The 57671-nt window shown below is 37.2% G+C and carries 50 protein-coding genes, 2 pseudogenes and 1 CRISPR repeat array (2 of these 53 cut by a window edge); of the genes and pseudogenes, 24 read left to right on the top strand and 28 right to left on the bottom strand.

What is annotated here, in order from left to right; translation table 11 throughout:
• The 4 genes from MHH87_RS18510 to MHH87_RS18495 form a co-directional block, all read left to right on the top strand.
• A protein-coding gene (locus MHH87_RS18510) for an efflux RND transporter permease subunit (RefSeq protein ID WP_340751304.1) crosses the window boundary here: on the top strand, positions 1-2608 show its 3' portion. 404 nt of this gene lie to the left of the window's left edge; only the last 2608 of its 3012 coding nucleotides appear in the window; its start codon lies beyond the left edge, outside the window; its stop codon occupies positions 2606-2608.
• 683 nt (positions 2609-3291) lie between these two features.
• On the top strand, positions 3292-3582 hold the full coding sequence (hepT, locus tag MHH87_RS18505) for a type VII toxin-antitoxin system HepT family RNase toxin (protein ID WP_340751424.1): 291 nt from the start codon (positions 3292-3294) through the stop codon (positions 3580-3582).
• Between the two features lie 743 nt (positions 3583-4325).
• A CRISPR array of direct repeats spans positions 4326-7464; the repeat unit is 36 nt; unit sequence GTTTTAGACCAATGTAATTTTAGAGAGTAGTAAAAC.
• 251 nt (positions 7465-7715) lie between these two features.
• Positions 7716-8543, top strand: coding sequence for a ParA family protein (locus MHH87_RS18500; RefSeq protein ID WP_340751302.1), 828 nt, complete (start codon positions 7716-7718; stop codon positions 8541-8543).
• 3 nt (positions 8544-8546) lie between these two features.
• Positions 8547-8930: a DUF5388 domain-containing protein gene (locus tag MHH87_RS18495; RefSeq protein WP_340751300.1), complete on the top strand. Its 384-nt coding sequence runs from the start codon at positions 8547-8549 to the stop codon at positions 8928-8930.
• Positions 8931-9202: 272 nt separating this feature from the next.
• Here the strand turns inward: MHH87_RS18495 and MHH87_RS18490 are convergent, their stop codons facing one another.
• Together MHH87_RS18490 and MHH87_RS18485 are read right to left on the bottom strand one after the other, a co-directional pair.
• Positions 9203-9676: a hypothetical protein gene (locus tag MHH87_RS18490; RefSeq protein WP_340751299.1), complete on the bottom strand. Its 474-nt coding sequence runs from the start codon at positions 9674-9676 to the stop codon at positions 9203-9205.
• A 1-nt stretch (position 9677) separates the two neighbouring features.
• Complete coding sequence (locus MHH87_RS18485; RefSeq protein ID WP_340751296.1) at positions 9678-9872, bottom strand: helix-turn-helix transcriptional regulator; 195 nt, start codon at positions 9870-9872, stop codon at positions 9678-9680.
• A 352-nt stretch (positions 9873-10224) separates the two neighbouring features.
• Here MHH87_RS18485 and MHH87_RS18480 point away from each other — a divergent pair.
• From MHH87_RS18480 to MHH87_RS18455, 6 genes and pseudogenes are all read left to right on the top strand, one after another.
• A pseudogene (locus MHH87_RS18480) lies at positions 10225-11361 on the top strand (IS3 family transposase).
• A 302-nt stretch (positions 11362-11663) separates the two neighbouring features.
• Positions 11664-12140, top strand: coding sequence for a hypothetical protein (locus tag MHH87_RS18475; protein ID WP_340751294.1), 477 nt, complete (start codon positions 11664-11666; stop codon positions 12138-12140).
• 177 nt (positions 12141-12317) lie between these two features.
• Entirely contained in the window at positions 12318-12485 is a 168-nt protein-coding gene (locus MHH87_RS18470) for a Fe3+ hydroxamate ABC transporter substrate-binding protein (protein ID WP_340751292.1), read from the top strand.
• Between the two features lie 415 nt (positions 12486-12900).
• Positions 12901-13110 (top strand): hypothetical protein, encoded by a 210-nt coding sequence (locus MHH87_RS18465; protein WP_340751290.1) that lies wholly within the window; start codon positions 12901-12903, stop codon positions 13108-13110.
• Positions 13111-13183: 73 nt separating this feature from the next.
• Positions 13184-14017 (top strand): CPBP family intramembrane glutamic endopeptidase, encoded by an 834-nt coding sequence (locus MHH87_RS18460; RefSeq protein WP_340751288.1) that lies wholly within the window; start codon positions 13184-13186, stop codon positions 14015-14017.
• Positions 14018-14594: 577 nt separating this feature from the next.
• Entirely contained in the window at positions 14595-14936 is a 342-nt protein-coding gene (locus MHH87_RS18455; protein ID WP_445683137.1) for a DUF3889 domain-containing protein, read from the top strand.
• 25 nt (positions 14937-14961) lie between these two features.
• Here MHH87_RS18455 and MHH87_RS18450 read toward each other — a convergent pair whose 3' ends face one another.
• The gene (locus tag MHH87_RS18450; protein ID WP_340751286.1) at positions 14962-15702 is read right to left on the bottom strand and encodes a glucose 1-dehydrogenase; all 741 of its coding nucleotides are present in this window, start codon (positions 15700-15702) and stop codon (positions 14962-14964) included.
• A gap of 1309 nt (positions 15703-17011) precedes the next feature.
• Between MHH87_RS18450 and MHH87_RS18445 the strand changes: the two genes are divergently transcribed.
• The 5 genes from MHH87_RS18445 to MHH87_RS18425 all read left to right on the top strand — a co-directional run bounded on the left by MHH87_RS18445 (position 17012) and on the right by MHH87_RS18425 (position 23809).
• Entirely contained in the window at positions 17012-18562 is a 1551-nt protein-coding gene (locus tag MHH87_RS18445; RefSeq protein ID WP_340751284.1) for a primase C-terminal domain-containing protein, read from the top strand.
• Between the two features lie 367 nt (positions 18563-18929).
• Positions 18930-19781: a DegV family protein gene (locus MHH87_RS18440; protein WP_340751282.1), complete on the top strand. Its 852-nt coding sequence runs from the start codon at positions 18930-18932 to the stop codon at positions 19779-19781.
• Between the two features lie 1338 nt (positions 19782-21119).
• Positions 21120-21659, top strand: a complete 540-nt coding sequence (locus MHH87_RS18435) for an RNA polymerase sigma factor (RefSeq protein WP_340751281.1) — start codon at positions 21120-21122, stop codon at positions 21657-21659.
• On the top strand, positions 21649-22548 hold the full coding sequence (gene spoIIP, locus MHH87_RS18430; protein WP_340751278.1) for a stage II sporulation protein P: 900 nt from the start codon (positions 21649-21651) through the stop codon (positions 22546-22548). The genes MHH87_RS18435 and spoIIP overlap by 11 nt, the downstream gene beginning before the upstream one ends.
• A 520-nt stretch (positions 22549-23068) precedes the next feature.
• A complete protein-coding gene (locus MHH87_RS18425; RefSeq protein WP_340751276.1) occupies positions 23069-23809 on the top strand; it encodes an alpha/beta hydrolase in 741 nt (246 codons plus the stop codon).
• 210 nt (positions 23810-24019) lie between these two features.
• On the opposite strand, the gene MHH87_RS18420 is transcribed toward MHH87_RS18425, so the two are convergent.
• From MHH87_RS18420 to MHH87_RS18390, 7 genes are all read right to left on the bottom strand, one after another.
• Positions 24020-24589 (bottom strand): N-acetylmuramoyl-L-alanine amidase family protein, encoded by a 570-nt coding sequence (locus MHH87_RS18420; RefSeq protein ID WP_340751275.1) that lies wholly within the window; start codon positions 24587-24589, stop codon positions 24020-24022.
• A 191-nt stretch (positions 24590-24780) separates the two neighbouring features.
• Positions 24781-25620: a tyrosine-type recombinase/integrase gene (locus MHH87_RS18415; RefSeq protein WP_340751273.1), complete on the bottom strand. Its 840-nt coding sequence runs from the start codon at positions 25618-25620 to the stop codon at positions 24781-24783.
• Positions 25621-25713: 93 nt separating this feature from the next.
• Positions 25714-25839: a YvrJ family protein gene (locus MHH87_RS18410; protein WP_340751271.1), complete on the bottom strand. Its 126-nt coding sequence runs from the start codon at positions 25837-25839 to the stop codon at positions 25714-25716.
• Positions 25839-26078, bottom strand: a complete 240-nt coding sequence (locus MHH87_RS18405; RefSeq protein ID WP_340751269.1) for a hypothetical protein — start codon at positions 26076-26078, stop codon at positions 25839-25841. The genes MHH87_RS18410 and MHH87_RS18405 overlap by 1 nt, the downstream gene beginning before the upstream one ends.
• A 78-nt stretch (positions 26079-26156) precedes the next feature.
• Positions 26157-26399: a DUF2922 domain-containing protein gene (locus tag MHH87_RS18400; RefSeq protein ID WP_340751267.1), complete on the bottom strand. Its 243-nt coding sequence runs from the start codon at positions 26397-26399 to the stop codon at positions 26157-26159.
• A gap of 40 nt (positions 26400-26439) precedes the next feature.
• Positions 26440-26649 carry a DUF1659 domain-containing protein gene (locus MHH87_RS18395; RefSeq protein WP_340751265.1) on the bottom strand — a complete coding sequence of 70 codons (210 nt, stop codon included), beginning with the start codon at positions 26647-26649 and terminating at the stop codon, positions 26440-26442.
• Positions 26650-27198: 549 nt separating this feature from the next.
• On the bottom strand, positions 27199-27741 hold the full coding sequence (locus tag MHH87_RS18390) for a DinB family protein (protein ID WP_340751263.1): 543 nt from the start codon (positions 27739-27741) through the stop codon (positions 27199-27201).
• A gap of 547 nt (positions 27742-28288) precedes the next feature.
• Here MHH87_RS18390 and MHH87_RS18385 point away from each other — a divergent pair.
• Both MHH87_RS18385 and MHH87_RS18380 read left to right on the top strand, forming a co-directional pair.
• Entirely contained in the window at positions 28289-29170 is an 882-nt protein-coding gene (locus MHH87_RS18385; protein WP_340751261.1) for an ABC transporter ATP-binding protein, read from the top strand.
• Positions 29171-29192: 22 nt separating this feature from the next.
• On the top strand, positions 29193-29906 hold the full coding sequence (locus MHH87_RS18380) for an ABC transporter permease (protein ID WP_340751260.1): 714 nt from the start codon (positions 29193-29195) through the stop codon (positions 29904-29906).
• Positions 29907-30636: 730 nt separating this feature from the next.
• Here the strand turns inward: MHH87_RS18380 and MHH87_RS18375 are convergent.
• From MHH87_RS18375 to kdpA, 4 genes are all read right to left on the bottom strand, one after another.
• A complete protein-coding gene (locus MHH87_RS18375) occupies positions 30637-30888 on the bottom strand; it encodes a hypothetical protein (protein WP_340751258.1) in 252 nt (83 codons plus the stop codon).
• Positions 30889-31113: 225 nt separating this feature from the next.
• Entirely contained in the window at positions 31114-31734 is a 621-nt protein-coding gene (gene kdpC / locus MHH87_RS18370) for a potassium-transporting ATPase subunit KdpC (protein WP_340751256.1), read from the bottom strand.
• An 18-nt stretch (positions 31735-31752) separates the two neighbouring features.
• Positions 31753-33780: a potassium-transporting ATPase subunit KdpB gene (gene kdpB / locus MHH87_RS18365; RefSeq protein ID WP_445683140.1), complete on the bottom strand. Its 2028-nt coding sequence runs from the start codon at positions 33778-33780 to the stop codon at positions 31753-31755.
• A 51-nt stretch (positions 33781-33831) separates the two neighbouring features.
• Positions 33832-35649: a potassium-transporting ATPase subunit KdpA gene (gene kdpA / locus MHH87_RS18360; protein ID WP_340751252.1), complete on the bottom strand. Its 1818-nt coding sequence runs from the start codon at positions 35647-35649 to the stop codon at positions 33832-33834.
• 345 nt (positions 35650-35994) lie between these two features.
• Between kdpA and MHH87_RS18355 the strand changes: the two genes are divergently transcribed.
• The 4 genes and pseudogenes from MHH87_RS18355 to MHH87_RS18340 all read left to right on the top strand — a co-directional run bounded on the left by MHH87_RS18355 (position 35995) and on the right by MHH87_RS18340 (position 41456).
• Positions 35995-38691 carry a sensor histidine kinase KdpD gene (locus tag MHH87_RS18355; protein WP_340751250.1) on the top strand — a complete coding sequence of 899 codons (2697 nt, stop codon included), beginning with the start codon at positions 35995-35997 and terminating at the stop codon, positions 38689-38691.
• On the top strand, positions 38684-39385 hold the full coding sequence (locus tag MHH87_RS18350; protein WP_340751249.1) for a response regulator transcription factor: 702 nt from the start codon (positions 38684-38686) through the stop codon (positions 39383-39385). The genes MHH87_RS18355 and MHH87_RS18350 overlap by 8 nt, the downstream gene beginning before the upstream one ends.
• 46 nt (positions 39386-39431) lie before the next feature.
• Positions 39432-39974, top strand: a pseudogene (locus MHH87_RS18345) (IS256 family transposase); the annotation flags it as partial.
• A 696-nt stretch (positions 39975-40670) separates the two neighbouring features.
• Complete coding sequence (locus MHH87_RS18340; protein ID WP_340751246.1) at positions 40671-41456, top strand: PhzF family phenazine biosynthesis protein; 786 nt, start codon at positions 40671-40673, stop codon at positions 41454-41456.
• 1780 nt (positions 41457-43236) lie between these two features.
• Here the strand turns inward: MHH87_RS18340 and MHH87_RS18335 are convergent.
• The 8 genes from MHH87_RS18335 to MHH87_RS18300 form a co-directional block, all read right to left on the bottom strand.
• Positions 43237-43959 (bottom strand): anti-sigma factor, encoded by a 723-nt coding sequence (locus MHH87_RS18335; RefSeq protein ID WP_340751244.1) that lies wholly within the window; start codon positions 43957-43959, stop codon positions 43237-43239.
• On the bottom strand, positions 43956-44501 hold the full coding sequence (locus MHH87_RS18330; protein WP_340751242.1) for an RNA polymerase sigma factor: 546 nt from the start codon (positions 44499-44501) through the stop codon (positions 43956-43958). Before MHH87_RS18330 ends, MHH87_RS18335 begins: the two co-directional genes overlap by 4 nt.
• Before the next feature lie 96 nt (positions 44502-44597).
• Positions 44598-45086, bottom strand: a complete 489-nt coding sequence (locus MHH87_RS18325; RefSeq protein WP_340751240.1) for a hypothetical protein — start codon at positions 45084-45086, stop codon at positions 44598-44600.
• A 38-nt stretch (positions 45087-45124) separates the two neighbouring features.
• Entirely contained in the window at positions 45125-45928 is an 804-nt protein-coding gene (locus tag MHH87_RS18320; protein ID WP_340751238.1) for an extracellular solute-binding protein, read from the bottom strand.
• A gap of 718 nt (positions 45929-46646) precedes the next feature.
• Positions 46647-47411: a metallophosphoesterase family protein gene (locus MHH87_RS18315; protein ID WP_340751235.1), complete on the bottom strand. Its 765-nt coding sequence runs from the start codon at positions 47409-47411 to the stop codon at positions 46647-46649.
• Positions 47412-48168: 757 nt separating this feature from the next.
• Positions 48169-48450, bottom strand: coding sequence for a hypothetical protein (locus tag MHH87_RS18310; RefSeq protein WP_340751234.1), 282 nt, complete (start codon positions 48448-48450; stop codon positions 48169-48171).
• A gap of 10 nt (positions 48451-48460) precedes the next feature.
• Positions 48461-48850 (bottom strand): SHOCT-like domain-containing protein, encoded by a 390-nt coding sequence (locus tag MHH87_RS18305; RefSeq protein ID WP_340751232.1) that lies wholly within the window; start codon positions 48848-48850, stop codon positions 48461-48463.
• Between the two features lie 13 nt (positions 48851-48863).
• Entirely contained in the window at positions 48864-49229 is a 366-nt protein-coding gene (locus MHH87_RS18300) for a DUF2089 domain-containing protein (RefSeq protein ID WP_340751230.1), read from the bottom strand.
• Between the two features lie 492 nt (positions 49230-49721).
• On the opposite strand from MHH87_RS18300, the gene MHH87_RS18295 reads away from it, so the two are divergent.
• Positions 49722-50036 (top strand): thioredoxin family protein, encoded by a 315-nt coding sequence (locus MHH87_RS18295; RefSeq protein WP_340751228.1) that lies wholly within the window; start codon positions 49722-49724, stop codon positions 50034-50036.
• Positions 50037-50289: 253 nt separating this feature from the next.
• Here MHH87_RS18295 and MHH87_RS18290 read toward each other — a convergent pair whose 3' ends face one another.
• Both MHH87_RS18290 and MHH87_RS18285 read right to left on the bottom strand, forming a co-directional pair.
• Entirely contained in the window at positions 50290-50670 is a 381-nt protein-coding gene (locus MHH87_RS18290; RefSeq protein ID WP_340751225.1) for a hypothetical protein, read from the bottom strand.
• 76 nt (positions 50671-50746) lie between these two features.
• Positions 50747-51292 (bottom strand): cupin domain-containing protein, encoded by a 546-nt coding sequence (locus MHH87_RS18285; RefSeq protein WP_340751222.1) that lies wholly within the window; start codon positions 51290-51292, stop codon positions 50747-50749.
• Between the two features lie 160 nt (positions 51293-51452).
• On the opposite strand from MHH87_RS18285, the gene MHH87_RS18280 reads away from it, so the two are divergent.
• The gene (locus MHH87_RS18280; protein ID WP_340751220.1) at positions 51453-52814 is read left to right on the top strand and encodes a D-serine ammonia-lyase; all 1362 of its coding nucleotides are present in this window, start codon (positions 51453-51455) and stop codon (positions 52812-52814) included.
• A 568-nt stretch (positions 52815-53382) separates the two neighbouring features.
• Here MHH87_RS18280 and MHH87_RS18275 read toward each other — a convergent pair.
• The 4 genes from MHH87_RS18275 to MHH87_RS18260 all read right to left on the bottom strand — a co-directional run bounded on the left by MHH87_RS18275 (position 53383) and on the right by MHH87_RS18260 (position 55986).
• Positions 53383-53610 (bottom strand): hypothetical protein, encoded by a 228-nt coding sequence (locus tag MHH87_RS18275; RefSeq protein ID WP_340751218.1) that lies wholly within the window; start codon positions 53608-53610, stop codon positions 53383-53385.
• Positions 53611-53987: 377 nt separating this feature from the next.
• Entirely contained in the window at positions 53988-55235 is a 1248-nt protein-coding gene (locus tag MHH87_RS18270) for a DUF4153 domain-containing protein (protein ID WP_340751216.1), read from the bottom strand.
• A gap of 48 nt (positions 55236-55283) precedes the next feature.
• A complete protein-coding gene (locus tag MHH87_RS18265) occupies positions 55284-55499 on the bottom strand; it encodes a helix-turn-helix domain-containing protein (RefSeq protein ID WP_340751214.1) in 216 nt (71 codons plus the stop codon).
• Between the two features lie 10 nt (positions 55500-55509).
• On the bottom strand, positions 55510-55986 hold the full coding sequence (locus MHH87_RS18260; protein WP_340751212.1) for a DUF2975 domain-containing protein: 477 nt from the start codon (positions 55984-55986) through the stop codon (positions 55510-55512).
• Between the two features lie 766 nt (positions 55987-56752).
• Here MHH87_RS18260 and MHH87_RS18255 point away from each other — a divergent pair.
• Positions 56753-57671: the 5' portion of a GntP family permease gene (locus tag MHH87_RS18255; RefSeq protein WP_340751211.1), read on the top strand. The gene runs 395 nt beyond the window's last position; 919 of the gene's 1314 nt are visible here — the first part of the coding sequence; the start codon lies at positions 56753-56755; its stop codon lies beyond the right edge, outside the window.

Genomic DNA, 57671 nt, shown 5'->3' with positions numbered 1-57671 from the left:
TCCAATTGCACAGGTTTCTATTACCTTTAAAGATGGATTAACACGAAGCAACAGCGAATTTGCGAAGAAAAAGATCATTCCAATGTACAAAGATATAAAAGGTCTCGCAAACGTGCAAACCTTTGGTACAGAGAGTTCATATGTTTCTTTAGAATTAGATAATAATATTCTAGCTGAAAAACAATTATCACTTGAGAACGTAATGACTGCGCTTCAGGGGCAAAATCTTTCTACGGCCGTCGGTGAAAAAACGATTGACGGAAAAGCGAGTAACATCAAAGTCGTTGGAACATTAAATTCGGTGAAAGACATTGAACAATTATCCATTGCACCAGCTGTGAAACTGGGGGATGTTGCAAAGATAAGCATTAAAAAACCAAATACGACACTTACTCGGGTAAACGGTAAGGATGCCTTGTTCCTTATTATGACAAAAGAAAGCAGTGCGAACGCAGTAAGTACTGGGAAAGAAATTGCAGAAGTAACAAAGAAAATAAATAAACAATATCGTGAAGTCCAAGGTGATGTTATTGTTTCAACTGCGGATATGATTGAAAGTTCAGTTAACACAATGCTGAAGGAAGTATTATTGGGTGCACTGTTTGCAACCATAGTGATTGTTCTATTTTTAAGAAACCTTCGTTCAACATTTATTACGATCGTCTCAATCCCACTTTCTCTAGCTTTTACACTGTTTCTACTATGGATGTCAGACATTACCTTAAACATTTTGACACTAGGCGGAGTAGCGGTAGCAGTTGGACGACTTGTTGATGATAGTATCGTCGTCATTGAGAATATTTTCCGCAAAATGCAAAAGGAGAAATTCTCGGTACGTCTTGTTACGGAAGCGACGAAAGAAGTAGGAACGGCAATTTTAGCTTCTACATTAACTACGGTAGCCGTTTTCTTACCAATCGGATTAGTTAGTGGCGGTTTACAAGATTTCTTAATGCCATTCGCCTTAACCATCACGTATTCTTTGCTTGCATCATTAATTGTGGCAGTTACCGTTGTACCGCTGATGAGTTCAGCCTTATTGAAAAATAGTAAACTCGCTGTGCATAAACCAGCAATACGTTTCTCTCGCTTATTAACATGGACATTAAACCATAAATGGGTTGTCTATCTTCTGGCTATACTATTGTTTGTAGGTTCAATTGGGACGTATTTTGCAATGCCTAAAGGAGCAGTTGACAAATCGACAGCTGATTACGTGATTGCTTCTCTAGAGTATCCAAATGATACTCCTCTTGAAAAAGTAAAAGAAAATACACTTCGACTTGAAGATTTCATCCATTCACAAGATGAAGTGAAATATGAATACACACAGCTTGGGAACACGGAAGATGGAGCAAGTTTTGGGAATGTTAATTCTCCAACGCTAGCGACAATCGTGGTGATATTAAAGGATAAGAAAGACACGGAACAAATCATTGAACGACTTGAAAAGCAAAAGAAGGCGTATGAGGGTGCTGTACTAACTGTAAACACAGCTTCCTTTATGTCAGGTTCGTCTACCGATATTACAATTGATGTCATGGGTGACGATTTAACACAGATTGAAGAAACAGCCACAAACGTGAAGGGGAAAATCGAGGGAATCAAAGGTATCGAAAAAGTAACAACAAATCAGGATGCCAAAAAAATGATTTACTCATTTGAAGTGAATGCTGCAGAAGGAAGTGCAATGCAAATTTCTCAGCAATTGGGTGTTTATTTAAACCGAACACCTATGGGCATGGCAACTATTGATTCACAGCCTACATCCATCATGCTAGAGCCTCTGTTGAATCCAAAAACGAAAGAGGACTTAAATAATATGTTAATTGCTACACCTACAGGAATGGAGCCTATTTCCAAGGTAGCAACGTTAAAAGGGGAAGAGAAGCCCACAAATGTATTCCATAAAGATGGTGATTCGTATGTACGTATTACCGCTAATGTTGACCCTGAAAAATTATCTAAGGTCAATGCAGAGATCACAAAAGCCATCTTTGGTGAGAAGGATGCAAAGGGAATGAAAATTCCAGACGGAGTGAACGTGTATATTGGTGGTGCAAGTGCACAACAAGCTGACGATTTCTCTGATTTATTTATCACCATGCTTGTGTCGGTTGGCATTGTATTCTTAATTATGGTTGTTACCTTTAAGACATTCCGTGCCCCAATTGCTATATTATGTTCACTACCATTAGCTGCAATTGGCGCCATTCTTGGGCTATTAATAAGTGGGATTACTGTAGATATTACGGCATTACTTGGTGCCTTAATGTTAATCGGTATTGTAGTGACGAACGCCATTGTATTGTTAGACCGTGTCAAACAGAATGAACAAACGATGATCATTCGTGATGCGCTAGTAGAAGCAGCAGCGACAAGAATGCGTCCAATCTTAATGACGGCAATGGCCACTGTCAGTGCGATGATTCCCTTATTATTTAAACAGGCAGAGTCGACTAGTTTAGTATCAAGTAGTCTTGCAGTTGTGGTAATTGGCGGATTAACAATGGCAACATTATTGACACTTGTGGTTATTCCAGTTGTATATGAATCACTTCATTTCCGAAAAGCAAAGAAACAGCTAAGGGAAAAAGCAGGTGTATAGAAGAAAAGTGTCAGCTACACTCGCCCAGCCGTAATGGAGATCAGCAAGCATTCTAATATTGTTATTCTCTCTAACCAAATGTATGGGGAAATTACAAAAATCATGGAGAACTCAGCCTACACTATCTAGGCTGAGTTTTGTGCTGTCTATTTGTGTAGTCCTTACAAGGGTCGCAGGGCTTGGTCTAAAACAATCCAGGCACCAAGCAGAAAATAATATGAGCCGTATATACGATAAAAAATCATGATATATGGTTATTTGTGATGCGTCTAGGAATGGTGCGCTTTTTTATAATTCGGGCTTACGTTTGTTTCAGAACTCAGTACATCTACAATAGCCTCCATAGTTAAAGGAACACTTCCGTATAAAAGGGCGAGATGTCCTGAGTGATTGGGTATATTCATATATCCATATACGAATATATCAGTATATCCGTATGCGCATATACATAAAAAACCAGGATTATACCGTTTTTTGATGGGAGTGCAGGTGAAGAGAGGGTTGTTTCAAGTTGAAGTTGGGGCAAAGGATCGGATTTTTCGGTTGTTGAAATGTTCCCTTCAACGCATGTCTTTCCAATTCTACTCTACTCTATGCCATCCTGCGCAAAACTTCGCTGTTCTTTTCTAAACTTTTCTACTGTTTCTATTTCAATGGTCCTCTAGTTAACGGAAGCCCCTGTCATTTCCTGTTTTAGACGTGCCTGTGAAGCGAGTATTGACCTCGCTATGCATCTTGTCAGTGAGAAAAAATTAGGTTTACCAAAGGCAAGCCGAGAAGCGTTTCAGTTGTTACAGGAGGCAGGCATCATGGATGAGGCACTTGCGAAAACGTTAATGAACATGGTAGGTTTTCGAAATAGTGCAGTGCAGGATGATCAGGCGATTGAGCTCGATATTCTGCAAGCGATTTTGGATAAACATCTGAGTGATTTCACCTCCTATACAAAGATAATTTTAACGTATAACGAATAGTGGGGGCGTTTGTGCGGTTTTAGAGTATTTTTTTCTGTTCGATTCTATCCTATTCTGCGCCAATCTTTTCTATTGTTTGTTAGTCAATACTAGTACAAGTTTGGATTATAGAAAGTGTATTAAAAAATTGATTCAAGAGCTGACTAAAATCAAATTTACCGAACACAAAAAGAAGACCGCATAGAGACAAGCATGAGTACGACAATATCAAAAAGCAAAGTTGTTTCAAAACCTCCCTCCAAAAGGCCATATAGTTACATTATTAATAACTATTAAGCTTGAGCAGGTGAATGTAAGCAATAAAACGGGAGTACCTTTATCTATTTTTGAAAATTGGTAATTTTTATTAGAAAATGGGCTGCATTTAGTTCATAATAAAAATACCAATGTATGTATTTACCATTTCCCAGAAAATGAGTTCGGTCAAATAAGTTTTGAACAATTATTTATTTGTTTAAATGAACAAGAGTGAACGATAATCTGCCTAACGTCCAATCCATATTTACTTGAATTAGTTGAACATCAAACCATTCATCTAATTAAATCCACTGAATCACGTTATGAGATTAAATTGTGATATAAGGAACTAAAGCGATTTAAACTAGATGCCCTATACAAAACGGAGCAGCGGACAAAAAATTAGCAGTTCAAGATTACTTTCATGACACAAGCTTTATTAGTGGAAAAATAGCTCATTTTTTAACTTGCAACCGTTTTTAAAACACTACGTACTAAAATTTGAGGTTTTAGACCAATGTAATTTTAGAGAGTAGTAAAACTGCGTTGTTCTAATTGATGAAGCGGGACGTGTTTTAGACCAATGTAATTTTAGAGAGTAGTAAAACCGAAAATAGCGGATGCTAGTTTGTAAGTCTGTTTTAGACCAATGTAATTTTAGAGAGTAGTAAAACTTGAACTTCTGGTGGTTTAACTTCAATTGAGTTTTAGACCAATGTAATTTTAGAGAGTAGTAAAACGGCGGTTTAATGACTGCTGCCATTCGTCAAGTTTTAGACCAATGTAATTTTAGAGAGTAGTAAAACGTCGATGGTACGATAACGTCCGTAGCCAATGTTTTAGACCAATGTAATTTTAGAGAGTAGTAAAACGAAAGTGGCCAAACTCTTATCCACTTGGTGGTTTTAGACCAATGTAATTTTAGAGAGTAGTAAAACTTCAACATCGTTGAATAATTGTCACTCGTTGTTTTAGACCAATGTAATTTTAGAGAGTAGTAAAACTGCATATTCGTCGACTGTCAATTCGCAAGGGTTTTAGACCAATGTAATTTTAGAGAGTAGTAAAACGTTAGCAGCAGCAGGAAAAGCGAATTGCAAGTTTTAGACCAATGTAATTTTAGAGAGTAGTAAAACCATCAACAACTGTCTTAATAGTTGTTTGCAGTTTTAGACCAATGTAATTTTAGAGAGTAGTAAAACTAGGAATTGATAAGTTTAAATGGCTGACTTGTTTTAGACCAATGTAATTTTAGAGAGTAGTAAAACTTGCTATTAGGCACTTTCCCCCTATCCATGGTTTTAGACCAATGTAATTTTAGAGAGTAGTAAAACAATAACTGGAACTACAGAGCGAATCGTAAAGTTTTAGACCAATGTAATTTTAGAGAGTAGTAAAACTGCCCGAAGGTAGCTTAATAGATACATCCAGTTTTAGACCAATGTAATTTTAGAGAGTAGTAAAACTGAGTTTTCATAATCCAATCACCATCTTTTGTTTTAGACCAATGTAATTTTAGAGAGTAGTAAAACACTCTTTCAATAACTTCTGCAACTTGAGCTGTTTTAGACCAATGTAATTTTAGAGAGTAGTAAAACAGAAGAACGGGTAAAACGAATTGAAGCATCGTTTTAGACCAATGTAATTTTAGAGAGTAGTAAAACTAGGATGTATGCAGACCAGCCTGTGCGTGTGTTTTAGACCAATGTAATTTTAGAGAGTAGTAAAACGCATTGATCGCAACGGCAACCATTCCCGTGGTTTTAGACCAATGTAATTTTAGAGAGTAGTAAAACCGACGATAAAACCGATACCGGAACTTGTACGTTTTAGACCAATGTAATTTTAGAGAGTAGTAAAACCGCAGGCGGTGGTGCATTTAAAGACATTACGTTTTAGACCAATGTAATTTTAGAGAGTAGTAAAACCTATGCTGCTCATGAACTCGGTCATTACATGTTTTAGACCAATGTAATTTTAGAGAGTAGTAAAACGCTTCTTGTTGCAGTTAAGGTTTGAGCATGGTTTTAGACCAATGTAATTTTAGAGAGTAGTAAAACCTATGCTGCTCATGAACTCGGTCATTACATGTTTTAGACCAATGTAATTTTAGAGAGTAGTAAAACGCTTCTTGTTGCAGTTAAGGTTTGAGCATGGTTTTAGACCAATGTAATTTTAGAGAGTAGTAAAACCAGGCTCTGCTAGTTCCCCTTCTCGGTTACAGTTTTAGACCAATGTAATTTTAGAGAGTAGTAAAACGGTTCCTGCTGTTGCAGAAGCGGCATATGTGTTTTAGACCAATGTAATTTTAGAGAGTAGTAAAACATGGATTTTGTCTCCTGCTACGGTAGGGGAGTTTTAGACCAATGTAATTTTAGAGAGTAGTAAAACTAATATGTCGTTAAAACTCTTAGACTTGTCGTTTTAGACCAATGTAATTTTAGAGAGTAGTAAAACCCTAGAAGGAACCATGACATCAATCACCAAGTTTTAGACCAATGTAATTTTAGAGAGTAGTAAAACTTGCGATATGGCTACAATGCAGGAACTACTGTTTTAGACCAATGTAATTTTAGAGAGTAGTAAAACTTTGTCGTTCGTCGAAATATCCGCGACTTTGTTTTAGACCAATGTAATTTTAGAGAGTAGTAAAACAGATCCAACAAAACCTGATACTGACGGTGAGTTTTAGACCAATGTAATTTTAGAGAGTAGTAAAACAAGAGGTTTATCGTTTTGTAAAAACGAAAGGTTTTAGACCAATGTAATTTTAGAGAGTAGTAAAACTAATGGGTTCAGAATGTCGTGTTGTGTTATGTTTTAGACCAATGTAATTTTAGAGAGTAGTAAAACTAAAAATGATGGCATATTGTCTACTAAGTAGTTTTAGACCAATGTAATTTTAGAGAGTAGTAAAACAGTAGATAGATCTACAATTTTATTTTGTAAGTTTTAGACCAATGTAATTTTAGAGAGTAGTAAAACATTGTGCGATGTCCTCCACAGTTGATGTAGGTTTTAGACCAATGTAATTTTAGAGAGTAGTAAAACAATCTATTAAAGTATCTAGAGTAATTTCTTGTTTTAGACCAATGTAATTTTAGAGAGTAGTAAAACCCAACCTTTGACGTCTACCTTGCCCCCAATGTTTTAGACCAATGTAATTTTAGAGAGTAGTAAAACCAAATTAACTAAAATTGATTTTGTGCAGCAGTTTTAGACCAATGTAATTTTAGAGAGTAGTAAAACACCAATTTGTACCGAGGATGATATTCTTCTGTTTTAGACCAATGTAATTTTAGAGAGTAGTAAAACGAGTGTTTTAAAGGCAAAAGACAGATACAAGTTTTAGACCAATGTAATTTTAGAGAGTAGTAAAACTGAAGCTGAAAGTGCTGAACGAAATCACTAGTTTTAGACCAATGTAATTTTAGAGAGTAGTAAAACAAACGAATTGGGCCAAGAAATCAGTTTTGAGTTTTAGACCAATGTAATTTTAGAGAGTAGTAAAACTCAGTATCATACAGTGCATTGTGAATTTCTGTTTTAGACCAATGTAATTTTAGAGAGTAGTAAAATACCTGTGAAGAAAACGCAAGATATGGATTTGTTTTAGCCCAATGTAATTGTACAGAGTAGAACATCAGCCGCAATTAATGAGCCAGACTAGTAAAAGTCGTCGTCATTAATTGCTTTTTTATTATTTTCAGAAGTTGATATATGCATATACGAATTTATTAGTATATGCATATATGTAATTAAGACCACCGTTCGAACCTGCTCCCACCAATCCCAAATAAATCCTCCGTCCCCTTGTAATTCAAAAAACTCTCAGCTAAAATATATACATATATGTTTGGAGAAAACATTTCATTCCAATGATTGGGGGAGAAGACGTGTCAAAAGACAAAGAAGCAATTATCGTAACGTTTGGTAATTTTAAAGGTGGGACAGGCAAGACGACGAACAGCACCATGATCGCGCACGCATTAGCCCTGAAAGGATATAAGGTGCTGTTATGTGACCAAGACCCGCAAGCGAACGCGACATCCCTGTACCTGAAAACGAAAACGCTTGTGTCAGATGAAATTGTTACATTCAATAAAACGTTAATGGCTGCGATCCAAGAGGAGAACCTCGCACAAATCGTGACCGAGGTAAAAGAAAACCTGTACTTGCTACCAAGTTTCAGCGATTTCGCACTCTATCCTCGTTTCTTAGAAAAGAAGTTTCCGAATGACACGACAGCGCGCGTTCAATACTTCTCTACGTTAATCGAACCAATAAAAAAAGATTATGACTTCATCTTTATCGATGTACCGCCAACCATCTCGATTATTACGGATGCAGCGCTTTATGCATCTGATTTCGTGGTGGTCGTCCTGCAAACACAAGAGCGCAGTTTACAAGGGGCCGAGGTCTTTACGGGCTATCTGCAATCACTTATTGACGATTACGGTGCAGATTTAGATATCGTCGGCATATTACCGGTGCTCCTGAAAAATGGTGCTGCGGTCGATTTAGCCACATTGGAAAGTGCACGCGATATTTTTGGTGCCGAGAACTTATTTGATAACGTCGTGACGAACATGGAACGCTTAAAACGCTTCGACATCACAGGTATCACAAATATCGATATGCATGACCGGAAAGTACACAAGAGCTACGAAACGATTGCAGAAGAATTCATTAAGCGTGTCCAAGCCGAGCTCGTGGAGGTATAACAAATGAGTAATCTATTAAACAATGGAAATCCGAAAAAGAAGCTACTCAATCGAGGCCCTAAAATTGTGCCAGCACAAGAGTTCAAGCTAGAGCTAACAGACGAACCAGTAGCAGAAGCCCCTGTTCAAGAACCACAACCAACACCGGCACCACCAATCGTTGAAGAAAAGGCATCAAAAAAACGCGATGCAGCCCAAATCACAAGCGTTCGCGTAACCAAAGCAACACGTAATAAACTAAATGCCCTTATTCAACTAGGTAAAGCCGATAATGTCGACAACTTAATCGATATCCTCTTAGACGAGTACATTGAATCCAGCCTCGTAAATGACGAAAAGAAAACCTTTCATCTCGTTCTCGAAATCATTCAAAAGCGAGATCGCTAATCAAAAAAACAGCTTACGAGTTCAAAATTCGTAAGCTGTTTTTATTTTTTTTAGAAATTTTAACGTGAATATTGCGTCTCATCAGAAAAATGCGGACTTACAACGGTAAGTGATTTTTGGGATTTTCTAATATAAAAAGCTTCCAAACGAGGGTTTGGGAACTATAATTACAAAATTTAACTATCGGGAATTGTTGAATATATTTAAAAGCACAAAATACTACTAATAATATTTTATACTTTTAGGTGTGCTTTATCTTTAATAAAAGCTTCCTACATTAAGTCTTTATTTTTCATATATGAACTACGCAATGATATATATTGCGTTCCAAACAAAAATACACCCGCTATCGCTAAAACTATAAGAAATTCTAACTGATTTTCTCTACTATCAAAAAACGAGACACTTCCGAATAAATTGAAAAAGACGCCTAAGATAAAATAAATAGCAGCAAATCCTATACTTTTTACTCGTAACAACTTTACTTGTTTTTTATATTCTTTCTCTGTACTAATATCTGTATACTCACTACCAGAAAAAATGTAACGTCCCCCTACATAAAGGATGATACTAAATAAACAAATAACAAGCATTAATTTAGATGTCATAGAGAATAATAATTGACTAATCATCATTAAAGCTAAAATAAGTACAACTTGTATAACAGCGGCTTCTGCTAAAAAAGTCAGCATTTGGCGTTCTTTATACTCATCTTGTGGCAAGAAAGTTTTAAGCCAGGTTTTCACGTTATTCAACCTCCCAAAATAAACTATCTAATGTTTGAGTTAACTCACTTGCAATTGCTATACACAGACTTAATGTTGGATTATAATCGCCTTTTTCAATTAAGCCAATTGTTTGTCTTGTGACCCCGACTTTTTTAGCGAGTTGCTCCTGCGTCACCCCTTTTTTCATACGGACAAATTTCACGTTATTTTTCATATCACGCCTCCAATGCAATATATACATTGCAAATGTTAACTATATATTACATTTCGTTGTGTAAACTTGCAATAAATTTAATTAAAATCAACGAGAAAAGAGGTAAGAGGTAACGAACTAATTACTAATGTATACTGAAAACAAAAAATGTCCCCAAACACCGCTTTTGGTGTGTATTTCGAAAATGAACATAGTTGCGATATACAGGGTAAAGCATACCAAAATGAATTTAGAGGCATTCAAGGGAAGTTAATTACTTTTGCTCATGAATACAAAATGGATGTAATATAGATGCATGGACATACCTCGCCTAACTCACTAAAATAGAGGTAACGAGAGGACGTGTCCGAACATGAGTCAAAAAAAATATAATCAAGAGTTCAAACAAACAGTAGTCGAGCTTTATCGCTCGGGTACAACGGTCAGCCAACTATCAAGCGAATATGGTGTATCAGAAGTAACAATCTATAAATGGATTAAACTACATTCCCCAATTGAAGGGGCTGGCGAGTTAACTGCAGCGGAAGTCGTTGCGATCCAAAAAGAAAACCTCCGCTTGAAACAAGAGGTAGAAATCCTAAAAAAGGCTATGACCAAATTCGCGCAAAAATAGAAGACCAAGAGCTGATCGACCATATTACCAAAGAGAGCGAACATCAACCTGTTCAGTTGATGTGTCGTGTATTAAAGATGCCAAAAAGTACGTATTATCAATCGTTTCAGAAGAAGCCCAATAGCTACCATGTTGCCAATGAAAAACTGCTGGCACGTATTCGAATTATTCACAAAGAAAGTGATGAGCGATACGGCGCACCAAAGATTTTTGAAATCCTGAAACGAGAAGGATATACAGGCAGTATTGATCGCATACAGCGCATTATGAAACGAGCAGGCATTCGTTCGAACATTACAAAAAAAGTACAAACCGGCGTCATCGAAAACACCAGTGGAGGCGCGTGAAAACGTGCTGGAACAAGACTTTACAACCGAAGCCATCAATCAAAAATGGGTGGCAGATATTACGTATATTCACACACTGCGTGACGGTTGGTGTTATTTGGCGTCGGTTTTAGACCTACATACAAAGAAAATTGTCGGCTATGAATTTGCCCGTAGAATGACGGTAGATCTAGTTTTAATCGCACTTGACAACGCTGTGGCAGACCAAAAGCCTGCACCTGGTCTTATTATCCACACAGATTTAGGGTCGCAATATACAAGTGAAGATTTTCAAAAACGCTTAAAGAAGTATGAGATGATCCCATCATTTAGCCGAAAAGGTTGCCCTTATGACAATGCGTGTATCGAATCATTCCACGCTACGCTAAAAAAAGATGAAGTATATAGAAAGCGATATGATGGCTTTGAAACAGCACGTATTGCCTTATTTAAGTATATTGAGGGCTGGTATAACCGCAAACGTATTCATGGTAGCATCGGTTATTTCACACCTGATGCCTATGAAAAAATGTGCCGAGCAGTAGCATAATAAACGAGGGTAAAACCACACATTCCCCACCACATTTTTCGGGCGCAACTTCCTATCATTTCCGCTCTACATCCCGAGTAGGCGGTCAAAGGCTCTTTTCACTTTGACGGGCTACTCGAGATGTGGAACACTAAAAAATGGATGTTGCGCAACAAAAAAGTTAAGCAAAGTGTGTCTAAAATCTTGACGTAGATCCAATGTCCCCAAACACCGCTTTTGGGAACCTATTTACAAGGTTTTTCAAACTATTTGTCGAAAATATTAAATTATCATGAATAATATTTTAGAAAAGGAGATACCCAATGACTTTATATTCTGTACTTGTAGCAAATGAGCCTTTACCAACGATTGATTGTACTGGAATTACAAAAATTACAGTGAGAGAGTTAAAAAAATTATATCCAATTACGCAAGAAACACCTGAACAAACATGGCATTTAATGCCTGATGATGCAAAGATTTTACATGCACCAGATGAATCAGCTTTTGGTCGCTTGAAAATATTTGAATGGGAAAATCCACCGTCTGATTTGGAGAATTATAATTATCAACCGTATGTTTACTGTATCGAAGGGAATTGGAATTCAACATTTTTAAATGACTTATTAAATTATTTAAGACAATCTATTAAAAAAGAACACGCAGCTGAGTTGATCCGTTTTTGGGCAGAAGACTATAATCAAATACTGAAAAAAAGACAGATTATTATCGAAGACATTGAACTACATCATCTTGAGAATTTAAAGACTGAAAAATACATACACATCATTTTTGATTAGAAATAGAAAATGAGTATTCAATGACCATTTATTAATTAAATAGTTTATAAATAGCATATACAATAAACGTTCCCAAATAAAACTTTGTTAACAAAATTATATTGAAATTGAAACGTCTAGACATCTCAATCGTAATAAAGTATAGACATAGTATTATTGCGGATAGGAGGGTATATGATGGCATTAATAATTCCAAAATGTATGAAGTGTAATACAGAAATTAAAGGTGATCAAGAAGTATTTGTACAACTTAAATATCCGAAAAGAAAAGGATTTACTGAAATCAAAGCTTTTTTAAATCTAGAAGGCAAGTTTATCTGTAAAGAATGTTCAACTAAAGCATAATATTTAAATATTATGCTTTAGGAATACCCAAATCAAAAAAGCCAGTCCAATTAACGAGGATTTTGGTGCAACAACGATTTATAAAGCATACAAGATAAACCTGATAAACGTTCCCAAATGGAAGTTAGGGAATAAAACACCCCATTCAATTGAATGGGGTGTTTGCTTTTGGCTGCCTATGATTAGTATGCCTCCAAACCACGCATTGGGTGAATTTTTTCTTCAACTAACGCAGCAGGTAAGTTCAATAAAAATGTGAATGCGTTAAGTAAATAATGAAGTGGATTTTTTAAATTGAAACTTTATATGAATCAGAACGTAGAAAAGTATAGTAAATATTAACAAATTAAAATCTAATGAAATATTCCTGTGAAACGAGTTTAATCTAAAAAATATTATTTTCGAGGTGAAAAGGTTGAGGGATCAACAAGAAAAAAACTGTGAAAAATGTGGAAGTAAATTAATTAAATGTTTTATTGATAATGGATTTAAAGGACTGATAGTTAAAAATCCAGAAGGAGATAGATTTCTCTCGAATAAGAAAAACACTACAGTAAATCCATATATATGTAGTAATTGCGGTTTTGCTGAATGGTATGCTGAAGAACCAGAAAGGCTGATTTAATAGACAAAACCAAGATTCATTTGATTTGAAATAATATTAATATCTACGGGTACTTGGAAGGAAAGGATTATAAATGAATAGTGTTTTTCAAGTCACAAAAATAAGAAATCTTTTAATATGGATAATCTCAACGATTATAGTAAGCATTTTTGTCTCTTCTTTCCCATTAATTAAAGAAATACCAAGCGAAGGAAAGACAAGAATAATGATTGTTTTTATTATGTATATTGTTCCTGTTTACTGGTTTACAATAAAGTTGAATCAGTGCAACAGTTCTTTAAAATTCTTTTTAAAAAAGCCGAAGGAATCAGTTAAAGTTAGAACAATTTTTGCTTCTGTGATTATGCCGATGTTCACAGGATTGGGTTTATTATTATTTGTAACTGCGATATTGTTTGTTGTTTTTCCCCAATCTCCAAGCGAATCAGATGTTTTGCCCGTGAACCAAGAGACAGTTTTATGGATTTTTATTTTTAAGATAATTACTTTAGTTCTGATTGCCCCAATATGTGAGGAAATAATTTTTAGAGGTTTCTTATTAGGAAGGTTATCTTATAAATTTGGGGTGAAAAAAGGAATAATCTTTTCATCAATCTTATTTGGAACATTGCACTTAGATAATATATTCGGGACAACAATAATTGGCATTATAATGTGCATATGGTTTATTAAAACCAAGAGTCTCGTTACTCCCATACTCATACATATTGTTTTTAACTCAGTAGTTGCTCTGAGGGATATATACTTTTGGTTTAATTTAAATACAGACATTCAGGCAACGTCAACTCCTCCTATTTTAACAATTTTAATTGGTGCGACTATTCTAATCGTGTTAGGTTTGATTTGGATTATCCCATTTTTAAAGAAAAATTGGGTATCTTCTTTAGAGAAAGGCTTACCTTTGTAATCTAAATGCCTCTCTTAGAAAAGAGAATACAAAGCCGGTTAGCTATTTTATGGGAATTTAAACTATATTATCTATACTTTGATCGTATTTAGAAGGAAGCCATTTATCTGATATTAGTGCAGTATTTTCATAACAGTATTTAGCGACTTCTTCAACTAAAAGGGTGCTTTAGTGCAACAAGGATTTATAAAGTATACAAATTAAACCTAATAAACGTTCCCAAATAAAAGTTTGGTAATACACAAAAAAGCTCGAAACACTGTTATATCAGCGTTTCGAGCTTTTTCTCGTTTGCGGTTGTTATGCATATTTTTATACAACTACGTTTGAAGCCCTTGTAGGATAAGGAATCTGCTATTTCTAAAGGAAAATGCACTGACGCATATTCTGCATAAAATATTGCATACGCAGCTATTTTTCTTACGGGACCCAATATGAATAGGTATATGTTAATTGCCTACTGAGGCGTTTTAAAGAGGCCTTGCGAAAGTATTTAATACCATGTTTTTCTGAATTTTTTTTACATAGGACCGGTTTTAAAGTGGCATATTAACAAAAAAAGAAAGTGGGTTTAGATGTGAGAAAACTTTTTATTACGATTCTTTTGGCTACATCAATTTATACGATTCCAATGATCTATGTCAATCTAGTAAATGCTTCAACAATACAAGTAAAGCCTAATCCCTCATATGCAAAATGGGGTATTCTCGCAATCGAAAAGGCTGCTAAAAAATATCCAAATGCACAAGTGACGGATTATTTACATATAGGTCGAAAGGTCGGGAATCAATCCACTACTGAGAAATTTAAGTTGATTTTGAAGGAAGGTAAAAAAGAATTCGGGCTTTTCGTCACGATTGAATTTGATAGTAAAACAGAAGAAGTCATTCAGCTAAACTTTGAGGAAACAACCCCTTAATTTTACCTGACGGATGTTGGATCAATTAATATTTAGCGGTTAATCCACCATCTAGAATGAATTCAGACCCCGTTGAATAGCTGGCATCTTCCGCCAAGAATAAGACTAATTTTGACACTTCCTCTGGTTGCGCAACACGTTGTAGCGGGATCGATTCAGCTAATTGGCTCACCGAATCTTCAATGCCTTCTTGCTGGACCATTGGCGTTAATATGACACCAGGGTGAATCGAATTTACACGAATGCCAAAAGGTGCTAGTTCGATGGCAGCGGACTTTGTCATCCCTCGCACTGCAAATTTAGAGGCATCATAAGAGATTGTACCAGGACCTCCCCTTAGTCCGTTAATGGAAGAAATATTGATAATGGCGCCATTTGTTACTTTCTTTAGGGAGGGTGCCACCGTTTTCATCCCTAAAAAAACGCCGACTTGGTTGATGTCGATTACTTTGCGATAGTCCGCTTCTGTGATTTCTTCTAACGTTTTACTAATAACAATCCCTGCATTGTTGACAAGTACGCTAATTGGACCGTATTTAGCTTCTGTATCTTCTACAACGGCTAACCACTCTGCTTCTGATGTTACGTCATGTTTAAAGAATGTGACATTATCACCTAACTCCGCTGCTAATGCTTGTCCTTCTTGCACCAATACGTCGGTAATAACTACCTTTGCGCCTTCGCCAACAAATGCTCGAGCATGTGCAGCACCTTGTCCACGCGAACCGCCTGTAATTAATACTACTTTGTTTTCAAATTTCCCCATTGATATCACCCCTAAAAATTATCGTAAATCTCCTACAGTCCATAGTATTCTTTGGATGGGAAAATATGATTAATTTATTTTGAACCCTCGTAAATTAAATTAGAGGCTACTAAAACGCCTCATTAGGAGCCAACCTTTTCGAATCGCCAATATAGGAGCAAAAGTAGAAATGAATTATCGTTTTGATGATAGACACCAGACGAAATTTCATCAGCTTTTTGTTTTATAGTGGTAGGGGGGATGTTAGTTTCAAGGAAGTCCTCTTCAAAGTATATAGGTATATGCATATACGGATATACCCGTATATCTTGGATGTCTAGAATGAAAACCCTGCTACATGAACGTTTGGGGTCCAGCTGGTAGAAGGAGTAGGGGAATGAGGAAGAAAGAAAATGAACTTTTATCTAAGGGAGAAACGATGATGAAACAGGTTATAAACAAACGTTAGAGGATACTTACGCGACGATTCTTCCTCACTACCATCGTAATATTTTTGGCTTTTCTTAATGCTACTTAGCTTCACTTGCTATCATATTTTGAGTTGTATATTCTTTTGGCATTATTGCGCAGAAAAAAATAGAAAGACACATCTCGGTCAAAATCGTACGAGATGCGGTCCTTACTTAGGCAGCTATGAAAGTTATCTCTTCGTATCTACGAACAAAAGCCGAAACTAGTTTGAGTCAAGATCCGTTCTAATCGACAAAAAAAGCCCCTCATGAACGGCTATTTCCCCAAAATCTAAAGTTACCCCCAAAAATATATAGATATATGGGTATATAGATAAATGCCTATATCTATATACCCGTATACCAATTTATACATATAGTTCACGTTCAAGAATGGCTGTAAATGAACGTTTAAAGAACGTATACGTACATATTAATATATGCGAATACGAATATAACTAACTATTAGTATACTCGTATATTTATATACGAGAACGGGAAAACGCGAAAAATGCTATTGCATCAACGTTTTGGAAGTCCTATAATCTATGTAAATAAGTGTTAGGGAAAATAAAAAGAAGCCATTCCAACTTGTCTTTGGCCGGACAAGGAATGACTTCACCATTTTTGCCTAATCGATCACAATTAAATCGTGAACGACAGCAGTATGCATAACTTTGTGCTACCAACACATCAGTTATGTATTTATTAACTATAAACTGTAATGATTATAACAAGGCGAGATTTAATTTTCAATAAAGATGATTGAAAATTGTATTTGTGCACTTTTTTTTAGTGTACCCAAATTTCGTAGGTTTATAGCTAGTAGCGTTCACTCACTCATGGGGGAGGACTCGCTATTGGCTATTTTTGCGTTTTCTGGGCAAACGGATAAGCTCACAAATGTCTTTAATACAATCCTTCATGAAGGACTACTTACATACAATCCAAAATCATCAAAAGCACCAGCTGATCTCCAACGCAGAGCAAAGCAGCTCGATAAGCTCCATAAAAAAGGGGCTGTCTTTGCTGTGCGCGATAAAAGCCATTTTGAATGTGGCGTGAAAGGCTACATCATTACCTCAAAAGAAACGTTAATCGAGCAAGCGGATCGCATTTCACACTTCACACCAAACGTATTCCGTCGCTACTACTACGCAGATGACAAACGTGAAACAATTAAAGGTTTTGAAGAAAAGAATCTCCTGCAAATCAATACATTCGTCATCGACATCGACACGCAGCGTCATAGTGTAAATGATATTTTACTAGCATGTATAGATGAATGCATCGGCCAACCAACGCTCATTCTAAAGTCAGATAGAGGATATCAGGTGTACTTCGCCTTAACAAAACCATTTTTCATTTCCAATAAATATAACTTCCGCAGCTTAAAAGTCGCAAAGCGCATTGCGGACAATATAAAACGCAGCTTATCAAGCGTCGAAGCAGACCTACTCTGCAACGACTTTGGCTTTTTCCGCACGCCTAATACGAAAAACGTGCGATGGTTTAATGAGTTAGCAACATACGATCCATCAACATTAATTGCATGGTCCCAACGAAAAGATGCAGACGAAGGACGCGAGCTATACGTTGTGCCACAAAAAACAACAAGCTCCGCACTCTTAAACGCAGATTGGTTCCGCCAACTCATACATACAAAGGCCGTACAAGGACAAAAAGGACAAATCGGGCGTAATAACATGTTATTTACGCTTGCTTTAGTGTGCTATCAAGACGGACGTGATCAAGCGTATGCGTACGATTTACTCGACGAATACAACTCAAACTTACACGCACCGTTAAAGCCGCAAGACATCAAAACAATCCTAGCATCTGCCTATTCAGGCAGCTACCACGGACCAAAAAAAGAATACGTCGAGCAGCTACTATCATTATATGTATGTACTGAAATGGACATGCCTGTTTCATTTGGGAAAACGATTTGGTACAAGCATAAAAAAGCGCGAGAAGACCGCACACGCAGTCATTTACATGAGTGGGAACAAGATATCACAAACTGGATTTCGGCCGAAAAATCATCATCGGAACCGTTTATTTGGCGTACCCAAAAAGAACTATGCAGCGAAATCGGCATCTCAAACAGCTCCTTAAACAAGCTCCTGAAGCAATCTAAAAAACTACTGAAAACAACAACAGGCAAAGGACGCAATGCAAAAACAGGCTGGACAACAGTCGAGCACTACATCGCCTATATCATTTGGCTAAAGAAAGACCTCGGCACACGTTTTGGCGAGGCTATCCAAACAATCGTCAACGAACATATCGATTTACTAGAACCAGTAGCTGGCTATAAAACACTAGTAAACTATGTACAAAAAATGAGACATGAGCAGCCCATTACCGAACAATTATTCATGGCTGACTACTTACCCGGCACTGGCTAATTAAATACTCCACTCTGCCATTACATATTTCTTATTACCAGTTTCTTCCTTTTCGTATTGAGTGGGTATCATTAGTTATATTTTGGGGCGTGAAGGGCTTTAGCCCAGCCCCCTGGGGAACCTCTCGGCGTAGCCAAACGCTATAATACTAACGCTATACAACAAGATCAGGCCGACTTGTTTTTAGGCAGCAGAGAAGCCTATGAAATTTGGATTAGACAAATAGTTATTCAGAGAAGGTAGTACATTCGATAGTAGTGGTTCTAAAATGCATGTAACTATTTATCCTTTAATTGGATGATTTACCCTTTTGATGTATAGTTAAAGTAAATTTTACAAGCCAAGCACAAGTTGGAGGGGATCTATAGTGAGAAGGATTATTTTATCGACCGAGAGTGGGGCGGATTTGCCGAAAAATTTAGCGGACAAACATGATGTACAAGTGGTACCGATGCACGTCATCATGGATGGACAGGATTATTTAGACGGTCATCTACCCGTAAAAGAAATTTATGAGTATCATGATCGCACAAAAAAGATACCCTCTACATCTGCCACAAATGTCCATGAGTATCATGAGTTTTTTACAAAAATTAAAACGGATTTTCCAGATAGTATCATTATTCATATTGGTTATACGTCAAAGGCATCGGCTTCCTTTCAAAATGCGTTAATTGCAGCGGAGGATTTACAGGATCTTTTTTTAATTGATGCGTTGAACGTGACAGGTGGATTAACTGCAGTTGTGATGTATGCAGTTAACTTGCTAGAGAAAGAACCTACGATTGATCCTGCTCACTTAATCGAAAAAATCAAAGCAAAGGTTCCTAAATCAAGGCTGGCTTTCATTCCTGGTAGCTTAGATTTTTTAAGAGCAGGTGGGCGCGTAAGTAATTTAGCGTATCTCGGAGGTGCTTTGTTGAAAATAAAACCATGCATTGAATTAGTGGAAGGAAAGCTTGTTTCAACTAAAAAATATCGTGGCAATATGAGCGCTGTTGCTGAAAAATTAATGCGTGATTATTTAAATCAATATGACATTGATCGACAACAACTTTATTTTATGTACTCAATCGGACTCAGTGAAAGTATCAAGCAACGGATGAATGAAATTGCCAATGAAACGGGTTTCGAAAATATCACGTGGATTCAAGCCGGTGCCATGATTTCTACTCATTCTGGTCCTGGAGGCTTTGGGATTGCCGGAATAGAAAATTAATCTTGTATACCGTACATTGAAAATCTAAAAGGCTCCCCGATAAGAGGAAGCCTTTTGTTTTATGCCAATTTATTAAGGCGCAGGTTAGTTGAACAAGTTCGCGCTCTAATGGACACAACGGGTGCTGTTGTGTCCGCCGCAGAAGTTCTTCTCATCGTTACCATCCTATTAAATACAATTACTCTGATTGTATATCGTGACAGAACAGCCAAGTAGGACGTGATATTCCAGTTTGAATGGTGGAAGTGTATCTAAAATTGTGAAAGAGGTACATTTTATAAAAAGACTTGACTGCTTTGTCAGTCAGAGGACGTCTGTGTTTCGCAGGCGTCCTTCTTTTTAGATTCCATTGCCCCCGATAATAATTAGAGTACGTCATATAACTCTTCACTTCTTATTTAACCTCTTCGAATGTGCGACATGATTTGCCATCTGTTTCATCTTTCATATGCCCCAAAACGATTCCATAGGCGCGTTATCCCTACAGTTCCCACGGTGAGACATCGCTTGTGTTAATCCTAATTTCTTTGCAAGCTTTAGGAAAGTAGGGCTTGTATTATGTACCCCTTGTTCGGAATGGATTATTGCATCTCCCCACATTTTCCTTCATTTGTTTCACTGTCCTTCACAGTGGATACGTACGCCTAGTTTGTTTTGTTGTAACGGATATACGTAATACAGATACATAGACGTTGCCAGTGACACCGGTCTTGAATTCACGATTTAATCGGGTTGGTAAGCGTTTGACCAATGCTGAATAGGCAGAGAAAGAGGACCGTGGTATCCACCTACTCGGTACAGCTTATTTCAAGAAAACAAACGAAAAAATATATCCATATATAAATATATCCGTATACGAATATATCGGTATATGGATATACGCCTTGAAAAATATGGCGTTTCAACGATTGTGGGATCACTGGTAAGACAACAAACAGCACGGTGCTTGCCACGCACTATCGTTGATGGGGGACAAGGTGCTGTTATGTGAAGAGGACCCATATCAAACGCATTGGCTTTGATACATTTATTCTCCATGAAGGTATTAACGGGTATGGAGAAGGAAGTTCATTTCATGGAACTTTGTATAAGGTTACTCCACTTTTGGAAACAAAAGATTCAGTATGTAGAGGAAATTCGTCCATTTTCTTTTCAGATTGGTACGTTTTCGAAGCCTTTGCCAATAGCAAGTACACCCCTTAGTAAATCGGATGTTAAATAGGAATTATTGCTAATTTACTAGAATTGGTATACATAGATCAATTTCAAATGAAATAATTGTAACCTTTTATTTACCTCAAACGAATAATACGTGAATACACAATGAGGGGGGACAGCTTGATTGATTTAAAAAACGTAGAGTCCAGTATAGTTGTAATTTACAATAATCATTATTTAGACGTGTTTAGATTTCTTGTTTGTTTTTCAGGAAATCAAAATGATGCAGAGGACTTGACACAAGAAGTATTCATTCGTGTGTTAAAAAACTTACCCAATTTTAAAAGCGGAAACAATTTAAAAACTTGGATATTTTCCATAGCCAAGCATGTAGCGGTGGATCACTATAGAAAAAAGAAGTTTATTTCTGTTTTTAAGAATGGATTTTTCACACAGTTAGAATCCAACGATAAGAAGCCGGATGAAGTGTTGGAAACAGCTGAAATGGAACAATTTGTACATGAAGCGATTTCTAAATTGAAACCTAATTATAGAGCGGTTGTTATCCTTCGTGGCATTAACGAGTTTTCGATAAAAGAGACTTCTGAAATTCTACAATGTAGTGAATCCAAAGTGAAAGTAGACTATCACAGAGCCTTGAAAGACCTCAAAAGAAAACTAGGTATGGATGCTAAGGAGGCTTTGACAAATGCAAAATGAAAAAGATCTATTTAATAGGATTAAGGAAACGTATCCTCAACATCCAAGTGAAGACTTTATTGCATCAACTGAAACGAAGCTCAGACAAAAGGCAAGAAGTATGAATAAAAAACGGATGGTAAATAGAATATCTGCCGTTTCAAGTGGCGCGCTACTTTTTACACTCGCTTTTTCATGGTTCTTCTTCTTTAGTGGAAAAGAGGTAATGACAAATGTTCTAACTAATTCTCATGGAGACCAGTCCGTGTCTTCCGCTGCTGATGAAAAAGCTCCATTAGTGTTGATTTATCACTCACATAATCAAGAATCATATATTCCAGAACTGAACATAAAAAATCCTAGAGAAGCATTTAGTGAGACGAAAAATGTTACTTTGGTTGGGAAGGCGTTCAGCAAAGCGTTAAAGGAAAATAAGATTAACGCTATCCATGATGATACGGATATTTTGGGTATCTTAACTGAGCGAAACTTATCATTTGCCGATTCCTATACAGTTTCTAGGGAAATAGTACAAGAATCATTAACTGAGCATAAGAGCATTAAAATGATTTTTGACATCCACAGAGATTCTCAAAAAAGAACAGATTCAACCATAAAAATTGGTGGAGTAGATTATGCGAAAATTTTATTTGTTGTATCAAAAACAACTGATAATTATGAAGCGAACAGAGCCTTTGCTATAGGCCTTCATAAAAAATTAGAGAAATTATATCCTGGATTATCCAGAGGTGTAATTGGAAAAGGTGAAAATCCTCGGAACACATATAATCATGATCTTCAAGAGAACTCGGTATTGTTAGAAATTGGGGGAATTGAAAATACATTGGAGGAGTCTTATAGAACGACTGATGCCTTAGCTGAAGCTATTAAAGAAATGATTCAGGAGTGATAAATAATTGTTGGGTGGTTTTCTATTAAAAAAGAAAACCAATGAACTAATATATTCGTATATTAATATATCTATATACGAATATATTTGTATATCCATATACGAATTAAAAAACATGGAGTTTCAACTATTGTGGGAGCAGATGTGTCAGAAAACAAAAAAGCGATTATAGTAACGTTCGGGAATTTTAAGGGGGGGCACTGGTAAGACAACAAACAGCACAGTGTTTACCACGCACTATCGTTGATGGGGGACAAGATGCTGTTATGTGAAGAGGACCCATAAGCAAACGCATTGGCTTGGATAAAATTATTCTCCATGAAGTTATTAACGGGTATGGAGAAGGAAGTTCATTTCATGTATTTGAATGTGTAAGATAGACTAAAAAATACTTCCTATTGAACTAACGGTGCAATTAGTTCAATAACGAATGGATGTTATACTTTAAAGGAATTATCAAAATTTGATATTCAGCTATTTAATTTAAGTCTAAGAATATGTTAGTGAGGTATTCAAAATAATGATGAAAATAGTACCCCCTAAGCCTTTTTTCTATAAAGGTGGAGAGAAAGCCGTTTTACTATTACATTCTTTTACAAGCAATACGATTGATATGAAAAAGTTAGGGAAGCATTTGCTAAAAAACAATTATTCTTGCTATGCCCCATTATACAGTGGACATGGTTTAACAGCAGAAGAACTGCTCACATATAGACCGGCAGATTGGTGGCAAGATGTACTAAACGGTTACCAGTTGTTGAAGGATGAAGGTTTTGAAAAAATAGCTGTGGTTGGTCTTTCTCTTGGTGGTGTATTTGCATTAAAAGTTGGTCAAGAGTTGGAGATAAATGGTGTTTTGACAATGTCAGTGCCAATACATAGGGAAGCTACTTTTCTACAAAAGCGTGTTTTTCATTATGCAAAAAAATACAAACAACTTGAAGGGAAAAATGAAGAACAAATAAATTTAGAAATGAAACGTCTTCAAAATATGTCTATCGATTCATTAGTCGAGTTCCAACAGCTAATAGATAGTACGATGGATAAATTAGCACTTTTAACGTCACCATTTCGTATATTATATGGTGAATTAGATGAACCATTGTATAAAGAGAGTGCAGAGGTAATTTTTCAAAGCGTTGCGACGAATCAAAAAACAATGAAGGGGTATCCGAATTCTAAACATTTAATGACATTAGGCACGGACATTAATGACGTGAACAAAGATATTCTTACATTCTTAAATGATTTAACTTGGTAGTTTTAATGAATCTTCAACTAACAGTAGCTTTACTTCAAGAAGGAGTAACGCTGTTTCCTTATTCAACTAAAGAGTGCGTTGGTTCAATAATTTTCAGTAAAAACGGCCTTTTTAGTATGAACCAATGGGCAACAAGGTTTACGAACAGAGTCTTGAAACACTATTTTTCAAAAAAGCAGCCTCAGTACCTTACTCTGAAGCTGCTTTTCCTTATAAACCAACCCCCTGCCCACAAGCAGGACACGTATCAACCTTCTTCCCCCCAGCAACCGCCAAAATTGCATGGGCCATCCCTTCAACCAGCTCCTCAAACTTCGAATCAAACAGCTGGTTATCAGCGCTATTATCAATAAAACCGATTTCTAGTAATAAGGCAGGCGCGCGTGTATGCTTCAATACATAAAACTCCGCCTCTTTTACCCCGCGATTCCGAAATCCAACATTCACTAAAGCACTTTGGATCTTATCTGCAAGTGGCTTCGATTTTGCGTTTATAGATTTATAAACAAACACTTCAGCACCCGTCGCTACTTCAGGCTTAAACGCATTGCGGTGAAACGAAATAAAGAAATCATAGGTTTTCTTCCATTCCATCTTCACACGCTGCTCGAGTGACAACGCTTGGTTTGATGTGCGTGTTTCATCGATTTGTACCCCTGCATCCCGTAAACGTTTGGCTATGGCTTGTCCAATACGTAACACATCATCCGCCTCATGACGCCCTTTATACGTTGCGCCAGGGTCCTTTCCTCCGTGGCCATAATCAAAAATAATGATCATTTTATCCCTCCAATCTATTTTCAAGATTATCCGACACTTTAATTTGTCTCGCAAAAGCTCGATTCGTTCGCGCTAACACGGCGTTAGGAAAACAAGATGTGCCACAGGACGTGGCGTATTTCACTTGTTTTCCTATTCCAACAGTGGGGGGTTAGGAAAACACCCTCAGTTGGAAGTTGCACTTTATACTATTAAGTCTGTACCCACACAGACGGATCTAAGTCATTCACATTCATAAAAGCAGGTTGTTTGTATTGTCTGGCCAGGGTTATCGATCGATGGCCAAGTAAGTACTGTATTTTTTCAATCTGAACCCCGTTTTCCAGCAGGATCGTGGCAAACGTATGGCGCAAGGCGTGGCAACTAAACTGTATGCCATATTGCTCTGAAAAAATGTAGGCATATCGCTGCAGTGTACGTTTACTGACGCGAAACGCTGGTAAATCCGTGACTTCTAGGTCTGCTAAGTAATCAACGAGGATTTGCGCTGCCTTTACGTTCAGTACTGGGACTTTGCGGACACTGCCCCAATTGGCATCTGGGATATCAACGAATAATTTATCGTTCTCAATGGAAAAATCGACCTTTGTGAGATCGGCAATTTCACTGACACGTGCCCCAGTTGCGAGCATTAAATAAAAGGCTGCACGGACATTGACTTGCAGAGCATCGATAAAATGATAAAAATGGTTAAGCTGCTCATCTGTCAGGCGATCCTGGCGATAATCCGCTACTTTAATCTGCAACAATTTTGATACTGGATTCATTTTCACGACCTCATTCAAAACTAAATAATCAAAATACCCGCGAACACAGGAAATGATGCCGTTGACAGTGCGTTCCGATTTTCCTTCCTTCAGTAGGACTTCTTTGAAATCGAATAAGTGAGCGGGTCTAAGGCCATCCAGCTCATGACCGTTCTCCTTAACCCACGTAAAAAAGGCAATCAAGTGGTACCTGTACGTATCGAGCGTATTCAGGGACTTACCTTCTAGCTGCAAATGTTGCAGGTATTTAATCGTTAGACTCAAACAAAACACCCCTCTCCTGGCTTGCACTTATTTCATAATATGTTGTATATTGATTCTGACAAATGGAACAATTCTCGCTTAAATTTTTAAGTTTTAATTATTGTTGAGTTTGTTAATGCTCTCAGTGAGGGCTTCGATTTTTTTTTCCATGCGAATTAAAAGATAAATGGAGAGAATAAAAGAAAATCCGTAATCCAGATATGGTATGATATCTTCCATTACGTTTTACTGAAATTGAAGTCATTCAGAACGTTCTCTGTACTAACTTTAATATTCAGGATATCTCCAAAATTTTGTCCGCATGATTTACATAAATCGAAGTCACCAACCAAATAATTTGCCTTAGCAGCATCTAACACGCTCATTTTGAAGTAAATATCTTTTACGCGGTTACAACACTCGCATTTTTTATAAACGGCATGAGCAAGCGTTGCGATTTTTAAGCTTTTACTTTTCAAAGCACGCACTCCTCTCGTTTTTAAGTTTAGAAATGACCAGGCAAGAATGGGGGTTCTCACCTGGTCTATACGTTTTATTTAGCCAATAACAATGTCGAAGTCGTTTGTAACTGTTTGTACTGTTTTGGCGCCTTTAATCGAGGCTGGGCCTTCAAGACTAATCGAGTTAAAAACATTTAAGTCATTGATTACTTGCATTGCAGCCTCTACTGTCGCAGCTGTTAAATTTGTTTTTGGATCCGCTACACGAATTGACCGTGCTTTTCCTTTCGCGTCATTAAACTCCATAACTAGTACATTTTTAGTTGTCGCGTTACTCATCGAAAATCACCTCCTTTAAATAGAATAATTTGCTTTGGCATTACGAATGAAGAACATGTGAATACTGAACTAGCTCGACACCGCCCAACGTGTGCATAATTAACGATGCAAAAGCCTTGGCTACCTCATTAATTTCTGCAACAGTTAAATCCGTTCGAACATCGCTCAACGTTACGCGTGCCTTTTTTTCTACGCCAAATTCATCCGGTTTATAAAACGTCAATAGGATATTATTTTTGTAATTTTCCAATCTATTCACCTCCCTCCTAAATCCGATTATATAATATCCCTTAGTAATAAGTTATCGATTTCATCCATTTTCTTCCTTTGTCATTTATCTCTTATTAAGTGCAAACATATCCCTACTCAAATTCATTCACAAAAGCAGCACAACACCATACGGTTAAAGCAATCATACATAGTGCAAACATTAGTTCCTCACCTCCAAAAAATACTTGTAAGTAAATTATAATATAGGTATTTATTTCTAGATATAGTTTGTGACTGAATTTTCAGTTTTTTGATGGTGGTTTGTGATGAATACTAGATTCATAGTGATTGTTTGGGGGGCAGAGGGGTTAGCAGGCAAAATGAAAAGCAGCATGACGTGAGAGCAATTCGACGGAATGGTTTTCTCCGTCGAGCTGCGGTCCTGGTCAGTTCGGCTGAGACCGATCTGCCAGGAATCACGTGATGCTGCTTGTGTTGTCATGCATTGTTATAGTTCCTAAAAATACATTTTCATATATATTGGTGGGCTCCATAAGTGGAAAACGTCCCCATTAGGTCAATATTATTGTTAGTTATAATATTTTTTACATAATAAAAAATGATGTTTTTCATGTATACCTAGTATGGCAATACATTGTATCAAATTTGGATAATGAGCAATTGGATCGGGATAACGTATCTGTCCAGCAACGTTATCGCTTATATTAGAAAGCATTTTTTCTAAATACCTAGTTTCGCTATCTAACTCGTTTACTAACCATTCAAATGAAATTTTCTCTTTAATATCTTTTGGTGGCAATAATACAAAAGGTGCTTTCATAGGTTTATTGTGTTTTTCTTTATATTCAGTGAATATATTTTCACTATTAAATTTGTATGACTTTCCTTTTTTTAGTGTAGCAATAGGCTTAGAAATCGGTAAATACAGTTTGTTTAACTGTCTAAATAGTCTAACCATTAAGTATAAATGGTAATATGTTTCTCCAAAAGACCACTTATCTTCTTGAGGACGTTCCCATTCTTTATTTTTAAAATTTTTTAGCTCATCAGCAAATTCTTCTCGCTGCTCATAAATGACGGTGAAATAATTTTTCATGTACCTACTTTTCATAACGTCTCCTCTGAAACTAATCTAAAGTTTATTTATCATATCTTATTTAGAGTATAGCACAGTGAAATTCCATTATTTAACTATCTATTATACAAATTACTAGCTGGTTAGTTTAAGTGTAAACCTTTACATTCCTAGTAGAATAAAGTCTATTGGTACATAATTAAATCACCTTTAAATTAGTCTTTATAATGTCTCAAGATAGTAAGCTTTTCAAACTGAGATTAGGGAACAACACAAATAATCATATTGGATATTTTTGTATATTTTTATTTAGAATACACCTAAATATTGTATAATTAACTCGATCACTGACAAATAATACTTTCTTGAATCTATTTTAATAAAACCAATAGGCTATTTAGTTAATAAAAAAACGGCTTAATGATTTACAATTTCGGTCATTGCCACATAATACAGCTCGTTTTATTGAACGTTTCGATTGATCCTTCTTTACAAGATAGAAGCGAATACGTTAAGGAAACTATACCTGTTTATGAATAATTAGGTATGTTCTTTTAAGTAAAAAAATAAAGGGTGTGTAGAAGTGGAAACAGTCTTAGAACTACAGAATGTAACGAAGAAATTTAAAAATAACTTAATTATAGAAAATATATCCATTTCAATTTCGGCTAATCAAGTTACGGCAATCGTTGGAAAAAACGGATCTGGAAAAAGTACGCTATTGAAAATGATTGGCGGGTTAACCAAGCCAGATACTGGGCAAATCCTTTTTCGCAAAGGAGAACCTATCAGTATTGGGTATGTACCAGAGACGATTCCAACAGTAGTTCCTTTTACGCTGTCAGAGTATCTAACCCATATGGGGAAAATCCGTGGATTACCAAAACTATGGCTTCAGAATCGAATTAACACATTACTAGAAATATTTAGCATGGAAAACAAGCGAGACATCCGTATTGTTCATTTTTCAAAGGGGATGAAACAAAAAGTTTTCATCATGCAGGCGATGTTAGAAGAAACCGATTTGCTGATTATGGATGAGCCGCTTTCCGGTCTTGATCCAAAAGCACAAGCCGATTTGGAAGCATTATTAATGTCTTTAAAGGAAAGGAATATTAGTATTATTTTAACCTGTCATGAGACTAAGCTGCTAGAAAAAGTTGTGGACCGAATACTTATCATTCACGAAAGACAAATAATCCAGACTAGTAACCAACAAGTACATGGGAAGCTTATGAATAGAGTAGTGTTTGAATTGCCAAACACTGTTTCCATTGAGTCATTAAAGAATAAAATAATTATCGAGAAAGAGAAAGAAATGGCTAATAGTCAAAGGTTGATTGAACTGAACGTTAGTCAAGATCAAACAAATAAGATTGTAAAAGAACTATTAGACAAGGGGGCTTCAATCAAACTGTTGGAACCTTTACATACAAAAGAAACCGAATTTTTAAAGTATTTTTAAAGGAAGAGGAGAAAACATAATAATGAAGGGCTTGATTCACTATTTATTGGCTACTTATTTTCGAACACACAAGTACGTCCCTCCAGTTTCACTCTTTATCATGTTGCTCATCATCAATTATACGTACGTACCTAATCCGATAATGGACAGTTATTCATTTACGGCACTTCTTTTATTTTTTATAATGGGCTGGGTTACGATAACTATTATGCATGCTGAAGATGAAGGACAAAAACAAATCACCATTATGCATACCAAAAATACGAGAAAATATTACCTTGCTTTGGTAATCAATTGTATTGTAGTCGGTTTAATCCTAAGTATTATAGCTGTAGCTTATCCTATCATTTTTAATGCCTTTACATCTGGGCTTCGTATGGTCCACATTGTGAGTGGTTTTTTGGCGCATTTTAATCTAGCGACTCTCTCGATTGCATTATCTTTATTTTTCACTAGAGAGCTCGTAAAAAGCAATATAAACACATGGTGGGGTGTGATAAGCGTTCTAGTTATTACCTTAGTTTTAGCAGTCGCGAAAGTAGAAATTTTAAAAATAGAATTAATAAATTGGCTTGTACCTCCTCTACGTTACTCCTTGGAAATCATGGGTGTGGGCGATGACATTACTTCGATATCCGCACAGGTTTACGGGCAGTTTGGTTGGCTCTTCACCTACAGCATGATTTTGATTATGATCTTTATAGCGATTGTTCAAAAAAATGGCTATTCTAAATAAGGATTATTTCGAGGATGTCTACCATAAAAGTGAATCTGTTTAGTTAAGAAAAGAGTAGGTTTAACAAAAATAGGGGAGTGGTAGTATGATATATAAAGCAACTACTCAACGTCAATTTATTTTACCAATGGCGTTTTTATTGTAGCTATAAGTATTCCATCTTAGGATAATACGTGGCTTCAGTGGCTATTCTTCGTAATATTTACGGTAGCTTTACTCACAGCATTGATTAACTACACATTAGCCATAAATGAGCATACTATCGTTTATACAATTCACCTATTTGATCTAACTATTTATAGCAAACAGGTGGCATTCTCGGACATTAAAAAGGTGATTTTCAAGCGAGTAAATTGGAAGTCAAAATTAGCTGTTATTAAGACACAAAAAGGTTTCTCTATTCATGTAACCTTATTTATACCAGAAAACGTGTACAGTGATTTAATTACCTTTTGCGAGAGAAATACCATTAGTTATGAAAAAAAACAAAAGACTATTTGATTATTGAAAAAATGGCATAATTAAACTTGTTAGAGATTCTAGTCCCTAACAAGTTTTTATTTTGTTTAAAAACAACATTAAACCTGAATTATTCATAGTGGTTTATAATTTTAAGATTTTCATGGGATGGTTCGTGTAAAGGTAAATTTGTATTGAGTAAACCGCTTTGTGATAGAAGGTTGGAAAAAGATATTAGGGCAGAATATTACCTTGGTGCGGGTTCGAATTTTTAGTGTTTTGATGGTGGTTTGTGAGGAAAACAAGATGTTTGAGGGGCAGAGGGGTTAGCAGGCCAAATTAACATAAGCGTCACACTTTGGATGATGTGCTCATCTACGCCATTACAGAGGGAAATTTCCACCGTTGCAGTTTTTATCGGACATGTTCTAATGCGGGGATCTTCTGTTGAGGTGGCTACAGAGGAATTTATAAATTCAGAATGTAATGTGATGGGGATAATCGTTAATTTTTGCTGTGGCATATGGAAAACACCTCCTTTCATTGATCCCTTTATAGTACCGGGAGGCGCTGCATGTTTATATGCGTAATTTGAATACGGGCTTACTATAATGATGCATTTTTCCTCTTTGAGTTTCAAAAAAAAACTTAGAACATACACAAAAATCAATTACATTTTACAAACAAAAAAGTAGTGCTCGTATGAAGTACTAACACTACTCATTAGGGGTTAGAATTTATTTAATTACTATTCGGGTTTTTCATGATCTAAAATCCCATCTAGCATTAAATTCACTTTTAGAACATTAACAGTTTCTTCACCGAAAACACCTAAAAATCGAGATTCGCTACATTGTTCAATAATGGATTCCACTTCCTCAATGGATAGATTATTATTTTTGGCTAGTCGCTCTACTTGATAATTTGCAGCAGCCACAGAAATACTTGGATCCAAACCACTACCTGAGCTCGTAACTAAATCGACAGGAATCAACATATTTGCTTTTTCTGGGTGAGCCGCTTGAATTTTTACAACTCGTTCAGCTATCAACGCACCATATTCTTCACTCGCTGAACTTAAGTTAGCAGGAAACGCATACATTAATTGATTCCCTTCTGCATCTTTATAGGTTGCGGTATCAATCTGCATAATACGTCCCCACATATGTGTATCCTCGGTAAATTGTTGGCCGAGTAAAGCGGAGCCATATTTCTTGCCATCAACTTCAATAATACTTCCATTCGCCTTATCAGGAAAAACAACCTGTGCAACGCCAGTCATCATTCCTGGATAAACAACACCATAAATAAGGGTGAAGATAATGAAGAATACAATCGAACGGGATAAAACCCCTTTTAAACGCTTCAATTTAAGGACTCCTTTCTTTTACATGCCCATAGCTACAAGCACAATATCAATTAATTTAATAAATATAAATGGTGTAATAATTCCCCCTAGCCCATAAATAAGTAAGTTACGTGATAACAATTTCCCAGCAGGCACTTCACGGTATTTTACACCACTTAATGCAAGTGGAATTAATGCAATAATGATGAACGCATTGTAAACAATGGCTGATAATATTGCACTTTCTGGACTATGCAATTGCATAATATTTAACTTACTGAGCTCTGGATATAACCCGATGAATAGTGCAGGGATAATCGCAAAGTATTTCGCTAAGTCATTCGCAATTGAAAATGTTGTTAAACTCCCTCGTGTCATGAGAAGTTGCTTACCGATACGAACAATTTCAATTAATTTCGTTGGCGAGGAATCTAGATCTACCATGTTACCTGCTTCTTTAGCTGCTTGTGTACCTGTATTCATCGCTACTGCTACATCTGCTTGGGCAAGGGCTGGTGCATCGTTTGTTCCGTCTCCTGTCATCGCCACTAAGTGACCTTTCCGCTGAAATTCTCGAATCATTTCAAGTTTTGCTTCTGGTGTCGCTTCTGCTAAGAAATCATCAACGCCTGCTTCCGCTGCAATCGCTGCTGCAGTCAATGGATTATCACCTGTAATCATAATCGTTTTGATGCCCATTTTACGTAAGTCCGCAAACTTTTCTTGTACACCTTGCTTTACAATATCCTTTAAGTAAATGACCCCCAATATGCGGTGATTTTTCGTAACAACAAGTGGTGTACCGCCTTTTTCAGCGATTTGCTTCACCGCTTCCTCACATTGCTTACTATACGTCCCACCGTTTTGCTCCGCATACGTACGAATCACTTCTGCTGCACCTTTACGAATTTCGTTGTCTTCAAAATTGACGCCACTCATGCGTGTTTTCGCCGTAAACGGAATGAAATTCAATGGTTGATCTTTCAACGAGCGACCTCGAATACCGAACTGTTCTTTTGCCAGAACAACGATGCTTCTGCCTTCGGGCGTTTCATCAGCTAAAGATGAAAGCTGTGCTGCATCAGCTAATTCTTCTGCTGTTACCCCATCAACCGGTACAAACTCCGTCGCTTGTCGATTTCCGATTGTAATAGTTCCCGTTTTATCAAGCATTAAAATGTCTACATCACCTGCTGCTTCAATTGCTCGCCCACTCATTGCCAATACGTTTGCTTGATTTAAGCGACTCATTCCCGCAATTCCAATAGCAGATAACAAGGCCCCAATCGTTGTTGGTGCTAAGCAGACAAGTAATGCAACAAGGGTTGTAACAGATACCGGATTTTCCATCATAGCCAAATCAGCGGAAAAAGCGGAAAACGTATAGAGTGATATCGTTACTAAAATAAAGATGATCGACAATGCGACAAGTAAAATTTGCAGTGCTAATTCATTTGGCGTTTTTTTACGGGCTGCCCCTTCGACCATGGCAATCATTTTGTCAAGAAAACTCTCACCTGGAATGCTCGTCACACGGATAATCAATGCATCTGAAATGACTGTTGTTCCACCTGTAACTGCACTTCTATCGCCACCACTTTCTCGAATGACTGGTGCTGATTCACCTGTAATCGCACTTTCATCAACAGACGCAGCTCCTTCAATGACTTCTCCATCCGCTGGGATTTGTTCCCCTGCTTTCACGATGACAAGATCGCCTTTTTGAAGGGTAACTGATGAAACAACCGTGACATCTTCTAAATCACCAAGACTTCGAAGCTTGTTCGCAGGCACATCTTTTTTCGCTGCACGTAAAGAATCGGCTTGTGCCTTCCCTTTCCCTTCTGCAATTGCTTCTGCAAAGTTCGCAAAAAGGACTGTAAACCATAAAATCACTGCAATTGCAAAGGTGTATCCTGAAGATGCATCTTGAATGCCAAACAGCGAAATCGCAAATAACGCTGAGGTTAAAACTGCCGAAATATAAACGAGTAACATAACCGGATTTTCTGCTTGATATTTTGGACTTAATTTAACAAATGAATCTTTTATCGCTCTCATAAGCATCGTTTTATCGGTTAATGCACTTTTTGATTCGGTCACCATATCTACTACCTCCTAACTCACCATAATCATAAATTCAGCAATCGGTCCTAGTGCAAGGGCTGGGAAGAAGCTTAATGCACCTACTAAAATGACAACAAAAATTAATAAGAAAATAAATAATCCATTGCTCGTTGAAAGTGTTCCAGCTGTTGTCGCCATCGTTTTCTTTTTAATCAAACTTCCTGCGATCGCTAGTGTACAAAGGATTGGTACAAAGCGAGCAAATACCATTGCTAAACCTAAACTCAAGTTAATAAACGGTGTATTCGCTGCAAATCCTGCAAAGGCTGATCCATTATTTGCCCCTGCTGAAGTAAATGCATAAAGTAATTCTGAGAAACCATGCGGTCCACCTTCATTTAAACTATTCGCAACACTTGGCACCATCGCCGCAATACCACCACTTACTAAAATCGCAATCGGCGTTGCTAAACAGCAAAGAACAGCCCATTTCATTTCATACGGTTCGATTTTCTTTCCTAAATATTCAGGAGTACGTCCGACCATTAACCCAGCAATAAATACGGTTAAAATCACGAACGACAACATACCGTATAGCCCACTACCGACACCACCAAAAATTACTTCCCCGAGTTGCATTAAGAGCATTGGCACCATACCGCCAAGTGGGGTCATACTATCGTGCATCGCATTTACAGAACCATTCGACGCTGCAGTTGTAAATGCAGTCCACGTTGTGGAAGCTGCAATTCCAAAACGAGATTCCTTCCCTTCCATATTTCCACCTGCTTGCTCGTTAGTGGATAGATCGACCATTCCGTCTTGGGCAAGTTGAGGTGTACCCATTTGTTCATTAACAGTAAGCGCCGCCATTGCCAGCATTAACATGATGAACATCGCTGTAAAAATAGCGTAGCCTTGCTTTTTATCCCTTATATTTCGTCCAAATGTAAAACATAGTGCTACCGGAATTAATAAAATCGCTAACATTTCAATCAAATTTGAGAAGGCAGTTGGATTTTCGAATGGGTGGGCAGAGTTTACGCCAAAGAATCCACCACCATTTGTTCCTAATTGTTTTATGGCAATCTGACTTGCTGCTGGTCCCATCGGTACAAACTGCTCGGTAATAATTTGTGCATTCGTAACCAATTCCCCATCCACAAATACTTCCTTCGATTCCACATCAATTTGTGCTGAGTCAATAATTGTTCCATCTTCAGCAATCGCAATCGGCTCGAGTAATTGCACCGTTTCTGCAGGCTTTAGATTTTGCACGACACCTTGTGACAATAAACCAAGCGTGATCATAAAACTGATTGGTAAAAGTACGTATAAATTCACTCTTGTGACGTCAACCCAAAAACTGCCGAGCCCTTTACCTTTCACACTGATAAACCCTCGAATTAGTACAAATAATACTGCAATCCCGGTCGCTGCAGATACGAAGTTTTGAACAGTTAATCCGAGTGCCTGCACTAAATACGTTATTTGAGCTTCACCAGTGTAGGACTGCCAATTTGTATTCGTAATAAAGCTAATTGCATTATTGAACGATAAATGCCAAGGCATATTTGCAATGCCTTGTGGATTTCCGAACAATGTACCCTGCACTAATTGAAGTACGAATAAAAAAATAAAACCTATACCACTAAATAACAGAACAGAGGCTGCGTATTTTTTCCACGACATTTGCTCTGAAGTTTCAATTTTCATCACTTTATAAATAACTTGTTCGAGTGGCTTGAATAAGCTTGATAGAAATACTTTCTCTCCGTTCATCACTTTCCCAATATAATGTCCTAAAGGGATTGCTAATAAGACGAGAATGGCTAAATACAAGCCACATTGCAAAATTAAGTTCATCAACTTTCATCACCCCTTAGCAAAATCACCATATAGTAAATGAGTAAAATAACAGCTATTACTCCAATGGCACTTAAAACTATTTGCATCACCATTCCTCCCTTCGAATACAAGAATACTAAATTCGAAATTAATACGGTGTTAGGAAAAAGGCGTTTAAAATTAAGAACGCATTAAGATTTTGAAAAGCGGATAAAAGGAAGTAGAAATTTCAGTGAACATAGAATAGTAGATTCATAAAAAAAAATCTTTATACTATCTTAATGTCAGACAGATATATACTAATACTGCATTAATTTTTTCTAGGTTATGCTAATGAAAATCTTGAAATAAAAACGAGGGATGACGATGAGCTTCGAGCGAGAAAATCCTGATGCGATTTTAAAAAGAATACTAATGATCAAAAAAGAAAAATATCAGGGTCATTTAAAAATCTTCTTTGGCTATGCAGCTGGTGTTGGTAAAACGTACGCAATGTTAAAAGCAGCTCATTTAGCAAAAGAACACGGTGTTGATGTAGTTGCAGGCTATATCGAGCCCCATGCACGCCCTGAAACAATGGCGCTTTTACAAGGGATTGAGCAATTGCCCCCCCTTAAAGTGCAACATAAAGGCATGATCTTGCATGAACTTGATTTAGATGCAGTTATATTAAGAAAACCGCAGTTAATTTTAGTCGATGAGCTTGCCCATACGAATTTAGAACAAGCAAGACATCTAAAACGATATCAAGACATCCAAGAGCTTTTGAAGGCAGGTATCGATGTTTATACAACAATCAATGTGCAGCATATCGAAAGTTTGAATGATTTAGTCGCATCGATTACAGGTGTCGTTGTACGTGAGCGGATTCCAGACCATGTATTTGATGAAGCCGATCAAGTAACGCTTGTTGATATTGAGCCTGCAGATTTACTTGAACGCCTAAATGAAGGGAAAATTTATAAACAAGACCAAGCAGAAAAAGCGATGAATCACTTTTTCAATTTGGATAATTTAGTAGCATTACGGGAAATTGCGCTAAGACGAACTGCAGACCGGGTAAATCGTGTAGCAGAAAAAAGTAAATCATCGTCGAAAAGCAGTTTAAATCCAGGGGAACATATTTTAGTTTGCCTATCCTCTTCCCCGTCAAATACGAAAATTATCCGAACAGCTGCGAGAATGACCAGTGCGTTTAAGGGGCATTTTACAGCCTTGTTTGTAGAAACACCTTCCTTTGACAATTGGTCGGATATAAATAAAGAAAGACTTCGCAAAAATATGCGTCTTGCGGAACAATTAGGAGCGAATATTGAGAAAGTTTATGGAGAAGATGTTGCCTTCCAAATATCCGAGTTCGCCCGTTATACGCGTGTTACAAAGGTAGTCATTGGACGCTCAAACACAAAACGAAATTTTCTTCGCATAAAAAAATCGTTTACCGAGCAACTAACAAATTTATCACCAAATCTAGATATCTACGTCATTCCAGACCAACAAGCTGAACCGTATAAAAAGAAAAAGGCTGTGAAAAAATCATCATGGTGCAGTGGAATGGACTTACTGAAAGTCGCGCTAATATTAGCAATCACAACGGCTATCGGCATTGTATTCCAAACCTTCAATTTTAGTAACACGAACACTATAAATATGTATATGCTTGGTGTACTCGGCACGGCAATCATCACAGCGAATCTCTTTTGTAGTATTTTAATGGCTGCGCTTAGTGTTATTGCGTTCAATTTCTTCTTCACGTATCCGATTTATTCACTTGCAGCCTATGAACCGAGCTATCAAGTCACATTTGTAATTATGTTCATTACAGCCTTTATTATTGGCACGTTAGCAAGTAAATTAAAAATTCAAGCACAACATTCAGCGGAAACGGCTTACCGAACAAAAGTGTTACTTGAAACGAATCAACTGCTTCAACAAGAAACGCATCAAGAAGGTATTTTAGCGACAACAGCTAAACAGCTTGTCAAATTACTGAATCATAGCGTCGTGTACTACCCAATCCATGAACAAAATTTAGCACAACCATTCGTATTTCTTGAACAAGACGCAACAGACCGCTCTGAATTCATTACAGACAATGAACAAGCGGTTGCTGCTTGGGTATTTAAAAATAACAAACATGCCGGTGCGACGACAAATACGCTGGGGAGTGCGAAATGTTTATACTTAGCTATCCGAACAAACCTTGATGTGTATGGTGTCATTGGCATTGCACTAAAACAAAATAAAACGCTCGATACATTAGAAAATAATTTAGTTTTATCAATGCTTGGGGAATGTGCCCTCGCATTAGAAAAAGAGCACTTCATACGTAAACGAGAAGAAGCTGCAACTCAAGCTAAAAATGAAGAATTAAGAGCCAATTTATTACGTGCCATTTCCCATGATTTGCGTTCCCCACTGACTACGATTTCAGGGAATGCGAATATCTTATTGAATAACGAATTTAGTATAGACGAAGATAAAAAAATACGATTATATGAGGATATTTATAATGATGCCCAGTGGTTAATCAACTTAGTTGAAAATTTACTATCTATTACAAGAATTGAAGATGGTACGATGAATATCCAAATGGAGGCTGAATTAATTGATGAGGTCATCAATGAAGCGCTTCTCCACGTGAATCGGAAAAGCCGTGAGCATATCATGAAAGTCGATTGTGCAGAAGGTTTTTTAATGGCGAAACTCGACCTACGATTAATTGTTCAAGTGCTGATTAACCTGATTGATAATGCGATTAAGTATACATCTGTTGGCTCTGAGATTACGATTTCAACGAAGAAAGAAAACGATTGGATTATCGTTGATATCGCAGATAATGGCGACGGTATTTCAAATGAAGTAAAAGAGAAACTCTTTGAAATGTTTTATACAGCCCACAAAAGTATATCGGATAGCAGACGTGGTATGGGCATTGGTTTAGCTTTATGTAAGTCGATTATTTCCGCACATGGTGGTACATTAACAGTACACGACCGTCATCCAAAAGGAACGATTTTCCGATTCACATTACAAGCTGAAGAGGTGAAAATTTATGAGTAAACCGTTCGTCTTAGTTGTAGAAGATGATGAAGCAATCAAAAATCTTATATCAATAACACTGGAAACCCAAGAATATAAATTTCATACTGCATCTCGTGGAAGCCAGGCAATTTTAGAAGCGGTTTCTCATAATCCTGATATCGTTATTTTAGATTTAGGATTACCTGATATGGACGGCATAGAGATTATTAAAAAAATCCGTTCTTGGTCCACTATGCCCATTATCGTCGTAAGTGCTCGAAGTATGGATCAAGATAAAATTGAAGCGCTTGATGCTGGTGCAGATGACTATTTGACGAAGCCCTTTTCAATCGAGGAATTACTTGCAAGATTACGAGTGGCGATTCGCCGTATTCACTATTATCAATCAGAAGGTCCACAACAAAACCTTCACTTTACAAATGGAGACTTAAAAATCGATTATGTGGCTGGGTGTGCCTTTTTAAAAGATGTGGAACTGCATCTTACACCAATTGAATATAAACTGCTCGTGCTACTTTCTAAAAATGTAGGAAAAGTACTGACTCATAACTACATTACAAAGGAAATTTGGGGTAGTACGTGGGAAAATGATGTCGCCTCTTTACGTGTCTTTATGGCAACGTTACGAAAAAAAATCGAAACAGATTCAACGCAACCAAAGTATATCCAAACACATATCGGCGTGGGTTATCGAATGTTAAAAAATGAATAAATCAATTCATTTCAGCTTTAATTTGCTTTATTGCAAATAAATTAAACGTGGTGTTGAAGATGTGCTGTTATTTATTTCAGACGGCTTAAAGGGCATGGTAGACGTCATCACAACCGTTTTTCCAAAAGCTCAGTATCAAACTTGTTTAGTACATGTGGCGCGCAATATTTCACATAAAGTACGCGTGGAAGATCGCCAGGGAATCTGTGATGACTTTAAGAAAGTCCATCAAGTAACAGACGCTGAAGCAGGTCAAAAAGCGCTCGATACGTTCTGTGAAAAATGGGAAAAGCCCTATGGCAAAGTCGTGAAATCCTTGCGAGAAAACCACTATCTACTCACGTTTTATGACTTTCCCAAAGACATTTGGCGAAGTATTTATTCGACCAATTTAATCGAGTCCTTTAATAAACAAATCAAGAAATATACGAAACGTAAAGAACAATTTCCGAACGAAGAATCGCTGGAACGCTTCTTAGTGACGCAATTTGAAAATGACAACGAGCGCTTCGCCACACGTTGTCATATTGGATTTAATAAAGCACGTGTAGCACTCGAAGAAATGTTTGAAAACTTGAAATCGAAGTAATTCGCAAGGGCAGAAACCTAAATCAAACCTCCGAACAAGCTCAATTAAATACCGAAGTGACGATCTTCTTGAAGAGGCTGAAAAGTCATTTACACAAAAATATTGACAGTCTCGGGATTTGAAAAGAGAAGTACTGCTTCAGATAAAGTTTTCTAATTTAAATGATATCCAAACAATTAGAATTAGAATAATGAATTGTGCGAGACGTCTAAAAATACATATTAAAGAGCTAACGATTAAATAGGGTGATCTATGTCACATTTATATGTGATTTTTTTATTTGATACCTCAATTTTCGCACCCCTAGATGTCGAGGAAGTGCTTGATCTAACTAGGTAAAGCGGTCAACCATTTAGTCATTTGACGTTTAAAACAACCTCCGCTAAAGTTTGGAAGATATTTAGAAGGGATTGTAAGGCAGTGAGGTAATCGATGTATTTTTCATCTTCGCAAAGCTCATAAAAGAGATTGCCGAACGTTTTGGGGTATCCTTCTTTTGAAGCTTTGTAAAAAAGATTGATAATTTGTAATAAAGTTTGATTAAAATCATCGCACCTCTATAGATTTTTTAGAAGTGAGATGATTGTGAAGAAATGTACTTAAACTAACGCAGTAGGATAGTTGAAGAAGGAATTAAGACATTTGTGAGAGAACTTTAAGTATTATTGGTTAAATAATTGAAAGTGGGAATTAAAGATGGAATTGTCGATTATAAATACATTTACAGAACAAGCCTTTAGAGGAAATCCAGCTGCTGTTTGTTTTTTAAGTGACGTAAAAGATAGTAGTTGGATGCAGACAGTTGCGAAAGAGATTAACTTACCAACCACAGCGTTTATCGATTTCTTAAATGGTGAATATCATCTACGCTGGTTCACCCCATCCACTGAAATACAAATTTGCGGACACGGAACACTGGCAAGTTCATACTTTTTGTGGGAAAAAGGATTTGTTGATAAAGAGAAATCTATTACCTTTCATACAAAAAGTGGCGTTCTTAAAGCGCATTTAATAGATGGTTGGGTTCAATTACAGTTTCCTGCAATTATTGAAGAGAACGTGGTTGCCCCAGAATTATTAATCAAGGCTTTAGGTGTTAAACCTGTGTATGTAGGCAAGAGCAGACTCGACTACTTAGTTGAAGTGGAATCAGAAGAAATTGTAAGGAATATGAAACCTAATATAGATTTAATTGCACAATTACCAGTTCGAGGGGTTATTGTTACCAGTCATTCTAACGAAAATGAATTCGACTTTGTTTCTCGTTTCTTTTCTCCATCTCAAGGAATAATTGAAGATTATGTAAATGGTTCATCCCATTGTTGTTTAGGACCATATTGGAAAAATAAATTACATAAAACCGATTTTACAGCTTATCAGGCTTCAGAAAGAGGGGGAATTATTAAAGTTAAAGTATTGGATGATAACATTTTTCTTTTTGGTAAGTCTATAACGTTTTTTGAAGGTAAGCTAACAGTATAATATTAATAGTCATTATTGAACTAACTGGGCAGGTAATGTAGCGGGTGAAAACAATTGTTGTGTGACGGTTTAACATGTCGTAACAACGATCTTGGTACTCTTTTCCGAGCTTAAACTGCGAAAGTTGAGTTACGCAATTGAACATGGTGTAAACATGCACTGTATAAGGGTTTATAAGCGATTTTTCATTGAAATGTTTACAACTATTTGCTCAGTGCATTGAAAAAGGAATCTGAGCGAAGTTTGTAAACATTTCTGTGCATAGAGCCAGAGAGAATCCAGTAACAGCAAGGCTTCATCGATGTTTACATTTTCTTTAGAGAAAAGGGGCTAGCATGACGGCTTTGATCATAAGTCCCTTTAAATACGTAGAAAAGCAGTACGTGAAATGGGAATTCGGGTAGCAAAATCAGCTGAAATACCGAATTATCGGGAGTGGTGTATGTATGAAACACATAAGCAGCTTGATACAACGAAGAATTAGTATCGTTTTGATCAGGCAATGTGGATGTTTGTACATGGCCTTTCTGCAATTCTAGCAACTGATTTAGATCATGATGATTATAAGTACATATTAGATGGTATGAATGCGCTTGAAATTATTCCAGATGATCGCTAGCAAGAGCATGCATTCATGAGTGTCGGGTATGCAAGTGCGGTGGATTGGCTTCTGTGCCAGGTTGTACAAGAGGCGTATTTTATGGGATTTTTAGCATAGGGTACGGTGCCATTAAGGGAGTCAGCCTCTTCAACATATAAGCGAATTAATCCCCAATTTTTAGAGGAAGAACGCATTGAATTTCTTGATGAAAGTTAGTTTGTTTTAGGTTCAAATCGAGGGTTCAAATTAGTATCCGGTCATAAAAGCAATTTTAACCCACAATATTGACCGAGGAGGACTTGCTTAAAACCTTATGTTATCAGGCATTGTCTATAATGCAGCATCGTTTTCAATTAACGGAGTTTAGAACGAGGATAGGGAAACATAGACAGAGCGGAGAGAGAAACAACCCACATGCAGAAGGAAGAAACTAGTTTTGCAGCAAACCAATTTTAACTGACTTTCGGAAGGGGAAATCGGTATTTGAATGAGTGCCCATGATGCTTGGCAGGGGAATATCGTTTTACAGTGATACAAAGTGAGTGGAGTGTTCGGAAAAGACGGGGAGCGGTCAGCGGACGGATTGACGGGCACGACACGAACGACTGCATACCGTATTTAAACCGATTATCTAGTGTGGAGGGGAAGAACTTTATTACGTATACGCGTATAAACCCTGATCTACTGTTAGGTCTCAAACGGGAGCTTTACGAAAATCAATCAGTAACAGGAGTAACAAACTGGTTAGAGTAGTTGGGGATACTGGCGTGAATACCGAAAATGGGCATTTTGAGATGGAGTAGCGTAGGAAAGAATAGAAAAGAATAGAAAAGTATGCCGCAGAAAATGGACTCAAACTAACAAGAGAGGTTGAAAAAGGCTGGCACGATTAGGATTCTTGTGCCAGCCTAAAGTAAACGATCTAATTTGCTGTATTAATTGTTCACTTGGATATCCCAGGGCGTTAATATAAAAATGTACATCTGCTTTTTGATAGATGTTTTGTTCATGACAATGACCAAAAATATAGTGTGGTGCCTTCATTACCTTTTAGAATACAGATGGAATTTTCATAAAAAAGTTTGATCATTTTTGGGTAAGTTTCTTGAACATTAGCACCCGTTCGTAATATAAGGTTAGCCAGATATTTAAAATGTATCTGTCCTTTTCTGTTACCATCTATGACCCGGCTATTTTGTCTCCCCTTGGCTGGCTACTGTTGGCGTCCGGTTCGACGGTGATGCCGATTTGATCAAAAGTCTGCCCTTCGGCGAGCTGGTAGGTCAGTATTCCGGATCCGTTTTCGTCCGGCTTGAATATGCCGCTATTTTCCCTCGTGCCGTTTTTCAGCAGCCAAACCTGGTAAACCTGTGAACCTTCGACACCGGGTAATTCATGAACCTGCACCACCAAATTTTTCTCTGATCCCTGCTGGACAATATATGCGATGCCGTTTGTTCCCGGGTGGCTTTGATTGGCTGCTTTTAAGGGAATGGCTGTTAAAATCTCAATGGGTATATTTTCGGCATGGCGATTTTTTTCCTGTACATTCGCTATTCCAAGGCCAATAATCGCGAGCAACAAGAAGGCCACGATACTGGTTGAAACTGGAGTGAAATGGCTTTTGAACATCATGGCAAGCTTGCTCATTTTAGCCATGAATGTTTCCGTACCACTTTTCGTTTGGTGATCAAAAACAAACCCCAGCACCTCGCCTTTTAGCGATTCAGGAACCTCGATTTCGGTATAATCAAATGGCAAAGCATGCCAGGCCTGGGACAATTCCTGATATTCTTTCTTACACTCCGTACAATTCTTTAAATGTTCATCAAAGGCCATGCGTTCGCGCTCTTTGAGTTCACTTGCTATATATGGAATTAAATGATCACAATCCCTTCTCATTTTATATCCTCCAATTCCAGATGTTTCCTCAAACCTTTAAGAGCTTGGTGCAGCCTACTTTTAATCGTGCCGAGCGGTTCTTGTTCCAGCTTGGCGATCTCTGAAAGAGAATACCCTTTCCAATAAAGCAAATCGATTAATTTTCTTTGCGCCGTCGGCAATTTGTTTTTCGCCATCTCAATATCATTCGTATTTACTCGTTGCTCGATTGCATTGGCAAGGTCGGCGATATCTTCATGTTCCTCTTGATAGTGTTGCGTATGCCTCTTCTCTTTGCGGTGGTAGTCAATGCAAATATTGCGAGTAATCGTGAGGAGCCAATTTACAAAGCTGCCTTGAGCGGGATCGTAATGGCTGTTTGTTGTCCATAGCCTCAAAAAGACCAACTGAATAATCTCTTTCGTCTTACCCTCATTCCCATTACAAAACTTCATAACGAAGCCGTAAACAAGCTTTATATATCGATCATAAAGCTCCTCTAATGCGTGACCGTGTTTTTCGTTTACCAATCTCATTAATTCCGCATCGTAATTTTCTTTCATGTGGCACTCCCTGTTATTGGATAAAAATATATTGCCATTATACTATTTTAAAAGTAAAGATGGGAACGACCGCGACTGATCGTTCCCTGGGCAGGCTTATTCAAATTCTGTTTCGCTGTTTACGACAAACCATACATCTTTTACTCCTTGTCCGTTTACATCCCCTTCTTGTAGGTCTTTTGCAAAATAATAGAGAGGAAAGCCTTTGTACGTGACCTGCTTCTCCCCGTTGTCTTCTCTTGTGATCGTATCGAAATCCTTTTTGTCAAAACCTTCCGGGACGGCGAAATCCTCCTGGGTAAATGCCGGCCAGATTGCCAGGCAGTCTCCGCTGCAATTGCTTTTTCCTGCTTCGTCCTTTTTAAAGTAATACAGGGCCCTTCCCTGTGGATCCGCCAGGTACTCTCCAACTTTCTCATTCTCCAAAAGCTGAAGGTTGTCAGCCGGGGCTTGTTCCGATTTTGTTTGTTCCGTTTGGGCTTGATCGGGTTGATCCGGCTCTGTTTTTTCCTCAGTGCTTTTTCCACAGGCAGCCAAAGCAAAAATAATCGAAAGTATCGTGAGCGTAAAAATTCCTTTTTTCATGTATGTTCCTCCCAGTTTTTTAGATTTCAGGCTCGCCCTTACTTCCAGCCCCATTTTTGAAAGATTTGGTGAGATTCTTCTGTTTTTAAATAATCAATAAATTGCTGTGCCTCTTTTTTCTGATCGGTGATTTTCGTCAGGACGATCGGCGTTCCACGATAGAGCTTTTCTTCTTCGGGCAGTTCGACCAGGTCGGTCACATCCTGGAGACGGTAATGCCACGATTCATAGGTAATCCAGGCGTCCAGGCTGGAATTCGATTTCCATCGTTCAATGGCTTCGGCACTCGACTTTACAGAAAGGTTAATATTTTGGGAAATGCCTTCGATCAGCCCTTTTCTGCCTGCCAGGTCTTCCCACAGGCCAAGCTGGCCAGCCCCATTCACATCGATTATTTTGACTCCCTTTTTCGTTAAATCCTCCAGGCTTTCAATCTTCTTAGGATTACCTTTCCTCACCAATATTCCTGCAGCACGCGGGTAAAGCTCCGTTCGTGATTTAGTATCGATCATTTCGGGGTGGTTAAAGGTGAAGTCCTGCAGCATATATTCGGAGCCACCGAAAATAATATCTGCATCTTGCTTTGCCTGGCTGATCCAATTGCCCTCTGGTCCGGCTGTTACTTCGACCTTGATTCCCGTTTCAGCTGAAAAATGTTCAGCAGCTTCCTTGATCGGTCCAAGTGGTCCGCCTGGTCCGTACACCCGGATGACATGATCACTTTGGATGGAATTTGGTGTCGTCTGGGACGCCGGCTTACGGTCCATTTTTGCATAGGCTGACAATCCGGTAGCCGTAATGACAAAGAGAAGTAAAGCTGATAGAAAAACGGTCTTTTTCATGATTCTTCCTCCATTTTATACATGTTTTTTTAACGTTACTATCAAAGGAAACGAAGGGAGGTTGTAAACGGTTTGATTATAATCGCAAAATAGTTAGAAAGTTCCATAAATTTATTGAAAATTAGTCTGGTGAAGAATAAATAAAGGTGTACCTTCGCAGGTACCCAGCTTGTTAAGGAAGTACCGTTTTTTTCAACAAGCTTTTTTAAAAAGCGCAATAATCTTTGCGGCACTTACAGGGTATGATACTGCCTCTGGATGGCTAACAGGGCAGTTTAGTTCAATAAAAATCAAAGTAGTTAAAACAGATTAGGCTCGGTTCTACTGAAAATGAACCAAGCCTATTTAGTATTCTATAAAAATTAAAAACCTATCTAAAAGATGTTTTTTTCCACTGTTCAAAGCAAAGGCAATTTCTTTAATACCCTTGGCGATTTCTGATCTACTGTTAGGTCTCAAACGGGAGCTTTACGAAAATCAATCAGTAACAGGAGTAACAAACTGGTTAGAGTAGTTGGGATACTGGCGTGAATACCGAAAATGGGCATTTTGAGATGGAGTAGCGTAGGAAAGAATAGAAATGAAAAGAATAGAAAAGTATGCCGCAGAAAACGGACTCGAACTAACAATAGAGGTTGAAAAGGCTGGCACGATTAGGATTCATGTGCCAGCCTAAAGTAAACGCGTCTTGAAAAACATGTTTTTCGGGACGCGTTTGTTATATGAGTGTAAACGATCTAATTTGCTGTATTAATTGTTCACTTGGATAACCAAGCGCGTTAATATAAAAATGTATATCAGCTTTTTGATAGATGTTTTGTTCATGACAATGACCAAAAATATAGTGTGGTGCCTTTATCACCTTTAACTCGTTTAAATAGCAAGAAGTCGTAGAATAGCGCTTATGGCTGTTAATGAGTAGAGGTGGGACATGGGTTATACAAACATCTACTTCATCTAGTGTGCGATAATGGTTTTGTTCCTCGGTATGTTCATGTGCAAGTTCCATTCCTTGAATCATCACCGAATCATTTGATACAGTCCGGAAGTATTGTAAATCGGCAAAGTCTTCTAAGGAATACCAATTGGTCGCACCCGCAAACGTAATGCCCTCAACGGTTACCTTTTCAAACTTTTGTAGCAGCGTCACATTAGGTAAACGCTCAATCATTTGAAGCAATTCCAGTGCGCGTTCGTGACTGTTCTGATGGTATTTTCGTTCTTGTTTCGTGGAAGTTAAATAATAATCGTGATTCCCGAGTACGAACAAGACATGCTTATATCGACTAGAAAAGTACTTTAGCGTGAGGCCGCTCTGCGCATTAAAATGTGAAATGTCACCCGCAATGACAAGTACATCACCCAATTCGATGGGTAGTAGCCCTTCTAAAAAACGAAATGTCTTTTGTTCAAACTTCTCCTGGCTACCTTCCCGCTTTACGTAAAAATCCAAATGTAAGTCTGAAATATAATCAATGTTCATAACACAAGCCCCCATTCAAACAAGGGGTCATCCCGTTGTCTTTGATGCGTTTAAAGTCTAATCGCCATTATACAACAGAAATAAGTGATGGCCCCTACAAAAAGTCTGTCCTCGATACAGGCGCGACCATCGTATTCAAGCGCCATACAAACAACTCCGAAAACAATAGCAATAATCTACCTCGCAAAAGTAGAAATTTGCAAGGTAGAAAAAAGATGAAATCTCACTCCACCAAATGCTCATGATACTGGTGAAGTATTTGCGTGAGCTTTATAGTAAAGCGTTCATCTCTCGCTATAGGCAGGGAAATCCTGTTTCTTTTCGCGCAGAATAGAAAAGTTTTCCTAAGAGTGGAAACGTTTTGGTGGATAGGAACGTATTACCTCCTATTTACATAAGGAAGGACAGCATCTAGCTCTATTTTGGGCGAGATGTTTTTCGAATTGCTGCGTATTGAGCTAGGGCTACTCAATTAGAAACTTCAAACAACCCGTCCATACTTAAGTAACGTTCCCCATTATCAGGAATAACAATTATAGCTTTATCCCCTTTAGCAGCATTCATTGCTAACCCTATACCTGTATTTGTACAGAGATAATAAAGTAGTTTAAAAAACGCCAGTCATGTTATTCAACAATCGGGCGCTTTTGCAAAATAACGGAGTACATTGTACAGGAAATAGGGGACGCCTTTATTGAAAACGAACTCCCTTTTTTCTTCAAAATGCATGTCAGTGGTCGGTGTAGTCGATAAAAAATTATAGTCGAACCTTAACCTCTGTACCGTCTTTAGCTTTGACATCTACTAGCACGAGGCCTTTATAATTTTTCAGTTCCTTAACAATAGGCTTTAGCGTTTTTTTGTCTATTAGTGGAAATGTAAAGTCCAGTTTTTCTCTATCGAAGTGCTTTTTTGTCCATTTTTTTGCAAGTTGCTGAAAAAATTTTGAACACAAAATGGAAAGAGCCATGTTTAAAAAGGCATATGGAATGGGGAGGGTAAACCGAACATCTTTTGCTTTCACTTTGACATGAATCATAAGCAAATCACTAATCAATGATGACCGAAACGGTATCCCCGTTTGCCGATTGAATATCAACAATTTGGCCATCTAATTCGTTTTCGATTGCTTCCAGAATAAGGCTTATGTCGATATCTTTCACGTATTTTTCGGATTGAGGAATACTCGCTGCGATGCTGTGTCCAGCCATTAATACTGCTTTGACAAGTTTTATCGGCAAATTGACTATGACATTATCATTTTCGGCTGATACCACACGGATTTTTAATGTTTTATCTAAATATTTTGCCGGTTTTTCAACAAGCGTATTACCGGTTTCTTCTTTCTCTTTTAATACTTGAATCAGTTCGGATCCCGTATCCGCATCAATCTTCCCTTCTTGAACCATTGTTAACACTCGTTTAATTTCCTCTTTCATAATAAATTCCTCCCTATTCCTCTTTTAAGAGCTTAATGGCTTCTTCTGGTGTGATTTCGCCATTTTCCAACATGGTGACAACTTTTTTCTCGTCTACTTCATTTTTCTTCTTCTCCACATATCCAAGGAATGAAATGATGTCTGTTAGCTTGCCTCGAACCGTTGGATAGGAAATCCCCAGTTCTTTTTCAACTTCTTTGATATTTCCTCTGCATGTTAAAAATACTTCCACAAAATGAAGCTGATCCTTTGATAAGGATGCCAGCTTAGATAATTCAAACTCATTTTCAATGGTGGTGTGACAATGAGAGCACTGCAATTTTGTAATTTTCAATGTTTTACTGCAGACAGGACAATTTGTGATTACTTTATAAGCCATAATGAAACCCTTCCTTTTTGTTGATTCGATTATATTGTATAACAAATGATTAAAAATACAAACAATAAAGTTGATTTATTCATACAAAAAAATAAATAATATTAATTTAATGTTTAATATTATTGATTATCTGTTTTCGTTTAAGTATTATTTTTACCATCATGGTTGAAATTGTAGACATTCCAATTGGTGAAAATCCCTCGGTACCTAATGAGCACGATTACTTAGACTGAAAGAAGTGCGTGCGTGAGCTGTTCAGTAAAGCGTTTATCTCTCTAGGTAACGATCTCCTGTTTCGTTTCGATTTCGGTTTGCGCAGAATAGAAAAGTTTTCCGAAGAATGGCAACGTTTTTGGTAAAAATGAACGTATAACCTGCCAATTTGTTATTTTACTCAAATTAATTTCCCTTATATTTGTGTGAAATAGTAAATAAAGCATTTTTGAAATATGGTATTATTAGAAAAATAACAGGTAGTAAGGAGGTTTTTATATGGAAAATTTACAATCGATGGAGCAATTTGAAGAACTAAAAAAAGGTGAACATACGCTATTTGTTTTTTCAGCAGATTGGTGTGGGGATTGTCGTGTCATTGATCCGATATTGCCTACCATAGAAGAAAAGTATAGTAATTATCATTTTGTGAAGATTGACCGCGATCAATTCATCGATCTATGTATCGAATTAGATGTATATGGGATTCCAAGTTTTCTTGCTTACGATAAAGGTAATGAAGTGGGCCGATTTGTTAGTAAGGACCGCAAAACACAGCAAGAAATTGAAGCTTTTATGGATGGCTTAAACTAATAATGTGCAGAGTAATCTAATCTCAGCAAATGTGGGAGAGAGCACGGAATAAATAATTCCTAAAGAAGGCAATCTCAATATGGGATGAGGTTGCCATTTTTGGTCGATACGGAAGGACACATCTCGCCCTATATTGGGCAAGATGTGTCTTTCTAACGTGTTGGGGATGTTAGGGAGGCCCCTCACACCACGGATTGCTTGTGATGCTGAAGAAGTGCTTGCGTAAGCTGCTCAGCAAAGCGCTCCTCTCTCTCTATAGGCACCGATCTCCTGTTTCTTTTCGATTCCGGTTTGCGCAGAATAGAAAAGTTTTCCGAAGAATGGCAACGTTTTTTGACTGCCCATCTTCAAGAAATACATCTAGATTTGCATCATAAAATTCACAGTGAACTAAATTTTCTACAAATGTATTTTTTAGCGCACATTCTTCAATTAGCAAATAATGTTCTTCATGAAGGTTACTCAAATAAACGAAAGCCCTAATAAATTGATTATCTTTTTCAAACGGAAGTTGTTGAAGTTGAGGAGAAAGTGAGTGGTCCTCAACTAATGTAAAATCAATCGAACGTATTGTGAATGTTGATCGCAAAATGAAATCATTGGCGTTTCCGTAAATATGAAATAGATTATGCAATTTCTACACTTCTTCTTTCTCCCAAGACTCAATATATTCCGAATGTGAAACAAAAAAAGCCAACTCAATCCGAAAATTAAAACGCTGGTGGCGTCACCGAAAACAGTATGGCAGCATGTTCATTAAACTTATTTTCCCACTTATGCTTCATTTGTGCAGGTATTTTTACACTATCCCCAGTTTCCAAGAGGTATTCTTCGTCCTCTAGAAATACTATAATTTTCCCCTCTAAGACAAAAGCAACTTCTTCTCCAGTATGTCCCAATTGTTTCTCAGAGGAAGCCGTGTTTGGTGGTAAATTCATAATGGCTGTTGCAAGCTTTCCAGTAAAATCAGGAGAAACGAGCTCATACGATATGTTTTCAGTGATCATTTTCTTTCGGTGACTAGCCCTAACGACTAAATCAACCGTGTTTGTTTCTTCAATGAAAAAACTAAATGTCGGAACGTCGAGGGTTTTCGCTAACACTTTAAGCGTCTGAATCGAAGGGTTTGCTAAGCCACGTTCGATTTGGCTCAACATAGAAGGCGTGATTTCAGCTAACTTTGCTAATTCTCGAATGCTTAAGTTTTTCCCTTTTCTATATTTTTCAAGCTTCTTCCCAATATCGATATTTTCCATGACTATGCACTCCTTGAGGATTAAATGTTAATTATAATTTAACATTTTCAAATAATACTTAACAATTAAAAATGTGTATGTTAAATTTAATTTAACGTTTGTTAATTTATATTTTGCTTTTTGAATGACTAGAATGACATCAATGAGGAGGACGATCAACGTGAACGAGCTTGAATTCAGAGATCTAAAAACATGGAAAGAACAGTATCCTTTACTAGACAAACTCACTTCGATGAAGGAAGTATTGTGGTTAAATCCTAATATTGAACAGTTTGAAAAAGGAATTAAAAAATCCCCCCTTAGTCAAGATGATGTAAAGGATGCAGAGGAAAGGTTAAAACGCTTTGCTCCATATATTGCTAAAGTATTTCCTGAAACAAAAAAGATGAATGGGATAATCGAATCTCCTTTAGTGCGTATTCCTTCCATGAAACAATCCTTAGAGCAGGAGTATCAACAACCGATAGTAGGTGAATTATTGCTTAAGTGTGATAGTCACCTTCCGATATCCGGGTCTATAAAAGCAAGAGGCGGGATTTATGAAGTGCTAAAACATGCAGAAGAATTAGCGCTTCAACATCAATTGTTGACGATTCAAGATGACTATTCCATTTTAGCGAGTGATCGGTTTCGAACATTCTTCGCTCACTATTCCATCGCAGTAGGCTCGACTGGAAATTTAGGACTTAGTATTGGCATCATGAGTGCAAAGTTAGGTTTTAATGTGACCGTGCATATGTCGGCGGATGCAAAACAATGGAAAAAAGACTTACTCCGCAGCAAAAATGTGACTGTAATTGAATATGAATCTGATTATAGTAAAGCCGTAGAGGAAGGCCGACGCCAAGCAGATGGGGATCCTGCATGTTATTTTGTAGATGATGAAAATTCCCATGATCTATTTTTAGGATACACAGTAGCCGCATCTCGGTTAGAAAAACAATTAGAAGAGTTAGAGATAACAGTTGATGAAGATCATCCATTGTTTGTTTACCTTCCATGTGGTGTAGGCGGTGGTCCTGGCGGGATCGCTTTTGGTTTGAAGTTATTGTATCAAGACCATGTTCACTGTTTCTTTGCAGAACCTACCCACTCGCCATGTATGTTACTTGGGTTAATGACAGGCCTTCATGATAAAATTTCTGTTCAAGATATAGGTCTTGATAATGTAACAGACGCTGATGGACTTGCTGTAGGAAGACCATCTGGATTTGTTGGTAAAACGATAGAGCCGTTTCTAAGTGGGAATTATACGGTTAGCGATGAACAATTGTATAAGTTATTAAAGGAACTAGTTGATACAGAGGGGATTCATTTAGAACCTTCAGCACTAGCAGGCATGATTGGCCCGATTAAATTAGGGAAAGAAGGCACCGAGTATTTACTGAAGCATAATTTAACAGAAAAAATGAGTAAAGGTACACACATTATTTGGGGGACTGGTGGAAATATGGTTCCGGAAGAAATGAAGAAGGAATATTATCAAAAAGGATTGAATTTTTCGTTAGAGAATCAAAGGTAATTCAGCACGGGGGTTAGTTGCCCCCGTGTTTTTGCAATTTCGATTTGCGCAGAATGGAAACGTTTTTGGTCGAGAAGAATGGATAACTTTCCTACCTATGAAACCAAAACAATCTCCTGGTGCTGGGATAGTAAATGGGCATAGAGATCTCCTCTAAGCATCAAAAACATTCTTCTGCGCTATTCTTTTCTATTCTTTTCTTCGACAACTCCCTAAAATAAGCCGTTTAGCCCTAACTACAGGTAGTGCCTTATAAAAGGAAAAAGTGTCTTGAATGATTAGATATATTCATATATTCGTATATACATATACGCGAGGAAGAACCTATTACCAAACCGTAATTTGGTGGGCTTGCGGGTGAAGAGAGGTGAAAAACTATTCACTAGTTCTCAAATCAAAGTTTAGTTCAATGTGGAATTCCAACGATAAGCAGTTTCAATCCATAAAGAAAATCGATTTCCTATGACATTTAGGAATCGACTTTTCTTATTTACCTTGTTGAACTAAAGCTACCCGTTAGTTGTATAAGTACCTTATCTTTTATACACATTATATTCGTACTGCTACATTATTCTGTCACTTGTACTAATTTATCATCAACTACTTTCAATACAGGACTTTCAAATGCTTTACGCATATACTCGTAATCATCTTTTAATTCATCTAATGATTCGGCAGGCATTATTTCACCCCACATATGAGGCTTATCGTTTTCATCATAATGAACTTCGCATATCTCAAAGTAAGGTTTGTTCTGTTTATTGATAAATTCCACAACTCTATAATTCCAGTACATAATAATCTCCTTCCTTGCTTCGCCTTATGTGCCAAATGCGACATACAAACTCCCATTATCTTCTTCAACTAAAGTCCTCTTTAGTGTAAAGTACATCTTTTCACAATTAATCTAAATCAAACTCAAAACCTGCAAGTGTAGCGTATCAAATACGTTTCATGAAGTCCTTTTTCGTGGGGCACATGAAACTGGACATATTTTAAAGAATCCAGTTGCAACAATATATTATAACTTCTAGTTTGATTACCCTCTTTTTAACTTTAGTAATGAAAATAAGCTAAAACTATACAATTCTTTATAAAAAGCTGCATACTATCGGCTCTAAGGATTTTATACGTTCTAGAAGATTAGCTCTTCGTTACATTAATAAAGCCTTTCTAATTAAAAATGAAAGGAAAAGTAAATGTAACGAAAGCCGCCCAAAGTCCGTAGACCGGCAAATACTTAGTAACGGCATCTTGGATAGTTGAAGGTCCGGATTTGTTTTGTAGAAAACGCATATAGGAGAGCATAATCCAAATTAGATTTGCCCAGATCAGTATGTTTACTCCTAAAACAGCCAGTCTATTAGGCGTAATCCCATAAGAAGAAAGTCTGAACACGATGGCTGACAAAGCCACACTGTCAATGATAAGCGCCAGAACAATTAGGGCAAAATTTATATAATCAGAAATGTTCTTTTTCTCATCTGTGCCGCTTTCGGTAATTGAAAATATGGTAACGGCCAAGACACCAAGGAGTATTCCGTTGAAGGCGATCAAGAAATTGCGGTCCAAGAATGGATTTTTTCCGACCCAAATTACCGTTATAAGATAGACCAACAAAGTGGCCAGGACAAGAGGACTAAAAATTTTAGCGATATAGGGTGTAATATTCTTAGCAAGTTTAAGATTCATTGACACCAGGTAGGTAGCCACAATAGCGAGAGCGGCAGCACCAAATAAAACGACATTACTAAAATAAAAGTCTTCAATATCCAAGCCAACAATGCTAAATAACTGCATGGTTAATGCTGCTAGTACCATTCCGCTCACTGCCATGCTGGCGTAGAGAATACCATATTCCAAATTAAATTTAATATAGGCTAATCTTGTACTGCCTTTTGAATATTCATTTCCTGTAAATGCAAGCCCTACCAATACCCATAAGAATATGGGAAGGTGTAAATAAGCAAGGATAATACTGTCTTTATAATTTAAAGGCAGCATATTAAGATAAAACCCGGAAATTAGGAACAACGCTGCAAGGGAATAAATAATACTTTTTTTCGGAGTATTATTGTAAACAAAATAGGCAGCAATAAAGGGAATTATTCCAAAAGCCAGGTTAATTGGAGCAATTGCTTCCTGTTCGACATAATGGAAAATGATCCTGGTGCTTATCCCGGCCAGAATGGCTAAAATGCCCATGAATAAGAAACCTTTTTGAAGCAAGGGGGATTTTTCTATATATGCCGTCTCCTTGAAATGCAATCTTTCATACCAAACACCAAGAACCTGAGAATCAGGATTTTGTTCCCATGCGTGTGAGAGTGACTTTTTAAAAGCTTTCGGGTCTTTTCTATACATTTTCTCCAGCTCATGAGGGTTAGTAATATTTTCAATAATCAAGTTGTTAATGTCCATAGTTATACCTCCCCTAATAATTGTTATAGTAAGTTTCTTCCACAATGTTTAACTTTCTTCGTCAGGTTTGTATTCTAAAATATCTCCAGGCTGACAGTCTAAAGCCTTACAGATCGCCTCTAAAGTTGAGAATCGAATCGCTTTTGCCTTCCCGTTTTTTAATATCGAAAGATTAGCCATCGTGATGCCAACTCGCTCCGAAAGTTCTGTTACGCTCATTTTCCGTTTAGCCAGCATCACATCAATATTGATTATAATTGCCATTGTTATCACCTCAGACGATTAAGTCATTTTCCGATTTTATATCTATCGCTTCTCGTAAAAGTCTTTGAAGAACAGCAGCGAATACGGCGATGACCATGGAAGCAAAGATAGGAACCATTCCAACTATGATGAGACCTGGGGCATCGTCTAGATCTGCTACGAGAAAAACAAATGGCATAGCTAACGCATACAACCCACTGATTGTCATTGCGCAGCGTTTGATCACCTTAAGAGCTTGAACAGACAACGCCGAGAAAGCTTCGTTCTTGTCAATATAGCTTAACAGTTTAAATGCCTGATACAATGCAACGAAAAACGGGATCACGGATACATACATACTTATTAAAATGGGGTATAGGATATGGGCATATTCTGGATTTACTGGATTTTTAGTTAACCAAGTCAACCCAAATAGGCTCAAAGCAAGAACTGGGAGTCCCATCAGAAAAACAGCTATCTTTAAAAAGAGTGTTGAACCTTGTTTCATAAAAAAACACCTCACTTAGTTTTGGTTGATTTGATTGTAGTACATAATTTATCGTTTTACAATAAATTATTATTCTTTTTGATTATATTCTTATCGTTAAATAATTATACTTTTAATTTTAGACAAAGATAAAAAGCATTTCTCATTACAAAGAAATGCTCTGTAACTGTAACCTATTCAATTTAGGGATTTTTTACATTTTCACTGGCCCTTTATTTGTATGTATTTTTAGGCTCTACACCAAAATCTGAACTTGACAGCACATTCCACTCCAGGCGGTCGCTTTCCGCGGGCGTGGCTTGAGCCTCCTCCTCCGCTTCGCTTCGTGCGGGGTCTCAAGGCTCACGCTTTTCCCGCAGGAGTCGCCGCCTTCCGTTCCATGTGCCTATAAAGTAGTACACTTTCTTTTAAAGTACAGGACATGTTTTGGTATAGACCCTTTTTTTTTTAGTTGCTGTTTTTGGCTCAGCCCATTGTTTTAATTTTGTCCTATTTGCCTCGCTGTAACGCTTGTTTTGCCCACTCTATTTAACTCTGCGCTAAACTTTTCTATTCTTTTCTATTTATTTGTACCCTTTTCTATTGATTTCTATGCATTTGCAAGTGGTAGTAAGCTAGATGGTTATGTTAGATGCTTGTTGCTCGTGTCGCAAATTTCTACAATAGGTTGCAAAAATTCTCATTTGGGTATTTACTTGGGAATTTTTGTGTTGTAAAATCAAAGAAACAAACTACAGTCTGTTTTAGAGAAAAGGAGGGCGTAAGTATGTGGAGTTTATTGACGATCGTGATTTCTTTAATCATTCTTGTTGTGTTAGCAATGAGAGGTTTTACCATTGTTATTATTGCACCAATTGTCAGTTTATTTGTCATCGTAAGCAATAACTTACCGATTTTAGAAACTTTTCAAACTGCGTATATGACTGGTTTTACTAATTATGTGAAGAATTATTTCTTGATTTTCTTATTTGCAGCGATGTTCGGAAAGTTTATGGATGATTCCGGCGCTGCACGTACAATTGCACACGGTTTATTAAAATTATTAGGTCGTAACAGTAAATTACGTGCATTAATCAGTATTATGTTTGTATGTGCGTTCTTAACGTATGGGGGAGTCAGTTTATTTGTAGTAGTATTTGCGATTTTACCAATTGCAAAACCAATTTTCCGAGAACTGGATATTCCTTGGCATTTATTTATCGCAGCGTATTTCACAGGTGTTGCGACATTCACAATGACGATGGTTCCTGGTACACCGGCAATTCAAAACATCATTCCAATAAAATATTTAGGGACAACCGTTTCTTCGGGGGCATGGATTGGTGTAGTGGCAGCGATTACTTTACTTGTATTTAATATTTGGTATATGAGTTATGCGTTGAAAAAATCAGAGAAGCGTAATGAAACCTATGCAAATATGAAAAATCTTGAAAAATCTGATGATCCAAAACTTCTTGTGGATAAATATGCCGAGAAGGTTTTACCAAATATGGTTGTTAGTTTGATTCCACCAGTGTTATTAATTGTGTTATTAAATGCGTTTAAGTTAGAAGTACTTTACACATTGATGATTACTTGTTTAGTAGCAATGGTTGTATTTTGGAAATTCATTGAGAAAAAGAGAGAGTCAATTAATATCGGGGCAACAAATGCTGTTTTACCAATTATTAATACGTCAGCAGATG

The organism is Solibacillus sp. FSL H8-0538, assembly GCF_038003525.1.
Taxonomy (GTDB): Bacteria; Bacillota; Bacilli; order Bacillales_A; family Planococcaceae; genus JBBOPI01.
This window is presented reverse-complemented; position numbering and strand designations above follow the sequence as displayed.

Coding starts and splice junctions, on each gene's coding strand:
- MHH87_RS18495 (WP_340751300.1), top strand. CDS start 8,547: ATGAGTAATCTATTAAACAATGGAAATCCGAAAAAGAAGCTACTCAAT.
- MHH87_RS18485 (WP_340751296.1), bottom strand. CDS start 9,872: ATGAAAAATAACGTGAAATTTGTCCGTATGAAAAAAGGGGTGACGCAG.
- MHH87_RS18475 (WP_340751294.1), top strand. CDS start 11,664: ATGACTTTATATTCTGTACTTGTAGCAAATGAGCCTTTACCAACGATT.
- MHH87_RS18470 (WP_340751292.1), top strand. CDS start 12,318: ATGGCATTAATAATTCCAAAATGTATGAAGTGTAATACAGAAATTAAA.
- MHH87_RS18460 (WP_340751288.1), top strand. CDS start 13,184: ATGAATAGTGTTTTTCAAGTCACAAAAATAAGAAATCTTTTAATATGG.
- MHH87_RS18450 (WP_340751286.1), bottom strand. CDS start 15,702: ATGGGGAAATTTGAAAACAAAGTAGTATTAATTACAGGCGGTTCGCGT.
- spoIIP (WP_340751278.1), top strand. CDS start 21,649: ATGCAAAATGAAAAAGATCTATTTAATAGGATTAAGGAAACGTATCCT.
- MHH87_RS18425 (WP_340751276.1), top strand. CDS start 23,069: ATGATGAAAATAGTACCCCCTAAGCCTTTTTTCTATAAAGGTGGAGAG.
- MHH87_RS18420 (WP_340751275.1), bottom strand. CDS start 24,589: ATGATCATTATTTTTGATTATGGCCACGGAGGAAAGGACCCTGGCGCA.
- MHH87_RS18410 (WP_340751271.1), bottom strand. CDS start 25,839: ATGGAAGATATCATACCATATCTGGATTACGGATTTTCTTTTATTCTC.
- MHH87_RS18400 (WP_340751267.1), bottom strand. CDS start 26,399: ATGAGTAACGCGACAACTAAAAATGTACTAGTTATGGAGTTTAATGAC.
- MHH87_RS18390 (WP_340751263.1), bottom strand. CDS start 27,741: ATGAAAAGTAGGTACATGAAAAATTATTTCACCGTCATTTATGAGCAG.
- MHH87_RS18380 (WP_340751260.1), top strand. CDS start 29,193: ATGAAGGGCTTGATTCACTATTTATTGGCTACTTATTTTCGAACACAC.
- MHH87_RS18375 (WP_340751258.1), bottom strand. CDS start 30,888: ATGCCACAGCAAAAATTAACGATTATCCCCATCACATTACATTCTGAA.
- kdpB (WP_445683140.1), bottom strand. CDS start 33,780: ATGCTTATGAGAGCGATAAAAGATTCATTTGTTAAATTAAGTCCAAAA.
- MHH87_RS18355 (WP_340751250.1), top strand. CDS start 35,995: ATGAGCTTCGAGCGAGAAAATCCTGATGCGATTTTAAAAAGAATACTA.
- MHH87_RS18350 (WP_340751249.1), top strand. CDS start 38,684: ATGAGTAAACCGTTCGTCTTAGTTGTAGAAGATGATGAAGCAATCAAA.
- MHH87_RS18340 (WP_340751246.1), top strand. CDS start 40,671: ATGGAATTGTCGATTATAAATACATTTACAGAACAAGCCTTTAGAGGA.
- MHH87_RS18335 (WP_340751244.1), bottom strand. CDS start 43,959: ATGAGAAGGGATTGTGATCATTTAATTCCATATATAGCAAGTGAACTC.
- MHH87_RS18330 (WP_340751242.1), bottom strand. CDS start 44,501: ATGAAAGAAAATTACGATGCGGAATTAATGAGATTGGTAAACGAAAAA.
- MHH87_RS18325 (WP_340751240.1), bottom strand. CDS start 45,086: ATGAAAAAAGGAATTTTTACGCTCACGATACTTTCGATTATTTTTGCT.
- MHH87_RS18320 (WP_340751238.1), bottom strand. CDS start 45,928: ATGAAAAAGACCGTTTTTCTATCAGCTTTACTTCTCTTTGTCATTACG.
- MHH87_RS18315 (WP_340751235.1), bottom strand. CDS start 47,411: ATGAACATTGATTATATTTCAGACTTACATTTGGATTTTTACGTAAAG.
- MHH87_RS18310 (WP_340751234.1), bottom strand. CDS start 48,450: ATGATTCATGTCAAAGTGAAAGCAAAAGATGTTCGGTTTACCCTCCCC.
- MHH87_RS18305 (WP_340751232.1), bottom strand. CDS start 48,850: ATGAAAGAGGAAATTAAACGAGTGTTAACAATGGTTCAAGAAGGGAAG.
- MHH87_RS18300 (WP_340751230.1), bottom strand. CDS start 49,229: ATGGCTTATAAAGTAATCACAAATTGTCCTGTCTGCAGTAAAACATTG.
- MHH87_RS18295 (WP_340751228.1), top strand. CDS start 49,722: ATGGAAAATTTACAATCGATGGAGCAATTTGAAGAACTAAAAAAAGGT.
- MHH87_RS18285 (WP_340751222.1), bottom strand. CDS start 51,292: ATGGAAAATATCGATATTGGGAAGAAGCTTGAAAAATATAGAAAAGGG.
- MHH87_RS18275 (WP_340751218.1), bottom strand. CDS start 53,610: ATGTACTGGAATTATAGAGTTGTGGAATTTATCAATAAACAGAACAAA.
- MHH87_RS18270 (WP_340751216.1), bottom strand. CDS start 55,235: ATGGACATTAACAACTTGATTATTGAAAATATTACTAACCCTCATGAG.
- MHH87_RS18265 (WP_340751214.1), bottom strand. CDS start 55,499: ATGGCAATTATAATCAATATTGATGTGATGCTGGCTAAACGGAAAATG.
- MHH87_RS18260 (WP_340751212.1), bottom strand. CDS start 55,986: ATGAAACAAGGTTCAACACTCTTTTTAAAGATAGCTGTTTTTCTGATG.